The sequence below is a fragment of the Aliiruegeria haliotis genome (assembly GCF_003003255.1).
GTDB classification, from domain to species: Bacteria; Pseudomonadota; Alphaproteobacteria; order Rhodobacterales; family Rhodobacteraceae; genus Tropicimonas; species Tropicimonas haliotis.
Genome location: NZ_PVTD01000001.1, coordinates 1,142,837 through 1,199,956, shown reverse-complemented (window position 1 = coordinate 1,199,956; position 57,120 = coordinate 1,142,837). Strand labels below are relative to the sequence as shown.

Annotated in this window: 47 protein-coding genes, 1 tRNA gene and 1 pseudogene (2 of these 49 only partly in view); 26 read left to right on the top strand and 23 right to left on the bottom strand. The window is 61.8% G+C overall.

Annotated elements, in window-relative coordinates:
• The 3 genes in view from CLV78_RS05335 to CLV78_RS05325 are tightly spaced (at most 13 nt apart) and all read left to right on the top strand, a layout consistent with a single transcriptional unit that may run on beyond the window.
• Nucleotides 1-1,514: the 3' portion of an alpha-amylase family glycosyl hydrolase gene (locus CLV78_RS05335; protein ID WP_106203674.1), read on the top strand. It extends 133 nt beyond the left edge of the window; 1,514 of the gene's 1,647 nt are visible here — the last part of the coding sequence; the start codon falls outside the window, past its left edge; the stop codon is at nucleotides 1,512-1,514.
• Nucleotides 1,515-1,527: 13 nt separating this feature from the next.
• The gene (locus CLV78_RS05330) at nucleotides 1,528-2,619 is read left to right on the top strand and encodes an ABC transporter ATP-binding protein (protein ID WP_106203673.1); all 1,092 of its coding nucleotides are present in this window, start codon (nucleotides 1,528-1,530) and stop codon (nucleotides 2,617-2,619) included.
• The gene (locus CLV78_RS05325) at nucleotides 2,619-3,395 is read left to right on the top strand and encodes an HpcH/HpaI aldolase family protein (protein WP_106203672.1); all 777 of its coding nucleotides are present in this window, start codon (nucleotides 2,619-2,621) and stop codon (nucleotides 3,393-3,395) included. Before CLV78_RS05330 ends, CLV78_RS05325 begins: the two co-directional genes overlap by 1 nt.
• 46 nt (nucleotides 3,396-3,441) lie before the next feature.
• Here CLV78_RS05325 and speB read toward each other — a convergent pair whose 3' ends face one another.
• Nucleotides 3,442-4,401 (bottom strand): agmatinase, encoded by a 960-nt coding sequence (speB, locus tag CLV78_RS05320; RefSeq protein ID WP_106203783.1) that lies wholly within the window; start codon nucleotides 4,399-4,401, stop codon nucleotides 3,442-3,444.
• A 122-nt stretch (nucleotides 4,402-4,523) separates the two neighbouring features.
• On the opposite strand from speB, the gene guaB reads away from it, so the two are divergent.
• The 4 genes and pseudogenes from guaB (at nucleotide 4,524) to CLV78_RS05300 (ending at nucleotide 11,116) form a co-directional block, all read left to right on the top strand.
• Nucleotides 4,524-5,978, top strand: a complete 1,455-nt coding sequence (guaB, locus tag CLV78_RS05315) for an IMP dehydrogenase (protein ID WP_106203671.1) — start codon at nucleotides 4,524-4,526, stop codon at nucleotides 5,976-5,978.
• A 684-nt stretch (nucleotides 5,979-6,662) separates the two neighbouring features.
• Complete coding sequence (locus tag CLV78_RS05310; protein WP_106203670.1) at nucleotides 6,663-7,826, top strand: RsmB/NOP family class I SAM-dependent RNA methyltransferase; 1,164 nt, start codon at nucleotides 6,663-6,665, stop codon at nucleotides 7,824-7,826.
• 97 nt (nucleotides 7,827-7,923) lie between these two features.
• Complete coding sequence (locus CLV78_RS05305) at nucleotides 7,924-10,248, top strand: hybrid sensor histidine kinase/response regulator (RefSeq protein ID WP_106203669.1); 2,325 nt, start codon at nucleotides 7,924-7,926, stop codon at nucleotides 10,246-10,248.
• A gap of 106 nt (nucleotides 10,249-10,354) precedes the next feature.
• A pseudogene (locus tag CLV78_RS05300) lies at nucleotides 10,355-11,116 on the top strand (transposase family protein).
• Nucleotides 11,117-11,239: 123 nt separating this feature from the next.
• Here the strand turns inward: CLV78_RS05300 and CLV78_RS05295 are convergent.
• On the bottom strand, nucleotides 11,240-11,839 hold the full coding sequence (locus CLV78_RS05295) for a gamma-glutamyl kinase (RefSeq protein ID WP_106203668.1): 600 nt from the start codon (nucleotides 11,837-11,839) through the stop codon (nucleotides 11,240-11,242).
• A 196-nt stretch (nucleotides 11,840-12,035) separates the two neighbouring features.
• Between CLV78_RS05295 and recA the strand changes: the two genes are divergently transcribed.
• The 3 genes from recA to CLV78_RS05280 all read left to right on the top strand — a co-directional run bounded on the left by recA (nucleotide 12,036) and on the right by CLV78_RS05280 (nucleotide 16,344).
• The gene (gene recA, locus CLV78_RS05290) at nucleotides 12,036-13,100 is read left to right on the top strand and encodes a recombinase RecA (RefSeq protein ID WP_106203667.1); all 1,065 of its coding nucleotides are present in this window, start codon (nucleotides 12,036-12,038) and stop codon (nucleotides 13,098-13,100) included.
• 289 nt (nucleotides 13,101-13,389) lie between these two features.
• On the top strand, nucleotides 13,390-16,053 hold the full coding sequence (gene alaS / locus CLV78_RS05285; RefSeq protein ID WP_106203666.1) for an alanine--tRNA ligase: 2,664 nt from the start codon (nucleotides 13,390-13,392) through the stop codon (nucleotides 16,051-16,053).
• Nucleotides 16,054-16,056: 3 nt separating this feature from the next.
• On the top strand, nucleotides 16,057-16,344 hold the full coding sequence (locus tag CLV78_RS05280) for a DUF1330 domain-containing protein (protein WP_106203665.1): 288 nt from the start codon (nucleotides 16,057-16,059) through the stop codon (nucleotides 16,342-16,344).
• Between the two features lie 19 nt (nucleotides 16,345-16,363).
• Here CLV78_RS05280 and CLV78_RS05275 read toward each other — a convergent pair whose 3' ends face one another.
• From CLV78_RS05275 to CLV78_RS24750, 5 genes are all read right to left on the bottom strand, one after another.
• Nucleotides 16,364-17,320: a hypothetical protein gene (locus CLV78_RS05275; protein WP_106203664.1), complete on the bottom strand. Its 957-nt coding sequence runs from the start codon at nucleotides 17,318-17,320 to the stop codon at nucleotides 16,364-16,366.
• 147 nt (nucleotides 17,321-17,467) lie between these two features.
• Nucleotides 17,468-19,285, bottom strand: coding sequence for a translational GTPase TypA (typA, locus tag CLV78_RS05270; RefSeq protein WP_106203663.1), 1,818 nt, complete (start codon nucleotides 19,283-19,285; stop codon nucleotides 17,468-17,470).
• Nucleotides 19,286-19,426: 141 nt separating this feature from the next.
• Nucleotides 19,427-20,368, bottom strand: coding sequence for a site-specific tyrosine recombinase XerD (locus CLV78_RS05265; RefSeq protein ID WP_106203662.1), 942 nt, complete (start codon nucleotides 20,366-20,368; stop codon nucleotides 19,427-19,429).
• Complete coding sequence (locus CLV78_RS05260) at nucleotides 20,365-21,909, bottom strand: hypothetical protein (protein ID WP_106203661.1); 1,545 nt, start codon at nucleotides 21,907-21,909, stop codon at nucleotides 20,365-20,367. The genes CLV78_RS05265 and CLV78_RS05260 overlap by 4 nt, the downstream gene beginning before the upstream one ends.
• Before the next feature lie 3 nt (nucleotides 21,910-21,912).
• Nucleotides 21,913-22,047, bottom strand: coding sequence for a hypothetical protein (locus CLV78_RS24750; RefSeq protein WP_281261127.1), 135 nt, complete (start codon nucleotides 22,045-22,047; stop codon nucleotides 21,913-21,915).
• A 140-nt stretch (nucleotides 22,048-22,187) separates the two neighbouring features.
• Here CLV78_RS24750 and CLV78_RS05255 point away from each other — a divergent pair, with 140 nt between their 5' ends.
• Together CLV78_RS05255 and aroB are read left to right on the top strand one after the other, a co-directional pair.
• Entirely contained in the window at nucleotides 22,188-22,733 is a 546-nt protein-coding gene (locus CLV78_RS05255) for a shikimate kinase (RefSeq protein ID WP_106203660.1), read from the top strand.
• 4 nt (nucleotides 22,734-22,737) lie between these two features.
• Nucleotides 22,738-23,850 (top strand): 3-dehydroquinate synthase, encoded by a 1,113-nt coding sequence (aroB, locus tag CLV78_RS05250; protein ID WP_106203659.1) that lies wholly within the window; start codon nucleotides 22,738-22,740, stop codon nucleotides 23,848-23,850.
• A 39-nt stretch (nucleotides 23,851-23,889) separates the two neighbouring features.
• Here aroB and CLV78_RS05245 read toward each other — a convergent pair whose 3' ends face one another.
• Nucleotides 23,890-25,455, bottom strand: a complete 1,566-nt coding sequence (locus tag CLV78_RS05245; protein WP_158263439.1) for a calcium-binding protein — start codon at nucleotides 25,453-25,455, stop codon at nucleotides 23,890-23,892.
• Nucleotides 25,456-25,596: 141 nt separating this feature from the next.
• On the opposite strand from CLV78_RS05245, the gene CLV78_RS05240 reads away from it, so the two are divergent.
• From CLV78_RS05240 to CLV78_RS05220, 5 genes are all read left to right on the top strand, one after another.
• Nucleotides 25,597-26,436, top strand: a complete 840-nt coding sequence (locus CLV78_RS05240) for an arsenate reductase/protein-tyrosine-phosphatase family protein (RefSeq protein WP_106203657.1) — start codon at nucleotides 25,597-25,599, stop codon at nucleotides 26,434-26,436.
• Entirely contained in the window at nucleotides 26,433-27,431 is a 999-nt protein-coding gene (locus tag CLV78_RS05235) for an ArsJ-associated glyceraldehyde-3-phosphate dehydrogenase (protein ID WP_106203656.1), read from the top strand. Before CLV78_RS05240 ends, CLV78_RS05235 begins: the two co-directional genes overlap by 4 nt.
• Entirely contained in the window at nucleotides 27,428-28,693 is a 1,266-nt protein-coding gene (gene arsJ, locus CLV78_RS05230; protein WP_106203655.1) for an organoarsenical effux MFS transporter ArsJ, read from the top strand. The genes CLV78_RS05235 and arsJ overlap by 4 nt, the downstream gene beginning before the upstream one ends.
• Entirely contained in the window at nucleotides 28,690-29,700 is a 1,011-nt protein-coding gene (gene arsB, locus CLV78_RS05225) for an ACR3 family arsenite efflux transporter (RefSeq protein ID WP_106203654.1), read from the top strand. The genes arsJ and arsB overlap by 4 nt, the downstream gene beginning before the upstream one ends.
• 72 nt (nucleotides 29,701-29,772) lie before the next feature.
• On the top strand, nucleotides 29,773-30,798 hold the full coding sequence (locus tag CLV78_RS05220) for a Gfo/Idh/MocA family protein (protein WP_106203653.1): 1,026 nt from the start codon (nucleotides 29,773-29,775) through the stop codon (nucleotides 30,796-30,798).
• 89 nt (nucleotides 30,799-30,887) lie between these two features.
• Here CLV78_RS05220 and CLV78_RS05215 read toward each other — a convergent pair whose 3' ends face one another.
• The 9 genes from CLV78_RS05215 to CLV78_RS05175 form a co-directional block, all read right to left on the bottom strand.
• Complete coding sequence (locus tag CLV78_RS05215) at nucleotides 30,888-31,721, bottom strand: 3-oxoadipate:acetyl-CoA acetyltransferase (protein ID WP_106203652.1); 834 nt, start codon at nucleotides 31,719-31,721, stop codon at nucleotides 30,888-30,890.
• Nucleotides 31,722-32,144: 423 nt separating this feature from the next.
• Nucleotides 32,145-33,290: a M56 family metallopeptidase gene (locus CLV78_RS05210; RefSeq protein WP_106203651.1), complete on the bottom strand. Its 1,146-nt coding sequence runs from the start codon at nucleotides 33,288-33,290 to the stop codon at nucleotides 32,145-32,147.
• Nucleotides 33,280-33,672, bottom strand: coding sequence for a BlaI/MecI/CopY family transcriptional regulator (locus CLV78_RS05205; protein ID WP_106203782.1), 393 nt, complete (start codon nucleotides 33,670-33,672; stop codon nucleotides 33,280-33,282). Before CLV78_RS05205 ends, CLV78_RS05210 begins: the two co-directional genes overlap by 11 nt.
• 64 nt (nucleotides 33,673-33,736) lie before the next feature.
• Nucleotides 33,737-34,012 carry a DUF2160 domain-containing protein gene (locus CLV78_RS05200; RefSeq protein WP_211300941.1) on the bottom strand — a complete coding sequence of 92 codons (276 nt, stop codon included), beginning with the start codon at nucleotides 34,010-34,012 and terminating at the stop codon, nucleotides 33,737-33,739.
• 2 nt (nucleotides 34,013-34,014) lie between these two features.
• Nucleotides 34,015-34,812, bottom strand: a complete 798-nt coding sequence (locus CLV78_RS05195; protein WP_106203650.1) for a carbohydrate ABC transporter permease — start codon at nucleotides 34,810-34,812, stop codon at nucleotides 34,015-34,017.
• A gap of 11 nt (nucleotides 34,813-34,823) precedes the next feature.
• Nucleotides 34,824-35,687 (bottom strand): carbohydrate ABC transporter permease, encoded by an 864-nt coding sequence (locus tag CLV78_RS05190; protein WP_106203649.1) that lies wholly within the window; start codon nucleotides 35,685-35,687, stop codon nucleotides 34,824-34,826.
• Nucleotides 35,684-36,769 carry an ABC transporter ATP-binding protein gene (locus CLV78_RS05185; RefSeq protein ID WP_106203648.1) on the bottom strand — a complete coding sequence of 362 codons (1,086 nt, stop codon included), beginning with the start codon at nucleotides 36,767-36,769 and terminating at the stop codon, nucleotides 35,684-35,686. The genes CLV78_RS05190 and CLV78_RS05185 overlap by 4 nt, the downstream gene beginning before the upstream one ends.
• Before the next feature lie 7 nt (nucleotides 36,770-36,776).
• A complete protein-coding gene (locus CLV78_RS05180; protein WP_106203780.1) occupies nucleotides 36,777-37,841 on the bottom strand; it encodes an ABC transporter ATP-binding protein in 1,065 nt (354 codons plus the stop codon).
• A 141-nt stretch (nucleotides 37,842-37,982) separates the two neighbouring features.
• A complete protein-coding gene (locus CLV78_RS05175) occupies nucleotides 37,983-39,719 on the bottom strand; it encodes an ABC transporter substrate-binding protein (RefSeq protein WP_106203647.1) in 1,737 nt (578 codons plus the stop codon).
• 240 nt (nucleotides 39,720-39,959) lie between these two features.
• Between CLV78_RS05175 and CLV78_RS05170 the strand changes: the two genes are divergently transcribed.
• The 3 genes from CLV78_RS05170 to CLV78_RS24245 all read left to right on the top strand — a co-directional run bounded on the left by CLV78_RS05170 (nucleotide 39,960) and on the right by CLV78_RS24245 (nucleotide 41,902).
• Entirely contained in the window at nucleotides 39,960-40,742 is a 783-nt protein-coding gene (locus CLV78_RS05170) for a DeoR/GlpR family DNA-binding transcription regulator (protein ID WP_106203646.1), read from the top strand.
• A gap of 342 nt (nucleotides 40,743-41,084) precedes the next feature.
• The gene (locus CLV78_RS24250; protein WP_211300940.1) at nucleotides 41,085-41,498 is read left to right on the top strand and encodes a hypothetical protein; all 414 of its coding nucleotides are present in this window, start codon (nucleotides 41,085-41,087) and stop codon (nucleotides 41,496-41,498) included.
• A 2-nt stretch (nucleotides 41,499-41,500) separates the two neighbouring features.
• Nucleotides 41,501-41,902: a DUF4145 domain-containing protein gene (locus tag CLV78_RS24245; RefSeq protein ID WP_211300939.1), complete on the top strand. Its 402-nt coding sequence runs from the start codon at nucleotides 41,501-41,503 to the stop codon at nucleotides 41,900-41,902.
• A 199-nt stretch (nucleotides 41,903-42,101) separates the two neighbouring features.
• On the opposite strand, the gene CLV78_RS05160 is transcribed toward CLV78_RS24245, so the two are convergent.
• A tRNA-Gly gene (locus CLV78_RS05160) sits at nucleotides 42,102-42,175 on the bottom strand.
• 571 nt (nucleotides 42,176-42,746) lie between these two features.
• Nucleotides 42,747-43,295 carry a hypothetical protein gene (locus CLV78_RS05155; protein ID WP_106203645.1) on the bottom strand — a complete coding sequence of 183 codons (549 nt, stop codon included), beginning with the start codon at nucleotides 43,293-43,295 and terminating at the stop codon, nucleotides 42,747-42,749.
• Between the two features lie 78 nt (nucleotides 43,296-43,373).
• Here CLV78_RS05155 and CLV78_RS05150 point away from each other — a divergent pair, with 78 nt between their 5' ends.
• Nucleotides 43,374-43,949, top strand: coding sequence for a Crp/Fnr family transcriptional regulator (locus tag CLV78_RS05150; protein WP_106203644.1), 576 nt, complete (start codon nucleotides 43,374-43,376; stop codon nucleotides 43,947-43,949).
• 493 nt (nucleotides 43,950-44,442) lie between these two features.
• On the opposite strand, the gene CLV78_RS05145 is transcribed toward CLV78_RS05150, so the two are convergent.
• A complete protein-coding gene (locus CLV78_RS05145) occupies nucleotides 44,443-45,255 on the bottom strand; it encodes an alpha/beta fold hydrolase (protein WP_106203643.1) in 813 nt (270 codons plus the stop codon).
• 352 nt (nucleotides 45,256-45,607) lie between these two features.
• Here CLV78_RS05145 and CLV78_RS05140 point away from each other — a divergent pair, with 352 nt between their 5' ends.
• Together CLV78_RS05140 and CLV78_RS05135 are read left to right on the top strand one after the other, a co-directional pair.
• The gene (locus CLV78_RS05140; protein WP_106203642.1) at nucleotides 45,608-46,423 is read left to right on the top strand and encodes an alpha/beta fold hydrolase; all 816 of its coding nucleotides are present in this window, start codon (nucleotides 45,608-45,610) and stop codon (nucleotides 46,421-46,423) included.
• A complete protein-coding gene (locus tag CLV78_RS05135; RefSeq protein WP_106203641.1) occupies nucleotides 46,420-47,352 on the top strand; it encodes a DMT family transporter in 933 nt (310 codons plus the stop codon). The genes CLV78_RS05140 and CLV78_RS05135 overlap by 4 nt, the downstream gene beginning before the upstream one ends.
• A gap of 769 nt (nucleotides 47,353-48,121) precedes the next feature.
• Here the strand turns inward: CLV78_RS05135 and CLV78_RS05130 are convergent.
• Nucleotides 48,122-49,471: a tetratricopeptide repeat protein gene (locus tag CLV78_RS05130; protein ID WP_106203640.1), complete on the bottom strand. Its 1,350-nt coding sequence runs from the start codon at nucleotides 49,469-49,471 to the stop codon at nucleotides 48,122-48,124.
• Between the two features lie 298 nt (nucleotides 49,472-49,769).
• Between CLV78_RS05130 and gntH the strand changes: the two genes are divergently transcribed.
• The 3 genes from gntH (at nucleotide 49,770) to CLV78_RS05115 (ending at nucleotide 54,144) form a co-directional block, all read left to right on the top strand.
• Nucleotides 49,770-51,098 carry a guanitoxin biosynthesis MBL fold metallo-hydrolase GntH gene (gene gntH / locus CLV78_RS05125; protein ID WP_106203639.1) on the top strand — a complete coding sequence of 443 codons (1,329 nt, stop codon included), beginning with the start codon at nucleotides 49,770-49,772 and terminating at the stop codon, nucleotides 51,096-51,098.
• 62 nt (nucleotides 51,099-51,160) lie between these two features.
• Nucleotides 51,161-52,876, top strand: coding sequence for a hypothetical protein (locus CLV78_RS05120; RefSeq protein ID WP_106203638.1), 1,716 nt, complete (start codon nucleotides 51,161-51,163; stop codon nucleotides 52,874-52,876).
• A gap of 8 nt (nucleotides 52,877-52,884) precedes the next feature.
• Nucleotides 52,885-54,144, top strand: coding sequence for a HupE/UreJ family protein (locus CLV78_RS05115; RefSeq protein ID WP_158263437.1), 1,260 nt, complete (start codon nucleotides 52,885-52,887; stop codon nucleotides 54,142-54,144).
• A 618-nt stretch (nucleotides 54,145-54,762) separates the two neighbouring features.
• Here the strand turns inward: CLV78_RS05115 and CLV78_RS05110 are convergent.
• Together CLV78_RS05110 and CLV78_RS05105 are read right to left on the bottom strand one after the other, a co-directional pair.
• Nucleotides 54,763-55,983 (bottom strand): hypothetical protein, encoded by a 1,221-nt coding sequence (locus tag CLV78_RS05110; protein WP_106203636.1) that lies wholly within the window; start codon nucleotides 55,981-55,983, stop codon nucleotides 54,763-54,765.
• 253 nt (nucleotides 55,984-56,236) lie between these two features.
• Nucleotides 56,237-57,120 carry the 3' portion of a hypothetical protein gene (locus CLV78_RS05105; protein ID WP_106203635.1) on the bottom strand. Its footprint extends 646 nt past the window's final position, so the window shows 884 of its 1,530 coding nt (coding positions 647-1,530); its start codon lies off the right edge, out of view — the gene reads right to left on this strand; the stop codon is at nucleotides 56,237-56,239.

Genomic DNA, 57,120 nt, shown 5'->3' with positions numbered 1-57,120 from the left:
AGCGGTTGCCCTACATTGCCTCACTCGGGGTGGATTGCATCTGGATCTCGCCATTCTTTACCTCGCCGATGCTGGACTTCGGATACGACGTTTCGAACTACCGCGACATCGACCCGATGTTCGGCACGCTGGGTGACTTCGACACCATGATCGAGACCGCCCACGGGCTTGGTATCAAGGTGATGATCGACCTCGTGCTGTCGCACACCTCCGACCAGCATCCCTGGTTCAAGGAAAGTCGGGCAAGCCGCGATAACCCAAAGAAAGACTGGTATGTCTGGGCGGATCCGAAACCGGATGGAACCCCGCCGACAAACTGGCTCTCGATCTTTGGCGGTTCGGCCTGGGAATGGGACGGCGAGCGTATGCAGTACTACCTGCACAACTTCCTGATCGAGCAGCCGGATCTTAACTTCCACGAGCCCGAGGTGCAGGAAGCGCTTCTGGATGTGGCCCGGTTCTGGCTGGAAAAGGGCGTCGACGGGTTCAGGCTGGACACGGTAAATTTCTATTTTCATGATAAGCACTTGCGGGACAATCCTCCGCTTGCGCCGGAGGAGATCAACGACAAGACCGCGCCGGCGGTGAACCCGTACAACTTCCAGGACCACCTGTTCGACAAATCCCGTCCGGAAAACATCGCGTTCCTCCGGAAACTCCGCCGCCTGATGAACCTCTATCCGGCGATCACATCGGTGGGCGAAGTCGGCGAGGGGCAGCGAGGGGCGGAGGTGCAGGCTGCGTATACCTCGGGCGGCGATAAGCTGCACATGTGCTATGATTTCGCCTTTCTTTCCAACGAGTTTCCGACCGGTCTTCATGTCGGAAACGTGGTGGAGACCTTTGATGGCATGGCGGCGGATGGCTGGGCCTGTTGGGCCTTCTCGAACCACGACGTGCCGCGTCACCGGAGCCGTTGGTCCCTGACCGAAACACAGCAGCGCCTTTACGCCGCGGTGCTCATGGGGCTCCGGGGTACGGTCTGTCTCTACCAGGGAGAGGAGTTGGGCCTGACGGAGGCCGATGTTTCCTTCGAGGACCTGCAGGACCCCTACGGCAAACGGTTCTGGCCGAAGTTCAAGGGGCGGGACGGGTGCCGGACGCCGATGGTCTGGTCCGGCGAGGCTGCGAACGGTGGCTTCTCAGAGGGGACTCCCTGGCTGCCGGTGGCGCCCGAGCACCTGGACAAGTCGGTGGCCGCCCAGGAACGTGACCCGAATGCTCTGCTGCATTTTTATCGCAGGATCATTGCGCTCCGCGGCGCACATCCGGCCCTGCAAAAAGGCAGCTTTCTGCCGCATATCGTAGAAGACGGTTTCCTTGCCTTTGTCCGGGAGCACGGGGGCGAGCGTGTCTTCTGCGCGTTCAACCTGTCGGACAACGCCCGGGCAATCGACTTGCCGCCGGGCAACTGGGCCGCAGTGCCGGACAATCCATTCAGCTCGACAATCGATGCAGGCGGGGCCACGTTGCCGCCGTACCAGGCGGTGTTCGCGACCGCCAAACCGGCCTGAGGAGGGGGAACAGATGGCAGGACTGAAACTGACCGATGTCGCCAAGAGCTATGGCGATGTATCCGTTCTGAAGGACATCAACCTGGACATCGACGCGGGGGAGCTGATCGTCTTTGTCGGTCCGTCCGGCTGCGGCAAGTCCACGCTTCTGCGGATGATCGCGGGCCTGGAGAGGATTACCGGCGGCGAGTTGCAGATCGACGGGCAGGTGGTCAACGACGTGCCGCCGGCGCAGCGGGGCATCGCGATGGTGTTCCAGAGCTACGCGCTTTATCCGCACATGACTGTCTATGACAACATGGCCTTCGCGTTGAAACTGGCGAAGATGAGCAAGCAGGAAATCGACGACGCGGTGCGCAAAGCCGCCGACATCCTGCAACTCACGCCCTATCTCGACCGGTTGCCGAAGGCGCTTTCGGGCGGGCAACGCCAGCGTGTCGCCATCGGCCGCTGTATCGTGCGTGATCCCAAGGTCTTCCTCTTCGACGAGCCGCTGTCCAACCTCGATGCTGCCCTCCGTGTCGCCACCCGGCTGGAGATCGCGCAGCTCAAGGAAAGCATGCCGGATCGCACCATGATCTACGTCACCCATGACCAGGTGGAGGCGATGACGCTTGCCTCCCGGATCGTTGTGCTGGCCAACAAGGGCATCAGCCAGGTCGGTACGCCGCTGGAGCTTTATGAGAAGCCGCGCAACGAGTTCGTGGCGCAATTCATAGGCTCACCCGCGATGAACCTCTTCCCCGGTGAGATTACCGCGACGGGCGAGCGGACAACGATCCGGCTGGCCGACGACCATGGTGACATCGTGTCGGCCTATCCCTCGACCGCGGCGGACATGGGCAAGACCGTCAACGTCGGCGTCCGACCCGAAGACATGCATGTGTCCGAGGACGGGACCGGGTACACGGGGACAGTTGACGTTCAGGAGAATCTCGGGGAGGTTACGCTGCTCTTCTTCGTGCCCGATGCGCCGGGCAAGGACCCCGTCATCGCCAAGCTTCCCGGCATTCACCGTGGTCTGAAGGGGCAGACCCTTCACATGACCGCTTCACCTGAAAAGGTCCATGTTTTCATGGACGGAACCTCATTGTTGTATCGCTGATGCCCGCACCCAGGAACCCGATCAAACACGCCCTGTCCGAAGGCCGCCTGCAAATGGGCTGTTGGCTGGATCTCGGACACCCTCCCATCGCCTCCATCGCGGCAAGCGCCGGTTTCGACTGGTGTCTCATCGATGCCGAGCACGGGCCGAACACGCTGGACATGATCCATGCGCAGCTCAACGCCATGCAGGGGTTCGACGCCGCGCCGGTCGTGCGCGTGGCCTGGGGGGAGGATTGGATCCTGAAGCGGGTTCTGGACCTCGGCGTCCAGACGATCATGGTTCCGATGGTCGACACGCCGGAACAGGCCGCGGCTGTCGTGGCCGCCTGCAAGTACCCGCCCGAGGGCATTCGCGGCCGTGGGGCGATGCTGGGGCGGGCCACGAACTACGCAGCGATCACGGACTATGATTCCACCGCGAATGACGAGATCTGCGTGATCGTTCAGATCGAGACCGCGACGGCACTGGAGAACCTCGAAGCCATTGCCGCCGTTCCCGGTGTCGATTGCGTCTTCGTCGGTCCGGCCGACCTTTCGGCGAACCTCGGCTTTCGGGACAATGGCGACGATCCCGAGATCGTGGAGATCATCGAAACAGCGATCCGCCGGATTGCGGCCACCGGCAAGGCGGCCGGGATCATTCACTACGATTCCGACCTCTATCCGCGGTTTCAGGAGCTCGGGGCGCGGTTCCTCGGGGTTGGGGCGGATGCAACGACGGTTGCGGCCGCCATCCGTGAGCTTGCCACGACGGCGCGCGCAACCCTGACCTGACACGCCTGCCGCCTTTCCGGGTTGCGGGCCCGACGACGCGTTGACGTCAACCGCGTGTACGGGCGGCGAAGATGAAGCCGAGGAAGTTCAGCGCCACCTGCGCGGCGAGAATGCTCGTGACCCGTGCCGGATCGTGGTCGGGAGAGACCTCGACAAGGTCGAACCCCACGATCCTGTTCCGCCTGGCGACACCTTGAAGAAGCTCCAGCACCTCGTAGTAGAGGAACCCGCCGTGTGACGGCGTTCCGGTTCCCGGCGCGATGGAGGGGCAGAAGGCGTCGATATCGAGGGTCACATAGAGGCGGGCCCCGTCCGGGATCCGGTCCAGCACGGCCTCCGTGCCGAGCTTTCGGACTTGCCGGACAGACAGGATATCGGAGCCCATGTCGCGTGCGGCGGCATAGCCTTCCTTCGCGGTCGAGCTGACGTTGCGGATGCCCAGTTGGGTCAGGCCCGTGACATGGTCCCTCTCGGCGGCACGGCGCATCGGGTTGCCGTGGCCATGGCGGACCCCGTGCCGTTCATCCACGAAATCTAGGTGGGCGTCGATCTGCAGGAGGTGGAACGGCGCCTGATCGTCGAAGGCACAAATGCAGGGAATGTTCACGGAGTGGTCGCCGCCGATGACAACGGGCAGCGCGCCGGCTTTCAGGATGGCGCGCACACCGGCCTCGATATTGGCGTGGCTCTTCTCGGTGTCGGTGTGGACGATGTCGGCATCCCCGATATCGACGATCCGTACGTCGGGGCCGAGGTAAACCTCGTCGTCCTCATGATCATAGGCGCCCGCATGGCCAAAGCTGAAGAGCGTGGAGGCTTCGCGAACACCACGCGGCCCGAACCGCGCGCCAGCGCGAAACTGGGTGCCGGCATCGAACGGTGCGCCCAGGATCGCGGCATCCGCCTCGATCGCGTTCCAGTCGGTCACCAAGGGGCGTTTCCCGAAGGTCGAGACGCCGACGAAGGGCAGATCAAGCCGCCCGCTTTCATATCCATGTCCACTCATGGCGCGGAGTTTTGCAACAAGATCTGCCACTGCCAAGTGGGAATCCCCGAAATGCGGGGTTTCATGCGACGTCAAAGCGTGTATAGGGGGTGCGCCAAACGACCCCCCTCCAGGAGGATGCCATGGAGATTCGTGAGGCCCTGACCTTCGATGATGTTCTGCTCGTTCCCGCCGAGAGCAAGGTGCTGCCGGCGACGGCCGATACCTCGACCTTTGTGACCAAGTCCATCCGGATGAATATTCCGCTGCTCAGCTCGGCGATGGACACCGTGACCGAAGCCCGCATGGCTATTGCCATGGCGCAGGCCGGCGGCATCGGTGTCATTCACCGCAACCTCGATATCGAGGAGCAGGCCCGACAGATCCGCCGTGTGAAGCGCTTCGAAAGCGGCGTTGTCTACAACCCGATCACCCTGACCCCGGACCAGACGCTGGCCGATGCGAAGGCGCTTCAGGATCGCTACAACATCACCGGTTTCCCGGTGGTGGACGAGAGGGGCCTTGTCGTTGGCATCGTGACCAACCGGGATATGAGGTTCGCCCACGAGGATGAAACCCCGGTCAAGGCAATGATGACCGCCGAGAAGCTCGCTGTCCTGACCGAGCCGGCCGATCTGGGCGAAGCCCGCGCGATGATGCGCGAGCGTCGTATCGAGAAACTGCTGGTGACGGACAAGGCCGGCAAGCTCACCGGGTTGCTGACCTTGAAGGACATCGATCAGGCGGTGCTGAACCCGCAAGCCTGCAAGGACGAGCTTGGCCGGCTCCGGGTTGCAGGCGCCTCGACCGTGGGCGACGCCGGTTTCGAACGCTCCGCCGCGCTTGTGGAGGCGGGGGTCGACATGATCGTGATCGATACCGCGCATGGCCATTCCGAAGGGGTGGGGCTCGCTGTCGAACGGGTGAAGAAGCTGTCCAACGAAGTGCAAGTGGTTGCCGGGAATGTCGCGACCGGCGAGGCGACCCGTGCGCTGATCGGGTCCGGGGCGGATGCAATCAAGGTCGGCATCGGACCGGGGTCGATATGCACCACGCGGATGGTGGCAGGCGTCGGCGTGCCACAGCTCACCGCGATCTCCGATTGTGCCGAGGCGGCCCAGGCCAGCGGCGTGCCGGTAATCGCCGACGGGGGCATCAAGTTCTCCGGCGACTTCGCCAAGGCGATCGCTGCCGGAGCATCCTGCGCAATGGTCGGATCCATGCTCGCGGGCACCGACGAATCCCCGGGCGAGGTCATCCTGTACCAGGGGCGGTCCTTCAAATCCTATCGCGGAATGGGCAGTCTTGGCGCCATGGCGCGCGGCTCGGCCGACCGCTATTTCCAGAAGGACGCGGCCTCTGACAAGCTGGTTCCGGAAGGGATCGAAGGACAGGTTCCCTACAAGGGCTCTGCCGGCGCCGTGATCCACCAGCTTGTGGGTGGCCTGCGCGCGGCCATGGGGTACACCGGCAAACCGACCGTGGCCGAGATGCGGGGCGGGTGCCAGTTCGTGAAGATCACCGGCGCCGGGCTCAAGGAAAGTCATGTGCATGATGTCCAGATCACGCGGGAAAGCCCGAATTACCGTTTGGGGTGAGTGGGTTGAATAACGGAGTCGGCCCGCCGTCGTAGCGGGCCGATCCGTCGTTGGCCCGGGCTGGGGCAAGGGGGCTCACATCGGTCCCGCTTCAGGGGATGCGAGCAGGTTTCGTATCGGCCCCTCGTACCCGGTTTGTCTTGGAACGTGGATCACCCAAGCCGTGGTTTGTCCCCAGACGGCAATTCACGCCTCCCACGCATGCAACGACGGAAAGACCCACGTCAGCACGCGCGGATACCGGGATCTTGTATCGTACAGTTACGCCGCGTGTTTCGGCGGGCAAGGTTCAGCCAGACCGGAGGGGATCGACCGGCGTCACCCCGCAGTGCCAAAGTGTTTAGTTGGAAAAATTGAATAATATCAATATAATATGTGGTTTAACTTGCATCTCTACGGCACACGCGATCCCGCCTGTACGGCTTTGTCCCCGGCTCACCCCGCCATGGATTGCGGGCGAATCCACTGCGCCGGATTTACCATCACTGCATCATCAGGCATGGCTGAGTTGACGGCGAGTCGTGGAGGGCTGCGAGTGTTGAACGAAATGCATCATCTCGAGAAGGGGGCTTGCGGGCAGATCGTCGGTCTACGGGATGTGACCTCTCCGAGTGCTGCCAGCACGGCGGGTGCCATTGGCACAGAGCGTGGGCCGTCCTGCGGTACCCCGCGTTGGGGGCGGGCATGACCCCCGGGGCGCGCTGCGCGGCAGCAGCAGAGATACTGGATCGCTGGTTGGCCGGCGAACCGGCGGAGAAGATCCTGACCAATTGGTCGCGCGCAAGCCGCTTTGCGGGTTCCAAGGATCGCGCCGCGGTGCGTGACCTCGTGTTCTCCGCGATACGCAGGCGGCGCTCCTCCGCCGTGCTCGGACATGGGGAGACGGGCAGGGCGCTTGTGCTGGGCTATCTCCGGAGCACCGGTCAGGATCCCGAGGAGCTGTTCTCCGGCATCGGGCATGCGCCGGACCTATTGACCGATGCCGAACGTCAGCCGCCGCGCTCGCTGGAGTTGGGGGAACGGCTCGATTGCCCTGACTGGCTCCTGCCCGAATGCACGCGAAGCCTCGGCGAAGAGCGTGATCGGACGTTGGAGGCCATGCGGGATCGTGCGCCGGTCTATCTTCGGGCCAACCTCGCGAGGACCTCGCGCCAGTCGGCGGTGGACAGGCTCGCGGTCGAAGACATCGTCACCCGGCCTCACCCTTTGTCGCCCTCGGCCCTTGAGGCGGTCGAGGGCGCGCGGCGTGTGCAGGGATCGGCCTGCTACCGCGATGGCCTGGTGGAGATTCAGGATGCCGCATCGCAGGCCGTGTCCGACGCCATTCCCCTCCCGGATGCCGGGGCCGTTCTGGATTATTGTGCTGGCGGGGGCGGGAAGACACTCGCCTTGGCCGCCCGTGGGGCAGGCCCGATCTTCGCGCATGATGCAGATCCGCGGCGAATGAAGGACCTCCCGACGCGGGCAGCGCGGGCGGGTGCCTCGGTCGAGCGGCTCTCGGGCAATGATGTGGCCCGGCATGCGCCCTATGCCCTAGTTGTGGCGGATGTACCCTGCTCCGGCAGCGGGGCGTGGCGGCGGCAACCCGAGGCGCGCTGGCGACTGGAGCCGGACATGCTGGAAGGTCTGCTCGCGCTTCAGCGCGAGATTGTCGATGACGTGGCACCGTTCGTTGCGCCCGGTGGCGCCCTTGCCTATGTCACCTGCTCCATGTTCCGAAGCGAGAACGAGGATCAGGCGGATTGGTTCCTGAAACGCGACGGTTGGGCGTGGGAGAGCGGGCGCCGATTCTCGCCGCTCGAAGGCGGCGACGGGTTCTTTTTGGCCGTCTTTCGCAGAAATGCGTGAGTTTTTGCCGGGCATTTGCTTCAATCAGGAGACGCTTAAGCACCGATTAACCTATTGGGGCGGAAATGGGCGCGGACGAATCTGAGGGAGAGGATCCTTGTCACATCCGGCGCTTGCTCCTCATCCAGTGACACGTACGGCAGCGGCACATTCGGGGCGAACGCTCTATCTTACGCTGTTCTCTGTGGTCCTGGTTGCGGCGGCCTTCTATGTCCCGGACGCGAAGTTGGGACTTGCCCTCTTTGCCGGGGGCGGGACACTCCTTGCGCTCGCGGTGCTGATCCGCTTCTTTTCAACCCGTCATGTCGCCGCCAAAGAAGATCTTGGCGATGCGGTCTCTGGCTTCATCGAGAACGACGGATCGCCGAGTTTCACGACCGATGTCGACGGTGTCATCCAGCAGCGCAACCGGGCAGCACGCGAACGGTTCGGTCGCGATTTAGGTATCGAAGAAACGCTCGCGCGCACGCTGAGAGAGATTTTTGCCAACCCATCTGCCGTTCTGATGCGCCTTCAGAACCGGGCCGAGGCGCGCGGAAGCGCACGGGAGGATATCGTGACGCGCCGCGGACACGTGCGTCTGGCGGTGCACATGATCGGCGAGGAACGTTATCTCTGGCGGCTGGAGGATCTGGTTGAGAGAGGCCCGGTGGGCCGCGGCGCCGAGCAACTCAGCCTTCCGATGATGACCGTCAGCCATTCCGGCGCTGTGCTGTTCATGAACGATGCGCTGCGGCGGCTGATGGGGGGGCGCGTCAAGACGCTGGATCGTGTTTTTTCCGACTTGCCCATCCGGCCCAATGACACCCATGTTCTGAACGGAATCGATGGGGCGGTCTCCGTGCGCGTCGTGGAGGTGGAAGGCGCTGGCGGACGTCGGGAGATCTTCCTGATCCCGGATACAACCACCGATGTCGCACCCACGTCCTCAGCGATCGAGGATGGCAGCATGGATTCCCTGCCGGTGGCGCTGCTGCGTCTCGACAGAAGCGGAATGATTCGCGGTGTCAATCGCGCGGCTGCCGACCTCCTCGGCGAGGCAGCACAAGAGGACGGTGAACTTCATCGACTGGTGGAAGGACTCGGACGGTCGGTCAAGGACTGGCTCGAAGAGGCAGCAAGTGGGAGGGGGCTGGGACGGTCGGAGTTCGTCCGAGCCAGCGTTGGTGAAAAAGAACTCTACCTCCAGATCACTCTTGGACGCGTAAAGGATGGCAAGGACGTCGATCTCATCGCCGTGCTGAATGACGCCACGGAGTTGAAGACGCTGGAGGCTCAGTTTGTTCAAAGCCAGAAAATGCAGGCAATCGGCCAGTTGGCGGGCGGAATTGCACATGATTTCAATAACCTGCTGACGGCTATTTCTGGCCATTGCGACCTGTTGCTCCTGCGGCACGATCAAGGCGACCAGGACTATGGCGATCTGGTCCAGATCAATCAGAACGCCAATCGCGCCGCGAGTCTCGTCGGGCAGTTGCTGGCCTTCTCCCGAAAACAGAACCTTCAACCGGAGGTTCTTGACCTGCGGGATACATTGTCGGATCTGACCCATCTTTTGAACCGGCTTGTAGGTGAGAAAGTGACCCTTTCCCTGTTCCACGATCCGGCCCTTCGCCCGATCCGGGCAGACAAGAGGCAGCTGGAGCAGGTCATCATGAACCTCGTCGTGAATGCTCGAGATGCGATGCCAAACGGTGGGGAGATCCGTCTTGAATCAGAGAGCGCTCATATTTCGCAATCTTTTTCAAGGGACCGAGCCGTCGTGGCGCCTGGTGACTATGTCATTGTGAAGGTGGTCGATATGGGCGTGGGCATTCCGCCCGACAAGCTCGCGAAGATCTTCGAGCCATTCTTTACCACAAAAAGGACGGGCGAGGGGACGGGGTTGGGGCTGTCCACAGCCTACGGCATCGTCAAGCAGACCGGTGGCTACATTTTTGTGGATTCCGAAGTCGACAAAGGTACCACTGTGTCGCTTTATTTCCCGGCTCATGACAAGGCACAGTCCGTCGAACCTGTTTCACGCAAGTCGCTTCCGGTGAACTCCCTGCAACAGGGGGATGGTGTCATTCTTCTGGTCGAGGACGAGGCGCCGGTGCGCGCTTTCGCTTCACGCGCTCTTCGCATGCGGGGCTACACCGTCATCGAGGCCGAGAGCGCAGAAGAAGCTCTGCTGACCCTCGAGGACAATTCGTTGAAGGTGGACGTCTTTGTCACGGATGTCATCATGCCGGGTATGGATGGCCCAAGCTGGGTTCGAGAGGCCTTGAAGCAAAGGCCTGATGTGCGCGTGATCTTCGTCTCCGGCTATGCCGAGGAACACTTCTCTGACGAGCAATCACGAATCCCCAACTCCGTCTTTCTGCCCAAGCCGTTTTCGCTGAACGAATTAACCGCCACAGTCCGTGACCAGATCCACTAGTGCCAGGACCCATTGATCTGGTTGCAAATTCCGGGCGAGCTTGATCCAAGCTCCCATTCTTCCGGGGGCGTAGTGAGCAATCGTTTCCCAGCCGAACGATGAGCCGATGGCACGGCTCCGGCCGTAGTGTCCGAAGAGCCATGGCAGGCCATGCGTCGATGGCGAACGTGGTCAGCGTGGCGTTTTTTATAAATTGCAACGACTTGCGTTAGAGAGGCGCACCAAGTGAAGATGGCGCACCAGGATGCTCTATAATCGCTGGGAGCGGCTCCACTCGGGTGTACACAGCACCGTGCCCTGCCGGGCAACGGGAGCGACACGGACGTGCTTGCCCGGATCATGGTGGGGTTGGCTTCGGAAGCAACGGATCTAAAAAGATCATGACGCGACATACCTCAAGGCGCATCGAACGGCCGTCAGCCCGTGGTTGAACAAGGGGGTGTGGAAGGCTGATCGGGCGCACGAAAGGCGGCCTGAACCCGAAGCTGCATGCCGTCACTGACGCCGCGGGGCGTCCGATCCGGAACTTCATCACTTCGGGTTCTCTTCTCGGCGATGCGAGCATCGGCAGCGCGGCAACGATCAGCGCCGACACTGGCGCCAGGACGCTGGCGGGTAACCTGCCATCAGCCGATTGGCGACTAAAAGATCGAGGATACTGAGCCGTTTCGCGCTATCGGTCCGAGCGACAATGGCGAATGCGGGCTGGTTCCGAGAGGCCTTGATAGGAATGCGGATCAAGCCCTGCATCCCTGGAGGCAAGTCGCGCGGCAAACCAATCAGAGACGACAAACGAAAGGTCAAGAGACGCAAGATCATGTTCGGACGCCAGAAAGATTGGGGCCGAGTTGCCACCCGCTACGACTGATCCCTGACTGTATTCCCCTCAGCAAACGCGCTCGTAGCGACCCTAGTGTTCCGGCTCTGAGTCAATGCGCCTCGAACAAAGCAACCGCCATTCGCCATGCCTGAGAAAGACATGTGAGCGCGCTCAGGCGTCAAGCGCGCGGGCATGTAGTTCAAAGTCGGAGGCATAGACCGACTTGAAGCAGCTGAGGGTTTTGCTTTCCAGTTCCAGATTTCGCTCTGGTGACACATTGGTTCGCGGGAGGGTGATCGATCTGGTCAGACGATCTTCCAGAAACGCAAGAAAGGCATCCATCCTCTCGTAGGCAAATAGGTGGTCGACCCCGCATGTCGACCCATCCGCTGAAACGAATCTTGATTGCGCACCGACGCGGGCGAAGGCGGGCTGCGGAATCGCCAGGTATCCCTGCACAAACGCATCAAAATCCAGATCTCTGGTACTGTTGGGTGTTCCGGCGATATCTTCGCGACTTCGATACCGGTACCAGCTTCCCAGCCATGCGACAGGTTCCCGGATCACGGCAACAGTTTCCAGGCGGCGCGTGTCGGCATCGGAGAACAACGGCTGTATCGAGCGACGGTACCCGCGCAGCGGCATATGCTTCTGAACGGGCGGGTTCCGAATAACGATATCGGCATCGGCGGCGAGGGCTGCCTCGACGGCCTGCGTGCCGGTCTTGGGTACCGCCAGCAACACGAGCCCGGCTTCCCAGAAAATCATCATCTGCTGTTTCGTCCCGATTTGCTGAAGTCGCTCGGATTCTGGTCGTTGTTTACCGCTCCTTAAGGTCATTGACCAATAAGGATTGAGGAGAAAACAGCTTGAATTGTTCTCTTTTTGATCTCATAAAGTGAGAACAAGAGCAGAACATCAGATGTCATTGCCGCTCCCTGCGGTCTATGAGATAAGGACGAAACAAATGGCGACGGCGAACCTTCTCGACATGGCAGGCAAACAGAGTTCCGACAAACAGAAGGCGCTGGACAGCGCTTTGGCCCAGATCGAACGCCAGTTCGGCAAGGGATCCATCATGAAGCTCGGGGCCGACAACCCCGTGGCGGAGATCGAAGCGACGTCGACCGGATCGCTCGGTCTGGATATTGCTCTCGGTATCGGCGGATTGCCGAAGGGTCGCATTATCGAAATCTACGGCCCGGAAAGCTCGGGCAAGACAACCCTGACGCTTCACTGCATTGCGGAAGAGCAGAAGAAGGGCGGGGTCTGTGCCTTCGTCGACGCCGAACACGCGCTGGACCCGCAATACGCCAAAAAGCTTGGAATCGATCTTGATGAGTTGCTGATTTCGCAGCCTGATACCGGCGAGCAGGCGCTCGAAATCACGGACACTCTGGTTCGCTCCGGTGCGGTGAGCATGGTGGTCGTGGATTCCGTCGCCGCACTGACGCCCAAGTCTGAACTCGAAGGTGATATGGGCGACAGTTCCGTTGGCGTTCAGGCCCGGTTGATGAGCCAGGCCATGCGGAAGCTGACCGGGTCGATTTCGCGGTCGAACTGCATGGTGATCTTCATCAACCAGATCCGCATGAAGATCGGCGTCATGTTCGGCAGCCCGGAAACAACAACCGGCGGCAATGCGCTGAAGTTCTACTCCTCGGTTCGCCTTGATATCCGGCGCATCGGAGCGATCAAGGATCGCGATGAGGTTGTCGGCAATGCGACCCGGGTGAAAGTCGTGAAGAACAAGGTCGCCCCACCGTTCAAGCAGGTGGAGTTCGACATCATGTATGGTGAAGGCATTTCGAAGACCGGCGAGTTGCTGGATCTTGGGGTGAAGGCTGGCGTGGTTGAGAAATCCGGGTCGTGGTATTCCTACGGCGACGAGCGTATTGGCCAGGGACGGGAAAACGCGAAGTCATTCCTGAAGGAAAACACGCCCATAGCGCTGGACATCGAGGACAAGATCCGCGCCGCGCACGGACTCGACTTTGATGTCGGCGGCGAGGAAGACGTCCTCGAAGCCTAGAAAACGGGCGGTGCAAAGCACCGAGACCGCTGACCCAGAACGGGTCGTATCGGGGCCACATTGCGTGGCCCCTATCTTTTTGGGGGATGCTGTCGGTCGCCTCGATCATCATCGAATTCACGTGTAAGCCTACAACGTGTCGTCCCGTGTCCCCCGACACTCGGGCGAGCGACAACGGCCTCCGCATGTGGCTGAAAAACAGGGTTCGATCCCGGTCTCGGCGTCGCAGCCGGTGGACAGCCCACGTGGCTGCGGCTACACCTTCGCGACAGATCCGCCGGAGAGCCAGATGCCCAGCCTGAACGACATTCGCACGACCTTTCTCGACTACTTCCGCCGCCAAGGACATGAGGTGGTCGACAGCTCGCCCCTCGTGCCTCGCAACGACCCCACTCTGATGTTCGCAAACTCGGGCATGGTTCAGTTCAAGAACCTGTTCACAGGGGTCGAACACCGCGACTATACCCGCGCAACGACCTCCCAGAAGTGTGTGCGCGCCGGCGGCAAGCACAATGATCTCGACAATGTGGGCTACACGATGCGGCACCACACCTTCTTTGAAATGCTGGGGAATTTCTCCTTCGGCGACTACTTCAAGGAGGAGGCCATTCCCTTTGCCTGGGACGTCGTTACCAAGGAACTTGGGATCGATGCGAGCCGGCTCCTTGTGACTGTCTATCACACTGACGACGAGGCGGCCGATCTCTGGAAGAAGGTGGCGGGCCTTCCCGATGACAGGATCATTCGCATCGCGACAAACGACAATTTCTGGATGATGGGTCCGACCGGGCCATGCGGGCCGTCGTCGGAGATCTTCTTCGATCACGGCGACCACATCTGGGGTGGCCCTCCGGGCTCTCCGGAAGAGGACGGCGATCGGTTCGTCGAGATCTGGAACCTGGTCTTCATGCAGTTCGAGCAGTTCGAGGACGGCTCACGGGTGGAACTGCCGAAAAAATCGATCGATACCGGCATGGGCATCGAGCGTGTCGCGGCTCTGTTGCAGGGCACGAACGACAATTATGCGACCGACCTGATGCGGGCGCTGATCGAGGCGTCTGCGAACCAGACCTCGACTGATCCTGACGGGCCGGGCAAGACGCATCACCGCGTGATCGCCGACCATCTGCGTTCGACCTCTTTCCTGATCGCCGATGGCGTGATGCCGTCGAACGAGGGCCGGGGCTATGTGCTGCGCCGGATCATGCGCCGCGCCATGCGGCATGCGCACCTTCTTGGCGCGAAGGATCCGCTGATGTATCGGCTGGTACCTGAACTGGTGCGCCAGATGGGCGGAGCCTACCCGGAATTGCAGCAGGCCCAGGCGCTTATCACGGAGACGCTTGAATCTGAGGAAACCCGTTTCCGCCAGACACTGGAGCGGGGTTTGCGGTTGCTCGATGACGAGTTGGCGGGGCTGCCCGAGGGCGCGGACCTTCCGGGTGAGGCGGCCTTCAAGCTCTACGATACCTATGGTTTCCCGCTCGACCTGACGCAGGATGCGCTGCGGGAGAAGGACCGCAGCGTCGACACTGACGGCTTCGATGCCGCGATGGCGGAGCAGAAGGCCAAGGCGCGCGCCGCATGGAGTGGCACCGGCGAAACGCAGGATTCAACGATCTGGTTCGACATCGCGGAAGAGCACGGCGCAACGGATTTCCTTGGTTACGACACCGAAAAGGCCGAAGGGCAGATTGTGGCCATCGTCCGGGATGGCGCCGTGGTCGAGAGCGCGTCGGCAGGCGAAACCGTGCAGATTGTCCTGAACCAGTCGCCCTTCTATGCGGAATCCGGTGGTCAGGTTGGTGACACCGGGACGCTTGCCGTCGAAGGTGGCCAGGCGAAAGTGACGGACACGCGGAAGATCGCCGGGGTTTTCGTGCACATGGCGGAGATCACGGAAGGTGTCGTGCCTGTCGGTGTTGGGGCGGAGCTGGTTGTCGATCACGATCGGCGCAGCGCCATCCGGGCGAACCACTCTGCGACCCATCTGTTGCATGAAGCGTTGAGGGAGCGGCTCGGCGATCACGTTGCGCAGCGTGGCTCGCTCAATGCGCCGGACCGGTTGCGGTTCGACTTCTCGCACAATCATGCCCTGTCGCCCGAGGATCTGGCGAGCGTCGAAGCGGAAGTCAACGCCTTCATCCGGCAGAACACGGCCGTGGAGACGCGGATCATGACCCCTGACGATGCGCGCGCCATCGGTGCCCAGGCGCTCTTCGGAGAGAAGTACGGCGACGAGGTTCGTGTCGTCTCCATGGGTGAGGCCGATACCGGCAAAGGGGCGGACGGCAAGACCTACTCCATCGAGCTTTGCGGCGGTACGCATGTCCGCCAGACCGGTGACATCGGTCTCTTCGTGGCCCTTGGCGACAGCGCATCCAGCGCCGGGGTGCGTCGGGTCGAGGCTTTGACCGGGGAGGCGGCGCGTCAGCATCTGGCGCGGCAGGCCCAGCGTCTTGCGGAAGTGGCAGGCGCGGTGAAGACGCCGCCGGCGGATGTCGTCGAACGGGTCCGGACGCTCATGGACGAACGCAAGACACTGCAGAACGAGATCGCGCAACTGCGTAGGGAACTCGCCATGGCCGGCGGCGCCGGGGCAGCAAACGGCGCTGGAAATATGCGTGAAGTCAATGGAATACCCTTCGTTGCTCAAGTGCTTCAAGGGGTGACGGCCAAGGATCTGCGGGGTCTGATCGACGACCACAAGTCGAGGATCGGGTCCGGTGCGGTGCTGTTGATTGCCGATACCGGCGGCAAGGCCGCTGTTGCGGCGGGCGTGACTGGTGACGTGACCGAGAAGGTCTCCGCTGTGGATCTGGTCAAGGCGGCCGTGGTGGAACTGGGCGGGATCGGCGGCGGTGGCCGCCCCGACATGGCCCAGGGCGGCGGCAAGGATGTGGAAAACGCGGACGCGGCCATCAAGGCGGCGGAAGCGGTGATCGGAGGATAGACCATGCCCGCACTCTGGATTGCGCATGTAACGGTGACCGACGACGTGGCCTACGGCAAGTACGCGGCCATAGCGTCCGAGGCGATTGCCGAACACGGCGGAAGCTTCATCGCGCGTGGCGGTCGCTACGTGCAGTTGGAGGGCAAGGAGCGGCCGCGCAACGTGGTTGCCCGTTTCCCGTCGGTCGAGGCGGCGGAAGCCTGCTATCACTCGGACCGGTACCAGGAAGCGCTGTCGCATGCGCGTGGCGCCTCGGAACGTGAACTCCTGATCGTCGAGACCTCCGAGTAACCGGCGAAGGCGTCTGTCATCACATTCTGGCTTGGTGGGCCGCTTTCGGAACGTGTGGCGCGACGGGAGACAGGATGAGCAGGGTGTAGCCATTGCCCTCCCCGACATTGCTGCCCAACCAGGGCTGCGGCCCTTCGGCTGTCGACAGGGGCACGGCGCGACAGACAAAGTGCTCCGTTCGTGTGCCCTTGGTGAAAAACGGCAGGGACAGGCTCACCCCGTGCAGGCGGTCGTCATGAAGACGACGTGCAAGCTCGGTATTCGCTTCAACGTCGGACATGGACAGCCGAGAGTGCGCGTCAATCCGCACGATCGTACCGCGATCGACCAGAGCGTTGCCACGAGCGTTGGCGTAGCGGACCCTGGATTGCGCATCCAGGATGAACAGGGCGGAGATGGCGGGATCCATTCCTGTCCAGAGAATGTGGTTTTCGAGTTTCAGCCGGCCGATCGTTTCCGCGGTGCGCAGTGCCTGCGTGAGGTGGGGGGCAATGCGTTGCATGAGGTCATGGAGCGGTTTTTCCAGCCGGTCCCGATCTGCCCGCCGGATATTCGCGGCGATAGCGGTCACCCTCCGGTCAGTGATCTCCAGAATTGTCGCCGCACTGCCGATCATGTCCTCCTGCGGACGCACCCAGTCATTGTAGAACTCCGTGCTTTCCAGCACATCGTCGGCAACAAGCTCGCTGCCATAGGCGGTTCGCCCCGGGCGAAGCTTGCCGAACTGCCGGATCCAGCTGTTTCGGGCCCCGTAGTAGGCGCGGTAGCTGTCGAGGAACTCCGGATCATATCCGTGTTCGAAATGTCCCAGCGGCTGGTTTGACCGGAGATCGTGAGAGAAGACCTGCACCCGCGCGCCCCCCGCCAGGGTGCTCATTTTCTTGAGAAACCAGTTCCACTTGCTCGGGTCGAGCGCGGCCTCGTTGGCAAGGAGGACAAGGTCGCGGAAACAATCGTCACTCGGCGCAAGGTCCATGGATGCAGCACTCCTTCTCTGCCCACCTAAACCAATATCAAGGATATCAGAATAAGGCGGGGCAGATACAGGAGGCCAATGCGCGCAGGCGCACGGCGTCGCCGTCCACGGGCGATGCCGGGAGCAGGTTTGCAGTGCTGTGGCGGATCAGCCGGCGGCTCTTGCCTGCCGCTTGCGCTCGTGCGGATCGAGGTAACGCTTGCGGAGCCGGATCACGTTCGGCGTGACCTCGACCAGTTCGTCATCGTCGATATAGGCGATGGCCTCTTCGAGCGAGAACTGCACATGCGGCGTCAGCCGCACCGCGTCGTCGGAGCCCGACGCACGCACATTGGTGAGCTTCTTGCCCTTCAGCGGGTTGACCTCGAGATCGTTGTCGCGGCTGTGTTCGCCGATGATCATGCCTTGGTACACCTTCTCCTGCGGGCCGATGAACATGCGACCGCGCTCCTCCAGGTTCCACAGCGCATAGGCCACGGCGTCGCCGGCCTCCATCGAGATCAGCACGCCCGCACGGCGCCCCGGGATCGCGCCCTTGTAGGGCGCCCAGGTGTAGAACACACGGTTGAGCACGCCGGTGCCGCGGGTGTCGGTCAGGAACTCGCCGTGGTAGCCGATCAGGCCGCGCGACGGGACATGTGCGATGATCCGGGTCTTGCCGCCATTCTGGCGCATATCGACCATCTCGCCCTTGCGGGGGCCGGTCACCTTTTCGATCACGGCACCGGAATACTCGTCATCGACGTCGATGGTGACTTCCTCGATCGGCTCCATGCGTTGGCCGTCCTCCTCGCGGAACAGCACCTGCGGGCGGGAGACCGAAAGCTCGAAGCCTTCGCGGCGCATGTTCTCGATCAGCACACCCATCTGGAGTTCGCCACGGCCCGCGACCTCGAAGGCCTCGCCGCCGGGGGTGTCGGTCACGCGGATCGCAACGTTTGTCTCGGCCTCTTTCATCAGCCGGTCGCGGATCACGCGGGACTGCACCTTCTTGCCGTCGCGGCCTGCCAGCGGACTGTCGTTGATGCCGAAGGTAACGGTGATCGTGGGGGGATCGATCGGTTGGGCGGGCAGGGGGTCCTCGACCGCCAGCGCACAGATCGTATCGGCCACGGTTGCCTTGGACATGCCCGCGAGCGTGACGATGTCGCCGGCAACGGCGGCGTCGATCTCCTGCATGCCAAGGCCGCGAAAGGCCTGGATCTTGGAGACGCGGAATTGCTCGATCTTCTGACCGACGCGGGACAGGGCCTGCACGGTTGCGCCGACCTTCAGCGTGCCGCTTTCAACCCGTCCGGTCAGCGTGCGCCCGATGAAGGGGTCGGCGCCGAGCGTGGTGGCCAGCATGGAAAAGTCATCGTTCGCATGCTTGAGCTGGCGCGGCGTGGGGACGTGGTTGACGATCAGGTTGAACAGGGCAGCGAGATCCTGGCGCGGGCCGTCCAGCTCTGGATCGCACCAGCCGGAGCGGCCTGAGGCATAGAGATGCGGGAAGTCGAGCTGATCCTCGTTGGCGTCAAGCGAGGAAAAGAGGTCGAAAACCTCGTCAAGCGCCCGGTCGGGCTCGGCATCTGGTTTGTCGACCTTGTTGAGCACGACAATCGGACGCAGGCCGAGGGCAAGCGCCTTGGACGTCACGAATTTCGTTTGCGGCATCGGGCCTTCGGCGGCGTCCACCAGCAGCACCACGCCATCGACCATGGAGAGGATGCGCTCCACCTCGCCACCGAAATCGGCGTGGCCGGGGGTGTCGACGATGTTGATCCGCGTGCCGTGCCATTCGACGCTGGTCGCCTTGGCGAGGATGGTGATTCCGCGCTCGCGTTCCAGGTCGTTGCTGTCCATCGCGCGCTCGGCCACCGACTGGTTTTCCCGGAAAGCGCCGGATTGCTTGAGCAGTTCATCGACCAGCGTCGTCTTGCCGTGGTCCACGTGGGCGATGATCGCGATATTGCGCAGGTCCATGTGTTCGTCCTTTGGAGAGTTGGGCGGGCGATACCGTGCATGCGCAGAAAAGGCCAGCAGGAATGCATCTGGCAACCAAATTGCGCGCCTTGCGGCGCATTCCTCCTACGCCCTTCGGGCTCGTGGTCGCCCGGATCGGGGTTAATCCTTCCGTGCCAAAGGGTGATGGTCGTGGACAAGGGTGCGCAAACGGTCCTCCAGGACGTGGGTGTAGATTTCGGTCGTGGAGATATCGGCATGGCCGAGTAGGGTCTGGATGGTGCGCAGGTCGGCGCCGCCGGCAAGCAGGTGGGTTGCAAAGGCGTGGCGCAATGTGTGGGGCGTGACCTTCAAGGGATCGACGCCGCCAGCAACGCTCAATTCCTTGATCAGGGCGTAGAAACGGTGCCGGGTCAGGTGACCGGCCTTCCCGGTGGAGGGGAAGAGGAATGGCGATTTGGGTTTGCCCTTGCTCCGGGCGAGGTCTTCGAGGGTGTCCCTTTCCGCGAGCCAGTGGTCGAGGGCGGTGCGGGCAGGTGGCGAGAGCGGCACCAAACGTTCCTTGTCTCCCTTGCCCCGGACCAGCAGCATTTCCGGGTGGCCCCGGGTCGCAGCCACCGGCAGGGAGACGAGTTCGGTCACCCGCATGCCTGTCGCGTAAAGCATCTGCATGAGGCAAGTGTTGCGGAGCCGGTCGGCCTTGGTGCGGCCGGTGGTTTCCGCCGCCTTCAGCAAGGTGTCGACCTCTTCGTGGCTCAGGGTTTTCGGCAGGTGCTTTTCCTTGCGAGGTCCCTTGATCCGTAGCGCCGGATTGTCCTCGCGCCAGCCTTCCTCGAAGGCGAACCGGTAAAGCTGGCGAATGGATGACAGGCGACGGGCGCGGGTGGCGCGGGCCAGTCCCTGGTCGTCACAGAAGACGAGGTAGGCCTCGACATCCTCGCGCGTGACCGCTTGCAGGTCCAGACCTCGGCGGGCGCTCCAGCCGGCGAAATCCTTCAGGTCCCGGCCATAGCTCAGCAGCGTGTTTCTTGCCGCGTCAAGCTCGGCCGATTGCGCCTCCAGGAAGGTCGAGATCCAGAGTTCGGCGCTGGCCGGGCCGCTCATCCCCTGGGCTCCAGCAGGAGGATTTGCAGCGCCGCGCGGCGGGCGGTGTCCTCAAGGCCGATATCGCGCAGGAACGCGAGGGCCCCGGTGATGTCGCCCGGATCGGCTTCGGCGCCCGGCGCCAGGGTCTGAAGTGCAAGGAGGAGTGCCTCTCCGAGGCGGTTCCGCTCCGCAAGGTCGCTCAGCCGGGTTGGCAGGGCAGGGGCAGGATCGGCGAAAGCGGCTGCGAGCGCGGCTGCAATCGACCCGTCCGGTGCTCCCTCCGACTGGCCACGGGCGAGTCCGGCGGCCACCAGGAGTTCCGACGGCGCGGAAGGCGGCAGTGCCAGCGCGACGCTTTCATAGGTGTCCGACAGCAACCCGAGCGTGGTGGCGATGCCGTTCGCTTCTCCCTCTAGGGGAAGCGCCGCGAGGTCGGGGCCAAGGGCGCGTGCGAGAGGCAGGGTGAGGCCGGCCGCGCGCATGTGTTCCCATGTTTCCGGCAGGGTTGTGGCAACACCTTCGATGTCTTCGTCCCGGATGGCCCGGGACAGGGTCTGCACGGTCCCGACGCGATCCCAGGTTCCGCCCGAGGCCGCCGGGCGGCGCTCGCCGTAGATGCTCAGCAGAACCTCGGGGGGAAGGGCGCCGGCGCGGGCCAGCCGCTCCGCGGCTTCGACGCGGGCCTTCCAGCCGGCCGTCGGGCGCAGGTCGGAATGCGCGAATGCAAGTGGCAGCGGCGAGGTGGGCATCGGCTCGCCGATGGCCTCCATCATCCGGAAGGTCAGCGGGCTCGGGCGCCGCGGGGCCGAGATCGGGGGCAGAAGCTCGGAAAGCTCCGGATCCAGGAACTGGGCCAGCAGGGAGTCCTCTTCCGGGGACAGCTGGCCGAGCGCATTGGCCGATTCGAGCGTCAGGGCCGCCGCCGGCCAGTCGCCGGTGCGGGCCAGGCAGAAGATCCTTACCGGGAATGAGGGTGAAATGCCCGGGACCGCCCGCATGCGGGCACAGGCGGCCTGTTCGCGCCCGGTCAGCAATCCGACGTCGAAGGCGCGGCGGAAAAGCTCGGGCTCGGTGGAGCCAGCGCGCTCCAACAAGGCTTCGGCTTCATCGACCGCGCCCCGGGCCAGAAGGGCATCGACCCGCGTTTGCAGGAGTGGCGCCTTGGGAGTGCTGCCCTGCGGCGGTTCCAGTTCGGCCAGCATCAGGCGGCGGAACTGGTCCTGCACGGCGGGTAGAGGCTCGGGCGGAAAGGCCGCAATAAGCTGGGCCAGCCGGTGCAGTTCCGAACTGCCCCAGAGGTCGGGCGGCAGTCCGGTCACGGAATGCGGCAGGAGACCGACGCCGTCCGGTGACGGCGCGTCCAGCGGCTCGACCGTGATCTCTTCGGTGACGATGCCCTGGGTGACGGGCGAGTCCCCGGTGGGGGCGCCGGACGGCGAGGACAGGCTGTCGGACAGCCAGTCGATGGCCGAGATCGGCGCCGTTGCGTCACCCTCCGTCTGGGCCGGGGCGCTCGCCGCGGCAAGCACCAGGGATCCAGCCAGGGCAAGCCCTCTCATGGCTCAATCCACATCCAGCGAAACAGGCTCGCTGACACGTACCTGTTCCGGCGTGAGATCGGCCAGATAGGCATAGCCCGTCAGACCGATCGCCCCGAGGACCACGAGGTAGAGCAAAAGCTTGAAAAGTCTCTTCATTTCCTGCCTGCCATTTTGCAATGCCGCCTTCATATGTGCGTTCCCGACGATTTATACATGGCATCGCGGGCGAATTCACGCCATTCAGAGTAGGAAATTTTCACATTCGGCGACTTGGCGCCGGGGCAAGAGGAGAGCCGATGGTGGCGCGGCTGAAGAAAACGGTGGTGCTCGTTGGCATGATGGGGGCCGGAAAAACAGCCGTTGGCACAGCCCTGGCGCGAAAGCTGGACGTGCCTTTCCTCGACAGCGATGCGGAAATCGTCGAGGCGGCAAAAATGTCCATCGCGGAGATTTTTGCCCGCGATGGCGAGGCGTTTTTTCGCGACCGCGAATCGGAGGTGATCTCCCGCCTGCTGGACGGGGCGCCGGGCATCCTGTCGACCGGTGGCGGCGCCTTCCTTGCGGAGCGCAATCGGCAGATGATTCACGACCGGGGTGTATCCGTGCTGCTGGATGCGGATCTGGACCTGCTTTGGAACCGGGTGAAGCACAAGGACACCCGGCCCCTGCTGCGCACTCCGGACCCGCGTGCGACCCTTGAGGCGATTTATGCCGAACGGGCACCTGTCTATGGCTTGGCGGACCTTGCGGTGAAGGCGCGGCCGGAATACGCCATCTCCGACATGGTGGCCGCGGTGGATGCGGTCCTGCGGACGCGACCGGACGTGCTTGAGGAGAACTAGCGGAATGGAAACGGTTCATGTGCCCCTTGGCGAGCGGGCCTACGACATCCGGATTGCATCCGGTCTGCTGGATCGTGCCGGGTACTGGATCGGGCCGCATCTGGAGCGTCCGAAGGTGGCCATCGTCACGGATGAAACCGTTGCCTCGTTGCACATGGATCAGCTTCGGACGTCGCTGGAGGCTCAGGGGATCGACTGCGCCGTGCTGGCGCTGCCTGCGGGCGAGGCGACGAAGTCCTGGCCGTATCTCACGCAGACCGTCGAGTGGTTGTTGGGGCAACGCGTCGAACGCAAGGACATGGTGATCGCTTTCGGGGGAGGCGTGATCGGTGACCTCGTTGGGTTTGCGGCCGCGATCCTGCGGCGTGGTGTTCGCTTCGTGCAGATCCCGACAACGCTACTGGCGCAGGTCGACAGTTCGGTCGGCGGCAAGACCGGGATCAACTCTCCCGTCGGGAAGAACCTCATCGGTGCGTTCCATCAGCCCAGCCTGGTCCTCGCCGATGTCGATGTGCTCCGGACACTCACGGCGCGCGATTTCCTTGCCGGCTATGGCGAAGTGGTCAAATACGGGCTGCTCGGCGATCTGGGGTTCTTCGAGTGGTTGGAGCAGAATGGAGACGCGATTGCGTCGGGCGACGTGGGGGCGCGCATCGCGGCCGTGAAATGGTCCTGCCAGATGAAGGCCGATATCGTTGTTCGGGATGAAACGGAGCAGGGCGATCGGGCGCTGCTGAACCTTGGTCACACCTTCGGGCATGCGCTCGAGGCCGCGACAGGGTATTCGGACCGTCTGCTGCATGGCGAGGGGGTCGCGATCGGTTGTGCCCTCGCGGTCGAACTGTCGGCGCGGCTGGGGCTTGCCACGCAGGAGGATCCGTCGCGCGTGCGGGCGCATTTGCGCGGCATGGGGATGCGCGTCGATATCTGCGATATTCCGGGCGAGTTGCCCGGCGCCGAGGCGTTGCTGGATCTGATGGGGCAGGACAAGAAGGTGGTCGCCGGAGAGTTGCGGTTCATCCTGACCCGCGGGATTGGCAATGCTTTCGTCACCGGGGATGTACCGCGCGCCGCTGTTCTGCAATTGCTGCGTGACGAGTTGGGGCAGGGCAGGTAACCCCGACGCCACATTCGTCACGATCGTGTCGTGGTCGCGTCAGAAGATGAAGTCATAGGCATCGAGCTCGGCTTTGGGGACACCCTCGATCAGCAGCGTGCCCGCCCCGCCAAGATGCTCGTAGTGCAACACCGTGCCGCCCGATCCGTTGTCCTTGAGCGACGGGGAGACGTAGCTGGAGTATTTCGAGGACGTCAATCCGAAGCCAACCAGGGAGATCATGTCGACGCCGGTCGAGAAATCGGTGATCCGGTCGTTGCCCGCGCCGATGGAAAACACGAACACGTCCGCTCCGGCGCCGCCCTCGAGCGTATCCTTGCCCCTGCCGCCAATCAGCACGTCATCGCCATCCCCGCCGTTCAGATCGTCGTCCCCGTTTTGCCCGCGCAGGGTGTCGTTTCCGTCACCGCCCAGAAGCGTATCGTTGCCTGAGCCCGCGCGGATCGTGTCGTCATCGGCGCCGCCATCCATTTCGTCGTCGCCGGAGTTCCCTTTGAGGATATCGTTGCCGCCGCCACCGTAGAACGTGTCATCGCCGGACCCGCCCCGGATGGTGTCGCCGCCGCCACCGCCGTAGAACAGGTCGTCTCCCGATCCGCCCCAGAGCATGTCTGCCCCGTCGCCCCCATCGAGCGCATCGTCGTCGGAACGTCCCTTGATCGTGTCGGCGCCGTCTCCGCCGTTCAGCGTGTCGCTGCCCCGATTGCCGATGATCCAATCGTCTCCTGCGCCTCCGTTCAACTCGTCGGCGCTTGCGCCGCCTTTGAGGGTGTCGTTTCCGTGATCGCCGTAGACAACCCCGAAAGTTCCCCTTCCCCGGCCATCAAAGGTGTCGTTTCCGGACCCCATGTCGATTGTTCCGGCGACAACACCGGCGTGCATCGTGAAGGAATCCACACCGGCGTTCAGCCTCACATTGCCTTCGATATGTCCCGAGTTCCGGACAACATCCCAGCCGCTGCCTGTCGCGATGGCAATACTGGCTGCCGAGATCGTACCGGAATTGAAGACCTTTACAGTATCTTCGGCCGTCGTCGCGGAAATGGCCTCCTGCCTGAGGCCAATCAAGGTGCCCGAATTCACGAGAAACCCGTTGGAGGCCTTGAACCGAAGCCCCGTCTGGCCAACGATCTCTCCGGTGTTGGAGATCGACGCCTCGTCGATATCTGACAGGAGTATGCCGTTGTAGCGGAATGCCCGAAGGGCGCCCGAGTTCTGGATGGAGATTGCTTCACCATTGCTGAACGACGCGCCGTTGGCACTGAACAGTGACCCGGCATTGCTGAAGAATGTGTTCGAGCCGTAGAGGGCCACCGCGGCGCCCCAGGCCGAGTTGACGGTAGAGATGCTCCCGGAGGCGCCAATGCCGACGTAGCTCCCGCCGACGCCGGTCGTTGTGCCATTCAACATGAGAGCGGAGCCGTTGAAGGCGACCAGGGTACCGTCCACGACAACTCTCTGGGCGTTCGCGGAGCTGCCTGCGGATCTCACGGCGGGGCCGCCATCGGTGTTGATGATGTCGATGTCCGCTGGAACATAGAGGCTGTCACCCGTGCCGAGGGAAACCTGGGTGCTGCCATCGTCTACGACGACATTCTGTGCCATGTGCAACTCCTGCATCGGCCATCGGGATCACGTGCCGCCATTCTGGCAGCCACGATGTGTCCATAGAGATCAATCGTTAATCGGCGGTTTCCGATGATCGCGGCCCTTGCCAGAGACAATTTATTCCAATATTCGTGAAATATGGAATCTGTTGTTCTCGACCAGTTCACGACGCTTGGACATGCCGGCCGCCTTGCGGTGTTCCGGCTGCTCGCGCGCCGGTTTCCGGACGCGGTGCCCGCCGGAGAGATCGCGCGCGTCCTGGAGCTCAAGCCGAACACGGCTTCGGTCTATCTTTCCGCACTGACCAGGGCCGGACTCATCAGCCAGACACGGCAGGGGACGTCACTGCTCTACCGGGTGGAGTGGGCATCGGTGAACGAAATGATCGACTTCCTCTCTCGGGACTGCTGCCGGGGGCGGCCTGATCTCTGCACCCCACGGGCGAACGTCGACTCGGCGAAGATTGGCGTCATGCCCGACAGGAAGTTCAACGCCCTCTTCATTTGCGTCGGCAATTCCGCACGATCGATCTTTGCGGAGACGCTTCTGCGCGCCGAGGCTGGCGACCGGTTCAACGTCTTTTCCGCCGGGACGCGGCCGCAATCGGAGCTGAACCCTTTTGCGCTGGAACTGCTCGCGGGCAAGGAGCACGACATCTCCGGCCTGCGCGCAAAGAACCTAGGCGAGTTCCAGCAGGATGACGCCCCGGTGATGGACTTCATCTTTACCGTCTGTGACCTTGCGGCGAACGAGGATTGCCCGGCCTGGCGCGGCCAGCCGATCAGCGCACATTGGGGGGTGCCGGATCCCGTGAGGGCCGATGGGACCGACGCCGAGAAACGGCTCGCCTTCCAACAGGCCTATGGGCAGTTGCGCAATCGCATCCGGGCGTTCTCCGCACTGCCTGTCGAAACGCTTGACCGTGCCTCGCTTCAGCGGCGCGTCGATGCAATTGCCCAGATCGAGGATGAAGAATGACTGTCTATGCCCTGAACGGGTTAGGGCGCATGGGCAAGCTTGCCCTGCGACCGCTGCTTGAGGCCGGAGCCGAAATCGCCTGGCTGAATGACGCCGTGGGAAGCCCGGAAATGCACGCGCATCTGTTGGAGTTCGACACGGTGCACGGCCGGTGGCCCGCCGACTTCTCGCATGGCGAGAGCACGATCTCCATCGACGGCACCCGCCTGCCGATCCATCGGGAAACGCGGATCGAGGACCTTCCGCTGGATGGCGTCGATGTGGTGATCGACTGCACGGGCGTGTTCAAGACGGAGGCGGCGATCGCCCCCTATTTCGCGGCTGGCGTAAAGAAGGTCGTTGTCTCCGCGCCGGTGAAGGACGGCAATGCCGTCAATATCGTCCATGGGGTGAACAACGCCATATATGCTCCTGACGAACATGACATAATCACCGCCGCAAGCTGTACGACCAATTGCCTCGCGCCGGTGGTGAAAGTCCTTCACGAAGGGCTCGGGATCAAACACGGCTCGATGACAACGATCCATGACGTCACCAACACGCAGACCATCGTGGACCGCCCCGCGAAGGATCTGCGCCGCGCACGGTCCGCGCTCAATTCGCTGATCCCGACCACCACCGGGTCGGCCACGGCAATCACGATCATCTACCCGGAACTGAAGGGCAAGCTGAACGGCCATGCGGTGCGCGTGCCGCTTCTCAACGCCTCGCTGACCGATTGCGTCTTCGAAGTCGCGCGAGAAACCTCGACGGAGGAGGTCAACGCGCTCTTCAAGGCCGCGTCCGAGGGCGCGCTCAAAGGCATTCTCGGCTATGAAGAGCGCCCGCTTGTCTCCGCCGACTACGTGAACGACCCGCGGTCCTCCATCGTCGATGCCCCGTCCACGATGGTGGTGAACGGGACGCAGGTGAAGGTCTACGCCTGGTATGACAACGAGTTCGGCTATGCCAACCGGCTGGTTGACGTGGCGCTGATGGTGGGCCGGTCGCTATGAGCCAGAATGGTGGCCTGAAGGCCTATGTCGCGGTGACCGCCGCCTATTGGGCCTTCATGCTTACCGACGGGGCGCTCAGGATGCTGGTGCTGCTGCACTTCCACACCCTTGGCTTCTCGCCGGTGCAACTGGCCTATCTCTTCATCCTCTACGAGATTGCCGGTGTCGTGACCAACCTGTCCGCTGGCTGGATCGCCGCGCGGTTCGGGCTGACCTCGACGCTCTACGCGGGCCTCGGGCTTCAGGTGCTGGCGCTGCTCGCGCTGTCGCAGCTTGATCCAGCGTGGTCGATCGCCGCGTCGGTGATCTTCGTGATGACCGTGCAAGGCCTGTCCGGCGTGGCGAAGGATCTGGCAAAGATGTCCTCCAAGTCGGCGGTGAAACTGCTCGCCCCGACGGAGGGCGACGGGCTCTTCCGCTGGGTTGCCGTTCTGACCGGCTCCAAGAACGCGGTGAAGGGGCTAGGCTTCCTCGTGGGCGCCGGGCTGCTGGCGTTGGTCGGGTTCGGGCCGTCCGTGCTCGGCATGGCGGCGATCCTGCTGGCGATCCTCGTCGCCGTGGTCATCTGGATGCCCGCCGGTCTGCCCAAGGGGCGCAAGGATGCCAAATTCTCCGAAGTTGTCTCGAAATCCCGCAATATCAACTGGCTGAGCTTCGCCCGCGTCTTCCTGTTTGGCGCCCGAGACGTCTGGTTTGTCGTTGGTATCCCGGTCTATTTCTACGCGGTGCTTTCGGACGGCTCCGAGGCGGGCAACCGTGTGGCTTTCTTCACGATCGGCGCTTTCATGGCGGTCTGGACGATCCTGTACGGCTACATTCAGGCCTCCGCCCCTAAACTACTGCGGGCTGCGGTGCGTCCGGAGGCCGAACTGGTGGCGGAGGCGAAACGCTGGGCCACGATGCTCGCTGTCGTGCCGGTGGTGCTCGCGGGGCTTGTCTGGGGTGCGGGCGAACCCGCCACCTGGCTCACCGTGACGCTTGTTGCCGGCCTCATGGCCTTCGGCGCGATCTTTGCCGTGAATTCTTCGCTGCATTCCTACCTGATCCTTGCTTTCACCCATGACGATCGCGTCACCATGGATGTGGGCTTCTACTACATGGCCAATGCCGCCGGGCGCCTGCTTGGCACGCTGCTCTCCGGCCTCAGCTACCAGATCGGCGGCCTGCCGCTCTGCCTTGCCACCGCTGCCGCCCTCGTCCTGCTCAGCCGCTACGGGGCAGGGCAGCTCACACCACACACGAAAACAGAGGCCCACGCATGAGCCTGTTCGAACGCTACCTTTCCATCTGGATCGCTGCCGCAATCCTGGCCGGGATTGTCATCGGCAACATTGCCCCCGCGCTGGTGGATGCCGTCGCCGCTGCGGAACTCGCTTCCGTCAACCTCGTCGTCGCGGTGCTGATCTGGGCCATGGTCTACCCGATGATGGTCGGTGTCGATCCAAGCTCGCTGAGAGACGTCGCGCGGCAACCCAAAGGGCTGATCATCACCCTCACCGTCAACTGGCTGATCAAACCCTTCACCATGGCATTCCTTGGTGTGCTCTTCTTCGAGCATGTTTTCGCTGCCTGGATTGCGCCAGAGGACGCCCAGCAATACATCGCCGGCCTGATCCTGCTCGGCGCGGCCCCCTGCACGGCGATGGTTTTCGTCTGGTCCCACCTGACGAAGGGCGACGAGGCCTATACGCTTGTGCAGGTCACGGTGAACGACCTGATCATGGTCGTGGCCTTCGTGCCCATCGTGGCCTTCCTGCTCGGGGTCACCGACATCACCGTCCCGTGGGAGACGCTGATCCTCTCGGTCGTCCTGTTCATCGCCCTGCCACTCGCCGCGGGCCTCTGGACCCGCCGCATGCTGGGCTCCGAAGCGGCCATCGAAGCCTTCAAGCACAAGGTGAAACCGTACTCGGTGATCGGCCTGATCGTCACGGTGGTCATCCTCTTCGGCCTTCAGGGCGAAACCATCGTCGCCAATCCCACTGTCATCCTGTTGATCGCCATCCCGATCCTGATCCAGTCCTACGCGATCTTCGCACTGGCCTATGGCGCGGCCTTCGCCTGGGGCGTCCCGCACCGCATCGCCGCCCCCTGCGCCATGATAGGCACCTCGAACTTTTTCGAACTGGCCGTCGCCGTCGCGATCTCGCTTTTCGGCCTCGGCTCCGGCGCGGCGCTGGCCACGGTCGTGGGCGTGCTGGTCGAAGTGCCGGTGATGCTCTCGCTGGTCGCCTTCGCCAACCGAACCCGAGCACGTTTCCCCACCTGACCGAGGCAATACCGCTTTCCATTCGCCGCCCGCATGTCCATCTTTCCCGCGGTTCACATTCGGAGAGACGAAATGAAGGCAGCACTGATCGGGCCGGGCACAATTGCCGAAACCCATGCAGCGGCCATCGCCGCATCGCGCAGCGGCGTCGAACTGCACGGAGTCCTCGCCCGTCAGCGTCATAAGGCGGCGGCCTTCGCCGAAACATGGGCCGAACCGTTGGGTGACACCCCGCGCACCTACACGGATATACAGGAGATAGCCGTAGACACGGCAGTCGACTTCGCCATCATCTGCACCCCGCCGGATGTGCGCATGGCGCTCGTCTCACCGCTGGCCGCCGCCGGCATCCCGATCCTGCTCGAAAAACCGATCGAACGGACGACAGAGGCCGCGCGCGACGTTGTCGAAACCTGCGAAAGGGCAGGGGTGCCGCTCGGCATCGTCTTCCACCACCGCGCCCGCACCACATCAATCAAGGCGGCCGAACTGATGCAGGGCGGCGCCCTTGGTTCATTGGCGGCTGTCGAGGCCCGCATCCCGCTGTGGCGCCCGCAATCCTACTACGACGAACCGGGCCGTGGCGATCTCGCCCGCGACGGTGGTGGTGTGCTCCTCACCCAGGCCATCCACCCGATGGAACTCATGCTGCACCTCGCCGGACGCGTCTCCCGTGTCACCGCCATGGCCCGTACCACCGCCATCCACCAGATGGAGACCGAGGATTTCGTCTCCGCTGGCCTCGACTTCGAAAACGGCGCCACGGGCTCCCTTTTCGCCACCACCGCCGCCTTCCCCGGTGGCAGGGAAAGCCTCACCTTCCACTGCCAGAACGCGTCCCTCACCGTCGGAGCCCGGCAACTGGAGGTCCACTGGCGGGATGGCCGCCACGAGGTCCACGGCGAGGACGCCTCCCGCGCCACTCCGATCAATCTCTCCCACACCCTTCACCAGGCGATGATCGAGGATTTCGTCGATGCCCTGATATCCGGTCGCCCCCCGCACGTAACCGGCCGGCAGGCGCTCCACGTCCACGACCTCATCGCCGCGATCATGACCGCCTCTGCCACCGGCGCCCCGGTCGATATCCCGACCTGACAGGGTCCATCATCTTTCCGGAAATATCCCGGGGGAGTCCCGGCCTGCCGGGACGGGGGCTGGCCCCCATCCGCCTGCGCCAATCGCGCTCAGCCGGGCAAGGGCAGATCCAATATCTCCCGCGCCTGCTGCCAGGTCGCCACCGGGCGCTCGTATTTCTCGCAAAGCTCCACCGCGCGCGCCACCAGCGCCGCGTTTGAGGGTGCCAGCCGGTCCTTATCCAACCGCACATTGTCTTCCAGCCCGGTCCGCGTGTGCCCGCCTTCCGCGATGCACCACTCGTTGACCGTCAACTGGTGCCGCCCGATCCCGGCCGCGCACCAGTCGGCTTCCGGCGCCAGCCGCGCAATGGTCTTGCGGTAGTAGTCGAACACGTCGCGATCCACCGGCATCGCGTTTTTCACCCCCATGACGAATTGCACATAGAGCCGCCCCGGAATCCGCCCGTCACGGTTCATCGCGACAGCCTGGTGAATATGAGATAGATCAAAGGCTTCGATCTCGGGCTTCACGTGATAGGTTCGCATTTCCCCGGCCAGCCAGTCCACCAGATCCGGCGGGTTCTCGTAGACCCGGGTGGGGAAGTTGTTCGACCCGACCGACAACGATGCCATGTCCGGCGAGAGCGGCAGCATTCCGCCCCGCGCCGCCCCGGCACCTGACCGGCCACCGGTGGAAAACTGCACGATCATGCCGGGACAATGCTTTCGAATGCCCTCTCCGAGCCGGGCGAACTTCTCCGGATCGGAACTCGGGGTGCCGTCATCGTTTCGCACGTGGCAATGCGCGATCGCGGCGCCGGCCTCGAAGGATTCGTGAATGCTCTCCAGTTGCTCGGCAACGGTAATTGGCACGGCAGGGTTGTTTTCCTTCGTGGCAACCGACCCGGTAATGGCGACACAGATGATGCAGGGTTTTGACATGACAGGCTCCTTGCGCCGGTCTGCACCGGCGTTCTGGCGCAGCATGATCCGCCCGGGCGGAGGACGCAATGGGATCCGTGTCGCCCGAAACGAAAGGTCGCTCCCCCAGGTGGCCGCTGCCAGTGGCGTGTGGGCCGCTGGCCGCGCATGGCGGTCATGGTGCCGCCGCTTCCGATACCGCCTGATCCCGGCCCCATACACCCCGTGGCCTGTCGGATGAGCAATGCAGGGGGCGGGAACGCCCCCATCTTTGAATGGCAATCAATTGTGTCGGGGTCAGGATACGAGGGCTGCCGCGGCCTGGAGATGTGATAGGACGTTTCGATCGTACCGGAAGAATGTTCGGATCCGGGCGGACATTCCCGACACATGGCCATGAGATTGCAGCCGATGTCGCGGGACGCGGAAGATCAAACCCAGGCGTTATTGCAGCGGCGCGACCCGGTCGTCGGCTGCCATTGCTCCGGACGTCATTGGCGTGGAAGCATTGCGTTCGTCCAACCGCTCCAGGTTGACGATCGTGCTGAGCATGATGCGGTCGTGGCTCCAGCCTGTCGGGCTGCGCATGAGCACGGCTCCGAGAACGAGCAAAGTGCAGAACAGCAATCCGATGACCTTCCATGCCCGTTGCCCGTTGCTTGACGGCGGACGTCCGGTGAGCGCAACAATGCGTCTGCCAAGCTGGCTGTTGAGGGCCGTTCCGGGGCAGGTCTCCACGAAGCCCACGGCCGGGCCGACTGGTACGAAGACCGCCCTGTCGGATCGGGCGCGGCTGCAGGCCCGGATCAGGCTGCGGCAATAGCCGCCGAGCTCGAACGGACGCCGCAGGGCAATGGCCTGGTCGCAGGCCATCTCGCGCAGGTCCCGCAACTGGCGGCTGCAGATATGGAAGGCAGGGTTCCAGAAAAAGAACGGGCGCAACGCCTCGACGGCAAACTCGTGCAGCAGGTCGGACTGCCGCAGATGCTGGAACTCGTGCGCCAGTGTGAAATGCAGATCGCGTCCATGTGCCAACGCATCGGCGGGCAGCACCACGAACCGGCGGCGCAGGCCGCAAGTGGAGAAGGGCACGGTCGTCTCGTCGGAAATCAGAAGCTCCAGCCGCCCGAAACGACGCCACGCATGGGCGCGTCGGAGCACGCGGTACAGGCGCAGGGCCGAGAGGCCGAGCCGCGATGCCGACAGCACCAGACCGGCAACCAACAGCACCAACATGGCCTGCGCCCAGAATGTGCGTTGCAGAAGGAAGGTATCGGTCAGGTCCGTCCGCAGCCCGAGAAGGGACTCGAACCGTGTGGCACTCATTTCAAGATTGCCGTCCAGGTACTGGGCGACCAACAGGTCGGACAGGTTCATGTGTCCGGCCGACGGGCCGGAGACCAGCCGCGCGAGGAAGGGGGCCACGATGACGGCGATGAAGATCCACTCCATGGCGCGGGCCTGCCCGACAAGCGCCTGCCCAAGGCCGCTGCGCGCAAGGACACGCCGCGTGGGCACCCATGCCGCCACCAGGACGAGCAGCAGGATATTCGCGTCAATCCACGCATCCAGGATGCCTTCAGCCGCCATCCTCTAGCCTCTTGTTCACCAAGGTCCGGATTTCCTCCAGCGCTTCCTCCGACAGGGTATCATCATCCACCAATCTGGCAACAAGTGCCGACGGGGTGGAATCGAAGAGCTTGTTGGACAGGTGCTTGAGCGTCTGTTTCTGGTAGGCAGCCTTGGGAACCGCCGGACGGTATACGAGCGACCTTTCCACCTTGGTGGACGAAAGATAGCCCTTCTGATCGAGGATCTTCAGAATGGTCGCGACGGAGGTATAGGCGCGTTCGGAGTCGTGATTGAGTGCTGCGTGTATATCGCGCACCGTGCCGCCGCCGATCTCCCAGACCACGTTCATGAATTCCAGTTCGACCTCGGTCAACGTACCGCTGGCTTGACGTTTTCGCATGTGGGCTCCAAGTGTTGCGGCCCGCCGGAGGGTGAGCCGCCGCTGTTCCATTTCCGGTATATGCCTAAACCTTCCAGAAACAGAAGATGGCCCAGGCAAATGCCACGGCAAGCGGTCCCCAGAGTGGCATTCCGAACAAACCCAGGCCCGCCAGGAGGATGTAGATCGACCCCAGGATCGTCATGAAGAGGCGATCTCCGCGTGTGGTCACCAACCCGAGCGCGCCCCTGCGCTCGTCGCCGCCGGGATGGCGCAGTTCGAGTACGGTCAGCACTCCCATGGCGGAAAAGATCCCGATGAAGAACAGCGCCGTCGGCCAGGTCCATGCCATCCAGCTCATGTTTAAACCCTCCCCATCGCGAAGCCCTTCGCGATGTAGTTGCGAACGAAATAGATCACGATGGCGCCGGGGATGATCGTCAACGTCCCCGCCGCGGCCAGAAGGCCAAGCTCATAGCCCGCCGAGGAGGCCGTCTTGGTCATCGTGGCGGCAATCGGCTTGGCGGCCACCGCTGTCAGCGTCTTGGCCAGCAACAGTTCCACCCAGGAGAACATGAAGCAGAAGAATGCCGCTACGCCCACACCGGCCTTGATCGACGGGATGAAGATCGTGGTGAAGAAGCGCGGGAAGGAATAGCCGTCGACGAAGGCGGTTTCGTCCAGTTCCTTCGGCACGCCGGACATGAAACCTTCGAGGATCCAGACCGCCAGTGGAATGTTGAACAAGCAATGTGCAAGCGCCACGGCAAGGTGAGTGTCGAAAAGCTCGACCGCCGAATAGAGCTGGAAAAAGGGCAGGGCGAACACCGCCGCCGGTGCCATGCGGTTCGTCAGCAGCCAGAAGAAAAGGTGCTTGTCGCCAAGAAACCGGTAGCGCGAGAAGGCATAAGCCGCCGGCAGCGCCACCGTCACCGACAGCAGCGTGTTGATCGTGACGTAGATGATCGAGTTGATGTAGCCCCAGTACCATGTCGGGTCGGTGAAGATCGTTGTGTAGTTCTCCCAGGTGAACGTCTGCGGAAAGAGCGAGAAGCCCGACAGGATTTCGTTCGTCGTCTTGAAGCTCATTGCCACGAGCCAATAGATCGGCAACATCAGGAACAGGATGTAGACGACGGGAATGATGGATCTTTTCTGCATCGTGCCCTCCCTCAGTTCAGGTCATCTCTGGTCATCAGCGTGTAGAAGAGCCAGCTGACGCCAAGGGTGATTGCGAAGTAGATGAGCGACATGGCCGCCGCCGGTCCGAGGTCGAACTGCCCCAGCGCCATCTTCACCAGGTCGATGGACAGAAGCGTGGTGGAGTTGCCCGGGCCACCGCCCGTCAGCACGAAGGGTTCGGTGTAGATGTTGAAGCTGTCCATGAAGCGCAACAGGATGGCGATGGTCAGCACGTTTTTCATCTTTGGCAGCTGGATGAAACGGAACACCGCCCAGTTGGAGGCGCCGTCGATCTTGGCCGCCTGGTAGTAAGCATCCGGAATGGAGACCAGCCCGGCATAGGCCAGTAGCACCACCAGCGAGGTCCAGTGCCAGACATCCATGGTGACAATGGTGATCCAGGCCGCAAGCGGATCCTGTGTCATGTCGTAGTTGATGCCCAGCGTATGGTTCAGGAAATAGCCCAGCAGGCCGATATCGGGCAGGGTGAAGATGTTCCACATCGCGCCGACCACGTTCCACGGGATCAGCATCGGCAGCGCCATCAGCACGAGGCAGACCGGCACCCAGATGCCCTGACGCGGCATCGACAACGCGATGATGATGCCCAGCGGCACCTCGATCACGAGGATCAGGCCGGTAAACAGGAACTGGCGGCCAAGCGCGGCGTGGAACCGCTCCGAGCGCAGGATCTGCTCGTACCAGCCCAGCCCTTCCCAGAAGAACAGGTTGTCGCCGAAGGTCTCCTGCACCGAGTAGTTGACCACGGTCATCATCGGGATCAGGGCATTGAACGCCACCAGAAGTAGCACCGGCAGGACGAGAAACCACGCCCGTTGGTTTTCGGTTTTCATTGCGCCGCCTCCCCTGCGGTCGTCGCCAGCCAGCCGTCGCGGTAGAGCCGCGTGCGGTCGGGGCGGAAATTCAGATGCACGGTTTCGCCAGTCGCGGGCGCATTGTCCTTGACGATCGCCGCGACGCGATCTTCGCCGATCAGGGTTTCGACCACGATGTGTCGGCCGACGTCGGAGACCTTGCGGACAACCGCCTCGATGCCGCTGTCGGCAAGGCTCACGAACTCGGGGCGAATGCCGATCTCCGTCCGCGCGCCATCGCCGGGCACGATTTCGCCCTCGAGCGCAACCGGCTGGCCGCGAAACATGGCCGTGCCGCCCGTTGTTTCGCAGGGCAGGATGTTCATGCCCGGCGAGCCGATGAAATGGCCGACGAAAGTGTGCGCGGGCCGCTCGAACAGCTCCACCGGCGTGCCAATCTGCACGATCTCGCCTTCCTGCATCACCACGACCTGATCGGCGAATGTCAGCGCCTCTGTCTGGTCGTGGGTGACGTAGATCATCGTCGCGCGCACCCGTTGGTGCAGTTCCTTGAGTTTCGAGCGCAGCTTCCACTTCAAATGCGGATCGATCACGGTCAGCGGTTCGTCGAACATCACCACGTTGACGTCGTCACGGACCAGTCCGCGCCCCATCGAAACCTTCTGCTTGTTGTCGGGCGACAGCGCGGCGGCCTTGCGGTCGAGGATGTCCGTCACTTCCAGCATCTCGGCGATTTCGGTCACCCGGCGCGACACCGTTGCCTCGTCCACACCGCGGTTGCGCAGCGGGAAGGCGAGGTTGTCGCGCACGCTCATCGTGTCGTAGATCACCGGGAACTGGAAAACCTGCGCGATGTTGCGCTGGCTGGGAGGCAGTTCGGTCACATCCCTGTCGTCAAAGAGGATGCGCCCCTCGCTGGGAACCAGCAGGCCGGAGATGATGTTCAGCAACGTCGACTTTCCGCATCCCGACGGGCCGAGCAGGGCATAGGCGCCACCGTCGTTCCAGTCGAGGTCGATCATCTTGAGCGCGTAGTCATCGGGACCCTTGGGGTCCGGATAGTAGCTGTGGCGGAGGTTGGAGAGTGTGATCTTTGCCATGTTGTCCTCACGCCACCCGGTTGCCGTCGCTGCCGAAATAGAGGCAATGCGCGGGTTCCATGAAAAATTCCTGCACCTCGCCGACCTCGAACGGGTAGACGCCGGCGGAGAGCGAGACCCAGTTGTCGTCGCCGAAACTGAAGTGTGCGCTGCTCTCCGAGCCGCTCAACTCAGTGACCAGAACTTTCCCGGTCAGCCGGACATTCGCGGCCTCCGTGCGCCGGGGCAGAACCCGGTTCGGGCGGATCGCGACGGTATAGGGGCCATCCGGAAGGGCGGCCGCCGCTCCATCGAGTGGCCAGCGCGCCTGATCGCCGAGCACGGCTTCCGCGCCCTGCTTTGTGATCTGGCCAATGTTGATCGGCGGGTCGGAGAACACGTCCGCCGAGGTCACGTTGGCGGGGTCCCTGTAGATCTTGGCGGTGGGTCCGAACTGCGTGACGCGTCCGTCATGCATCAGCGCGGTCATGCCACCCAGCAGAAGGGCCTCCTCCGGTTCCGAGGTCGCGTAAACCACGACCGCGCCACGGCCCGCAAAAAGCTCGGGCAACTGGTCGCGCAGTTCTTCGCGCAGCTTGTAGTCGAGGTTGGCAAGCGGCTCGTCGAGGAAGACCGCGCGGCTTTCCTTTGCAATTGCGCGGGCCAGCGCGGTCCGCTGCTGCTGGCCACCGGACAGCTCGTGGGGGCGGCGATGCAGCATCGGCCGCAGTTGCAGGATGTCCGCCGCTTCCTCCACGCGCCCTTGGATCTCCGATTTCGCCATCCCGGCCACTTTCAGCGGCGAGGCGATATTGTCGAAAACCGTCATGTGCGGGTAGTTGATGAAGAACTGGTGCACGAGGCTGATATTGCGTTTCTGCGTGTTCAGCTTCGAGACATCTTCACCATCCATCAGGATCTGTCCGGAGGCGAGCGGGTCGAGCCCGGCCATCAGCTTGATCAGCGAGGTCTTCCCCGCGCCCGTTTCGCCGAGCAGGACGTTGAAATGGCCGGTTTCAAGCGTCAGGTTCGTCTCCTTGATATGGAGGTTTGCACCGACGCGCTTGGTCACGTTTCTGAGGTCTAGTGTCATTTTGTCCATGCCCGTCCAGCGTCGGGCCCGTGCCCGCACGGCGCAGGATGTTGAGGGGAGGGTGGGCGGCTGCCTGCCGCGTGAACAGGCGTCCGTCGGGATGCCCGGGCCGGCCGGCTGGCGGCCCGGGCAGGTGTCAGGTCACTGGGAGGCCCAGCGTGCGACCAGCTCGTCGTAGTTCACGGTCTCGCCTTGCGGCTTCTCGTTGTCGAGCTTTGCCTTGGGGCCGTCGGGCTTGCCGAGCCACTCAGAGGGATCCATCTCCTCGTTGAGCCGCGGGCCACAGCCGCCATAGACATCGGCCTGCTCATCGGCGGCCTGCATCCGGGCCATCACCTGGTCCATCTCGCCGGCGAGGCGATCCATGGCTTCCTGCGGCGTGAAGGCGCCCGAGTTCACGTCACCGATCTGCTGCCACCAGAGCTGCGCGAGCTTGGGATAGTCCGGCACGTTGATGCCGGTGGGCGACCATGCCACACGGTCGGGCGAGCGATAGAACTCGACCAGCCCGCCCAGCTTCGGCGCACGCTCGGTGAAGCTCTCATGCCGGACCGAGCTGTCACGGATGAAGGTCAGACCGACGTGGGACTTCTTCACATCCACGGTCTTGGAGACCACGAACTGGGCATAGAGCCAGGCCGCCTTGGCGCGGTCCTCGGGGGTGGAGTTCAGGATCGTCCAGGACCCCACGTCCTGATAGCCGACCTTCTGGCCTTCTTCCCAGTAGGGGCCGTGCGGCGAGGGAGCCATCCGCCAGAGCGGCGTGCCCTCGTCATCCACCGTGTTGTTGCCCGCGGATTTCGGCGCGACCATGTCGGCGGTGAAGGCGGTGTACCAGAAGATCTGCTGGGCGACGTTGCCCTGGCTGAGGGCGGGCAGCGACTGGTAGAAGTCGTAGGATGCTGCGCCCGGCGGGGCATAGGCACGCAGCCACTCGTCCCACTTGCGGATCGCATAGACCGCGGCCGGACCGTTGGTGGCGCCACCGCGCGACACAGACGCACCGGCCGGGTTGCAGGAGCCGGCTTCCATGCGGATGCCCCATTCGTCGATCGGCACGCCGTTCGGCTCGCCCTTGGACCCGGCACCGGCCATCGAGAGCCAGGCGTCGGTCATCCGCCAGCCAAGGTCCGGCGCGCGCTTGCCGTAATCCATGTGGCCATAGATCCTGGTGCCGTCGATTTCCTTGACGTCCTCTGAGAAGAACTGTGCGATGTCCTCGTAGGCGGACCAGTTCACCGGCACGCCGAGATCGTAGCCGTACTTTTCCTTGAACGCCGCTTGCAGGTCTTCGCGGTCGAACCAGTCCTTGCGGAACCAGTACAGGTTCGCGAATTGCTGGTCGGGCAGCTGGTAGAGGTCGCCATCCGGGCCGGTGGTGAACTGGATGCCCATGAAGTCATCGAGGTCCAGCCCCGGGTTGGTCACGTCGGCGCCTGCGCCAGCCATCCAGTCGGTCAGGTTGTAGGCGAGTTGCAGACGCGAATGGGTGCCGATCAGGTCGGAATCGTTGACATAGGCGTCATAGAGGTTCCGCTTGGTCTGCATCTGGGTCTGCACCGCCTGTACGACCTCGCCTTCGCCGAGGATCTGGTGGTTGACCTTGATGCCAGTAATTTCCTCGAAGGCCTTGGTCAGCACTTCGGATTCGTAGGAGTGGGTCGGAATCCCCTCCGACAACACGTTGATTTCCATGCCGCTGAAGGGCTCGGCAGCAGAGATGAACCACTTCATCTCCTCCAGTTGCTCTTCCTTGCTGAGGACGGACGGCTGGAACTCCTCGTCGATCCATTTCTGGGCCGCCATCTCGTCGGCATAGGCCGATTGCATGGCCACGATGGCTGGGAACGCTACGGCTCCCAACAGGTATTTGCGCATCCTGGTCTCCTCCCTGTTGAACGCATTTCCGGTCGTTGCCGGTGTGCAAATCATGCTCATACGAACATGTGATCTGTCAAACTATAATCTTAGTAATTGACGTGAAGATGCTTAATATATTGAAAATAAATAACTAATAGAATTCTGAACTTTGTTCGATTGACGAAATTCGAACTTGAAGTGAAACTCTCGCTGAGCGGTCGTGCGGCCGGTGTGCAATCCAAAGCGGTGTGAGGCCCCATGTCCGGAACTGACAGGCAACAAGCGATTCTCGATCTTCTGCGGGCGGAGACCTCGGTCGAGACAGAGGACCTGGCCCGCCGGTTCGACGTGACCCCACAGACCATCCGGCGCGACATGGCAGTCCTGGTCGAACGCGGCCTGGCTGTCCGGACCCACGGGGGGGCACAACGCAGGGCCTCGACATCAACGCTCGCCTACGAGGATCGCCGGTTGCGGCATGCACGCGAGAAGGAAGCCATCGGCCGGGTCGTCGCCGACATGATCCCGGATGGCAGCTCGATCATGCTCAACATCGGTTCCACGACCGAACAGGTTGCCCAGGCATTGAGCAACCACAAGGATCTGCTGGTCATCACCAACAATATCAACGTCGTGCACATCCTGAGGATGTCGGAGATCGCCTCGCTCAAGATCGCGGGCGGCAGCGTTCGGCCCTCCGACGGCGCGATTATCGGTGGCGATGCCGTTGCCTTCATGGACCGGCACAAGGCGGATTTCGCCGTGATCGGGTGTTCCTCTCTGGATGCAGACGGGGCGATCCTCGACTTTGATGAACGCGAGGTCGCCGTTGCCCGCGCGATCCTGCGCAATGCGCGACAGAAAATCCTTGTCGTCGACCGCTCCAAGTTCGACGTCGATGCATCGGTCCGGATTTGCAGCCTCGGGGAGCTTGATGTCGTTGTGACCGACGGACCGTTGCCGGAGAGCTTCTTGCAAGCGGCCGAAGCCGCCCAGACCCGCGTGATCTGCACGAGTGATCCCAACCACACGCCTGTGTAAGGGTAGGGGGGCCGTGTGTCACATCGGTTCGACGGACGTCGGATGCGCCGGGTGTGAAACTGCATTGAGGAGGGAATGGAGCGGGCGGCGCGCTCCAAGGGCTTCCGGTAAAGCCAACAAAACTCAAATAATTCAATTAGTTGAATCGAATCACCTCTGCCGTGTGTTGCGTGTTTGTTCGGTTCTCCCGACAATGGCTTCGCCCAACCAACACGTTTCGAGTACAGGCTTCAAATGGCGCTGTGCCGTCTCGCACTGGTGCGCTTTTGGGTGGGTACGCAACTCTTGACAGGACGCCGGGGCGAGCGGACTGTCTCAAAGAGATTGAGCAGCGAGGACCGAATGTCCGAAAGAACCAAGAAGTTTTCAGACGATCTGAAACGTTTGATCGTGGAAGGCAACGAACTCCTCAACTCAATCCAGTATGAATGCTACCCGGATACGGTTTCCGAGCAGATCTATAAGGCAGTCGACAATGACGAAGAGAAAGCCGAGAAGATTTTGAAAGATTTTCCATCTTTCAGGGATGACTATCAGAAATGGTACTCTGAGGCGCAAGCCGTCATCAAACAAGTTTTGCCGGACCGATTGTCAGACTTCATCTCATACTATGAGTATCCTCGCGTTCGAAAGAAAATTGACTTTCAGAACTACATGATAAGGGACTATTTACAGGGCCTTCAAATCACTAGTGGCTATGAAAAAAGGTCGTTGCTGACGGCTCCGCTGCCATTCCAGAATTCAAGCAGCAACTAAACTTGGTTAAAGCCGCCAAGGATACGCTTGAGTCGACCCTTCTGGACCTTTCAGCGGTTTTGCAAGCCGACCTGTTCGACACTGAAATCGAAACCGCCGGAGCTTTGGCCAAGGCTGGCTACCTGCGAGCCGCTGGCGCCATCTGCGGTGTTGTAATCGAAAAACACCTGAATCATGTTCGTGGAACTCATGGCCTCAAAATCGCGAAGAAGAACCCGGGCATCTCGGACCTTGCCCAGTTGCTGCGCAAATCCAATGTCATCACGCTGGCTCAGGAACGTTTCATTCAGAGCCTCGCTGACACCAGAAATATCTGTAGCCACGCCAAGGGACGGGAGCCCACCAAAGACGAGATCTCGGAACTCGTTGACGGTTCAGCCAAGGTCCTGAAAACCGTTTTCTGATCCGAGTCTCAACGAACTCTGCGCGTTTCACCTTGGGCGCCTGCATCCCCGTGCAAGGGTTCTCACTACCACGGGGTATGATCAAAAAACGTCCACTCTATTGAGTCAAAGGCCGTTGCGGGAAGCGTTGCGGGAAACAGTCGATTTTGCGACAGGTCGATTAATTTACTGGTTATTTTCAATGAGTTAAAGAGAAAACTGGAGCGGGCGGCGGGAATCGAACCCGCGTCATTAGCTTGGAAGGCTAAGGTCTTACCACTACACAACGCCCGCGCAGTGTTGGTGGTGAATATTTCACTGATTTTCTGCCGTCAAGCACGAACTCCCGGAGATTTCACCAGCACCAAGAAAGATACCCTATGCTGCTTGGCGAGACCCTTGGTTTGGGCAGTCGATAACACCTCAGAATCATGCCAATTCGGCGGATCTCCGACCTTCACTGGGCTAGAACCAAGGTCGGGCATGCGAACGGAGCCTCCCGATACTGATGCGCGAGATATGCCTCCAACCGGCGGCCGAGACGCGATGATCGGCGCGGCACAGCAGCAGGATTTCCCAAAGACGGCATCGAACTCGGCCATTCGGGCCGGACCCCATTCCGGCCGTTCGCCGCGGAAGCGGCAGAAGTCTTTCATGCGGGACGTCCCGGACTCGTACAGCTGCAGCGAGTGTGATTGCTGAAATCTGTGACGAGTTTTCGCGACTGCGGCGGTGCCACTTTGCCAGCGCAGCGATTTTCCCCGGACCGGTCATTCGCGGGCGCCATCAACCGCGGAATCCGTTGCTGTCATTCGCTGCGCCGGTACCGAACTGGGAGGATGCGGACGAAGCCGCCGTTGCGCGCCTATAGACGAAGGTCGGCTTTGGGCTGGCGCGTCCGGATAATCCCAGAAAGAAGCACGACAAGTACAGCCAACGTTGTGATGACGGATTTGACGATCGTGGCTGTGCTGGCGGCATTGACCAGAGGAACTGAAATACTTGGCCAGCTCCAAATCATGGCAACGATACCAAGGTTCTCGATGTAATCGAACAGAGCACTGCTAGCGGAAAGGGCGATACCGAAGCGGACGAGCATGCTGCCTGATATCCGTTGCCCGATCCAGAGAAGTGTGGCGATCAGCGTCAAAGCGAGCGCGGCCGGATATAACGTATCCAGAAGTATCTGGTAGCTAAGATAGTACGCACGCCCCTCGGCACCAAGCGCCTCAAGAAGCGTCGCGGCGTCTGCAGGGCTATAGCCTATGGGACGCATATCGAACGGGACGTACCCCGAGACTGCCTCAATGTGGGCGAGCGTAACTTTTATCATCAGCAGATAGATTGATGCACCGATCACCCCGCAGCCGATCGCGATAACTCCGATGTGCCGGGACAGAATTCCGTTCGTCATTTCGCAACCTCCTTGAACTGTGTCACTCATGGCCCCAGACGAAGACACCCGCATTATCATTTGATAAGGCTTGCCAAGATGGATTTACGGACCTTTCTCAAGCAGTCACCTGACTTGTCAGATATGGCCTTCGCAGACGAATTCGCGTCTCGCTGGAGATCAAAGAGGTTGCACAAAGGGGCGTACCTCTCCCGACAAGAGCAACCCGAAACAGACGAGTTCATTCTCTTGGAAGGATGCCTGGCCAGCAGCATTTGTGACCAGGAAGGCAGGGAAGTCTGCGTTGGCTTTTTCATGGGCCCCTGTGTTGTCACGCCAAATATCGCGCGAACGCGGGATGGTGTGTCTCTCGTGTCCATTGCGGCAACGACTGATGCTACGCTTGCTTGGATTGACAGTGAGCTGCTTTCAGGCCTGATGCTCTCATCCGAGTCCATCCGAAATTGGGCCAATGCAGTTCTTCAAGACGCATTGAGCAAGAAGGCTGAACGCGAATGGTGCCTCGCGGCGCTTGGAGGTGCTGAGCGGCTCAGTTGGTTTCGCCAATCATTCCCCGGATATGAAGACATCTTCACTCATTCGTTGATTGCTTCCTTTTTGGGAGTCACGCCGGTCACAATGAGCCGTTTGCGTGCCTTCGATCGAAATAGATAGGAAGCGGACCCTAGATCGTGGCGCAACACCCGGCACATTGGGCTCAGAGCGGCCTGACGCAGTGCAGCGGGAAGAGTTTGAAGGGGGTTCCGGAAGCAGCCGTTACCGGAATACGGCTCCTCGATCCTTTTCAGTAGTGTGGCCCGACGCCCCGCCATTCGACAGTCGAAAGCGGTTGCCCGACGATCGAGGACGCAACGACGGCACCGAGCCCTTATTTACCGCTTCTGCGCACTGTTCGAACTGGTAGTATGCCGACACTGCGGTCATCCGACAATTGGACTCAGATGGCCGAGTTGACCCCAAGGCGGATTGATAGAAATCGCTTCCTTCGCTCCAGCAGCGAACTGATCGCCCGCTCCGATCCGCGAGCCAAGCTGCGCTGCAGCCAAGAAAGCGGCCGTTCGTCTTAGGCGCAGCGAGGATCGGGCGGTCTATGACCGAGTTGCGGACAAAGCACGCCCTCGGGAAGCGGCGTATCCGGCACTCTGATCTACAGTGAACTCAGAAAGTCCCTGAGCTCGGCATTCATCGTTTCCGGACTCTCCAGAAACGGCAAATGGGCCATGCCGGAAAGGGAACGGAAATCGGAATTGGGGAGGCGGTCGGCCAGGCCTCTAGCCAGGTCCTGCATGTAAGGGAAGTCAAGGTCGCCACAGTACAGCCGGACTGGCGCCGTAATCTCCTGTACCCGATCCCAGGCGCTATCCGGCTTCCGTTCCAAGGTCAGTTCCGAGTGTTCAAGCGCCTTGCCATTCATCTCGGTGAACAACTCACGGGCCGCCCTCCCGGTGCGACCGGTTTCTGACCTCGGGCCATCAAGCCAAGCCTTCACTTCCAGTTCGTTGATCCGTTCCAAGTCCTCGACTTCGTAGGCCAGGTCTATGGCATCATCTAGCTTTTTCAGGTCGGGCGGCAGGTCCGGCTGGGGCATTCCGCTTACCACCGGCGCTACGAGGAATAGCCCTGTAACGAAGTCTGGGTGTCTGAGCGCGAAGTCGATTGCAATGCGTCCACCCTGGGAACAACCAATCAGCACGGCCGCATCAATTCTGCAGGCCTCAACCACCTTCTCTAGGTCATCAATTTGGGCAAACGGCTCGTCCGGCGTGGTTGTCAGCCCAAACCCCCTTCGGTCATAGGAAATGACCCTAGCCATGTCTGAAAGCTCGGCGTGCTGCGCCGTGTACATCCTCTGGTCCGCGACACCTGCGTGCAGGCACAGCAGAGCATGACCCGCGCCGCTCTGGCGTACGAACAAACGCGCCCCGCCAGAGGGGAGACTGCAAGTTTTGTCGTGTGACATCTTGTTGTGACTATCATGCCCGCAACCAAGGCCGAACACCTTTTTTGAAGGGCTTGTTCCGGGCTCGGTGCCGTCGCTTTGGGCCTGTTCGACGAGCCATCGCTTTCAACCGTAGACGATCCGTTGGTCGGGCTAACTGATTGAAGACCTAGAATAGCCTGGACTGCGCCAAAGTCTGCTCTCGGAGCGCAGTCCAAGCCGGTAGCTCTGCGATTCCGCAAGGCGGCTTCAAGCCCACTCCGGACCTTTTGGGGGGTACGTCGCTCGAGAGCTATGCGTCCCTTGCACGCGGGCAATTAGGCCGAAACCGCGTTTTGCTGTAAGGTGTCTGTCTGACGTTGGGGGGCGATTTATGTCCGATCTACATATCGATTCCAGTAACTCGATCTTCTTCCTTCACACGCTGCCAACACGCGAAGGCGCACCGACTTTCGTGTTTGTGAATGCCCTGACGGGCTCGACGGACCATTGGGAAGCAGCGGTCGCGCCAAGCTTGCGCAAGCGCGGCTTCGGGACGCTCAGCTACAACTATCGGGGGCAGGACAAGTCCCCCTTCGCTCAGGGAACGGAACTGACGAATTCTCTGATCGTCGACGACCTGGTCCGCCTTCTCCGCGAGATCAGCCCCCGCACTCCGATCCTGACAGGATTGTCCATCGGCGGGCTCTACGCATCGCAAGCATACGCCAAAGGTGCCGCTGCCAGTGGCATTGTCCTTCTCAACACTCTGCGGGAAATCAACCCGCGCATTGCATGGATCAACGACGCGCTTCCGCACTACGTGGCGACCGGTGGCGCCGGCTTGTTCATGGGGCTGATGATGCCGCTTCTGACCAACCCGGACTTTGCCTCTGGCATACGGCAAAACTACCTGAGCGGACCTTACACGCCGTTGGATCGGGATCATGGCCACGCGAATCTGATGCGAAATTCGGTCGACACGCGCTGGGATTTCGACTGGTCTTCTCTGAACCTCCCCGTGCTTTCGATTACCGGATTGCATGACAGAGTGTTCCGAGACCCCGAGGTTATCGATCGTCTGTTCTCTCTGCTGCCGGACGCCCGTCGCGAAGACTGGGACAACGCCGGTCACCTGTTGCCGCTTGAACGACCGGAGCAGCTTGCCGAAAGCCTCGCGAAGTTTGCAGCGGAGATCGAGCAGCCATGAATATCCCCGCCCGCTGGGCCTATCTTGCTGTATTTGTCGGGGTTTGCGGGCATGCGAGCTCGGAATTCTTCGCGAAACTAACCGGTGTGGCCGGTCCGGAAGTTTCAGTCTGGCGATACCTCATAGGCGCCGCGGGGCTGCTCGTTTGGTCACTCTCTCGCAAAGACACGCGCGACCTTGCGACACCGCTTCGGGAGGAGTGGCGGATGCTGATACCGCTGTCTCTGCTTGGGGTCTCACTTGCCTATCTGCTCTTTCACTGGTCGCTGGATTTCGCGAGCGTGATTCAGGTGGCCACACTGGTTACGACCATCCCGATCTTCGTCGGACTGATCAATCTGGCGGTTAACCGTACGCCGATTTCCACGGCCAAGATCATCACAGGCGTTCTGGCTGTGGTGGGCATCGCGGCATTGCTCACGGACGGGTATCTGGACGTTCTGTCCGCTGGCGGCGCGTCGCTCTGGGGCGTTCTGATGGCGATACTCTGTGCGGCGCTCGTTGCGGGCTATTCGGTTCTCGCCAAACCCCTCATGGTCCGGCACGGTGGAATGCGGATTACAACCCTCGCGATTTCCATTGGCGCCATTGGGCTGTGGGTCGGCGTTGGCATCTTCTGGGGGAAATGGGTGAACCCGATTTCGCTTGCGGAGAAGCCATCTGTCGCAATCTGGTCTCTAGTTATCCTGGGGTTATGGAATACGACGATTACCCAATTGCTGTGGCTTGGAGGGCTGGCCTCGGCTTCCGATATGACGCGCGCCTCCTATCTGTTTTTCCTTAAGCCGGTGATTGCCGCCGGCCTGGCGATCGTCTTCCTGGGGGACAGTCCGACGTGGTTGCAGCTTGCTGCGATCGTCGTCGTGTCGGGATCGGTGTTCTTCGAGGTTCTTTGGCCGCAACGGCGTATTGCTGCGAATCCGAAGTGAGGTGGAGGAGGCCGAAACTGGCAATGTCCGTTTCGCCCCGCAACTCGGTCGTATTGCCTGCAATCTTCGCTGCGGACGGCGTGAACGTCCGGTCCCGGCACTGCGCCGCAGTTCGCCAGGAGCCGCCGCAAGATGCTGCATGCGCGAACTGGACCGAAAGCCGGAGTCCGCTGAGGGCACTTTCCAGTCAATCGCTGCGTTCGGCCTGAATGACAGTTCTTCCCGCAAACCGGTCGTTGACCGGGGCGAATTGCCCCAAATCCAAACCGGTCGTCCGCGGCACCGGCGTCGGGTGTCTCAGTTGCGGGACGAAGCGGCCGCTGCCAGAAAGCGGCGAGACGTCTGTTCCCTGCGCATTGCGGTCAGTGGCCGATGTCGAGCGATCGGCCGAGTTGGCGACTTTCTGCCTTTTGCTCGTGCAGCGAAACTTGCGCCCACCAGATCGCCAAGTCCTCAAGTTGGTCGTGGCGCTGCAGCACAGATTCCCGTAAGCGGTCGTTGAACTTGGTCAAAATGGCTCGAGCCCAGACCGCCCATTCGCAGCGGGCGCGACAAACGTCTCACTAGCGGACCAAGCTGCCGTGAATTCTACTAGCGCGATGGACTGCTCTTGACGCAAAGCGGTTTTGCCACGAATGGAAAATGGGCAAATGCATGGGGTGAAGTGTCAAACCTGACCGGCAAAAGATCGTTTGCGGTGGCCTGGTAGCACGAAAAGAACGAATCTTCCGGCAATAAACGGCGTCTGAAGCAACGGATTGTTTGCGCGCTACCCATCGGTCCATCCCAAATCGCGCAACCTGTCCAACACGGCGTCGGCATCTGCCTTGTCGCGGTGGATCCCGTACAACATCGCACCAAGCGGCGCATCTGGCCACGCGCGTTCCAACTCCGTCAGTTTTCGCTTCGCGTCCTGTTCGCGCCCGAGTGCTGCGAATGCCGCCGCTTGATAGGCGAGGGAGGGCGCGCTGAGCGGGTCTCCGGAGGCCGCTGCCGCCGCAAAACCTTCGGAAGCATCGCGATAGTTTCCCAGGTGAAAGCTTGCTGCCGAGAAGATATTTCGATTGACGAAGCGCTGATTGGCTCCAACTCGCGCCTCGCCGCCATTTGCTGCTTCCACGGCCCGTTCGAAATTGCCGGCAAACAGCGCAACCGATCCCAGGATGTCGAGGATCTGTCCATTGTCGGGATCGAGCCTTGCCGAAAGTTCCGCAAGACGCATCGCCTCGTCATAGTCTTTCGCTGCGAAAGTGACCCACGCGAGCGAGGACTGCGTCCAGGCTTGCGTGGGGGCAAGGCGCACGGCCTTGCGGGCTGAGGCCGTTGCCTGAGCGACGAGGGCTTCACGGTTGTCCACGTCGGAGGATAGGATTGCGCGGGTTGCGAGGGCATGCGCAAGCCCTGCATAGCCACCGAAATAGTCGGGATCGAGTTCGATCACCCGTTCAAACACCAAGGAGAGCAACTCCTGACGCGGCGCATCGAAGATTGGGAAAAACATCCGCCGGCCTTGTTCGGCGAGGTGGATTGCCTCAAGTGAGGCGGGTGATTTGTCCATGAGCGCGGTGCGTTCGGCCACCTTCCGGTCGGCAGCAACTTGTGTTGAGAGGTCGAGCGATGCTTCCGAGTTGGCCACATGCTCGACCGGCTGTTCCGGCAGAAGGATCGATTTGATGCCAATACCGACCAAGGTGCCCAGCACGAAGAGGCCAACATAGGCTGGAAACCGTGTCCGCAGACCACTCCACCGTCTGGCTGCGGGTTCCGGAAGAGCCTCAAAACGCGGGCAGTAAGTGCCGGTATCGAGATGCAGCTTCACAGGCGCGTCCGCGCCGTCGGTCGCATAGAAATGCTCCAGCATTTGCCGCAGGCGCCTCGCATCCACACGAACGATGTTCTCGGGGTCCGGGCCATCCTCCGAGGTGCGGCCATAGACATCCTGAGCGATAGTCTTGCCACGAATGGCGTCGCCTCTGCCCGCCGCCTCCTCGTCCACGATGTAGACCAGAAAGTCACGCAGGCGCCCGGCACCTTCGAACACCGGCGATGCGAGGATGCTCTCAAGCGCCGCCTTCCGGTCCTCCGGCGACAATTCGGCCTGCGATCCGATCTCGGTCATCGCGTCGTTGTTCTCCAGCTATTTCAGGCGACTATCACAGTGTTCCGCACCGGAGTCACCATGTGAGTCACGATGACTCCGTTACGTGGCGCCTCTGCGGCCGCAACACTCAACCTGTTCGTTCCGTTCTAATCACATGTCGCGGAGCGGCGGACGGTCGGAGCCCGCAATGGATTGATCGCGTTATCCGAACACTCCTGCGACGGCGGGTTCTTGGGCCGTTCAACGCACCTGGCTCTGGCATTTCGTCCCGCTCCGTCAGGGATGGAAGCAAAGTTCAACCCTGGAGGACCCTAGGATGAAAGACCGAAAGAAAGTGCTCACGCGAACGGCCAGTTTCCTGGCTGGAATCGCGTTTGGAACGTGGCTTGGCGCCCCGCTTCCGGATGACTGGTCAGACACCGCACTTGTCGGCGCAGCCCACGCACAGGAAGCCGGGGAAGAGGTCTCGCCGACGATGGTTCGGGATCGCAAGCGGGACACCTATTATCCGAACACCGAAGACCTTGCCCCCGACGAGATGCGCGTGATTGCCTGCGGCACCGGCATGCCGACGACGCGCGCCGCACAGGCCGCGGCCTGCTTCCTCGTCGAGCTTGGCAACGGAGACAAGTTCCTGTTCGATATTGGTTCGGGCTCGGCGGAGCGGATCTCGTCCTTGCAGATCCCCTACAATTATCTCGACAAGGTGTTCATCGGGCACCTGCACACGGACCATTTCGGTTCGCTGCATGACCTCTTCATTGGCGGCGCATTGATGGGCCGGAACGTCCCGCTCAAGGTATGGGGACCGAGTGGAGCAACGCCCGAACTTGGAACCGCCCACGCCCTCAACGGTATGATGCAGATGTTGACATGGGACATGGCTGGTCGTGCAGGCAACGTGGATTTCCGCGGATACCGCCTTGAGGTCACGGAGTTCGACTACAAGCTTGAGAACGAGGTGATCTACGAAGAAAACGGGGTCACAATCCGCACTTTTCCGGCGATCCATGCAATCGACGGTTCAGTCAGCTATGCGCTTGAATGGAACGACCTGAAGTTCGTGTTCAGTTCTGACACTTATCCCAACAAGTGGTTCATCGAATATGCAAAGGATGCAGATCTGGCCGTCCACGAATGCTTCATCGCCGTGCCCGACCTCGTCAACAAGATGAAGTTCAGCCCGGAATCGGCGCTGCTCGTCGGAACGCAGGTCCACACGGCGCCGGAGGCCTTCGGTAAGGTGATGAGCGAGATCCAGCCCCGGCTGGCCGTGGCCTATCACTTCTTCAATGATTTCGACACCTCGACTGCCGTCTATGACCGGATCCGGCAGACATATGACGGACCGCTCAGTCTCGCCGATGACTACATGGTATGGAACGTGACCAAGGACGAGATTCACGTGCGGATGGCGGTGACGGAAGAGGCAACTTGGGCGCCGCCACTGGGTGCGCCGGCCGAACCGCCCAGCCTGGACGACCGAGTGGCATTCGCAGAGGAGAATGGGCTCGATCAAGACAAGATGGGCTTCTCGGAATTCACTGAAGGCGGCTTCTGGGACGTCGACGATGTTCTGCGCCCGATCTTCGAAGAAGCATCGGAAACACTTGGTCGCGACTTCCCCTATCCGGGCGACGAATAACGCCTCTCAGCCCCGGCGTCGAAAAACGCCGGGGCAAGATCCAGGACTCAAAGGCGATCACCATGTCCCCATTTCTTCGCACAATACTCGTCGCATCGCTGGCCCTCTTGACGAACGGGCCGGCCAGGGCCGATCTTGTCTCGCCCTATGGCGGAGAGACCGCACCGAACTTCGTCGAGATCTCCGTGCTGGACGACCGGGTACGGTTGGCGCTGGAGATCGACCCGGCCGACTATCCCTATTTCGTCGCGCCGGATGAGAATGCAAAGGCATCCCTTGCCGAAAGGACGGGCCGGACAGTTCAGGTCTCAGCCAATGGACAGCCGCTCTCGCCCGTGATCCGCACCGTAGACCTGCGCCCGCGCCAGCCCCGCGCGACTGCCACAACGGTTGCCGTACCGCCGCGCCCGCGCAGCGATGACGTGATCTATGCCGAGATGGAGTTCCCCTTCACCGGACAGCCCGAGAGCATCACCTTCACGCCGCCGCTCGACATGTCGGGAATGCCCGTCGCCTCGCTTGGCCTGCTGGTCGATCACCTCGGCGTACCGGTCACCGACTACAGGTATCTTTCCCGCGCGGAAACTCTGGTGCCGGACTGGGAGGATCCCTGGTTCAGCGCTTTCGAGAACCCCAACCTGACACGCCACCACAAGTCCCCGCTAATGTCTTTCCTGTCGATGGAACCGAGAGAGGTGCGGCACGAGATTATCGTCCGCCTGCGGGACCTCGAAGGCTGGGTCGAGCTCGACCTCGACGCGACCGGTTCCCTCGGGTCTGCGCAGATGGCCGAGGTTGCGCCCAGGGCGGCGGATTTTTTCGAAAGGCGCAATCCCGTCGTCATTGATGGAGAGGCCGTCGTGCCCGTCGATATCCGCGTCTCTCGCATCGCTGTTGGCGCGCAGGGTCTGCGGGTGCTGGAAGACGGCGAGCAGAGCGACCGCGCGACCGCACTCCTTGGCATCGTGCTGGCCTACCCTCGAACAACGCTCGCCAGCGACGTCGAGATGACATGGGACTTGTTCCCGGAGGGGATCGACACGGTGCCCGTCACCCTCACCGATCCCGCCGGCGGCGTCCCGGCCGTGGTCCGCCGCGACGATTCCGTCGTTTCCTGGACCAACCACCTGACATCCTGGACCGATCCCAAACCAGAGAGGGTCACTGTTTCGACCGCAAAGGTCCTTGATCTGCCGGTGCTGGCAGGCGGGTTCATCGTTGCAGCATTTGCCGCAGCCTGGACGGCTTTCCGCAACAAAGGCACTCGGAGAATTGCGGCAGCGACTGTTTGCGTGGCTGGAATGGTCGCGGCAGCCATTTTCGCCCCAAGGACGACCCCGGTTCAATTGCCGGGGCAACCGGGGCCGGATGCTGAGGCGACGCAGCACGTCATGGCCGGTTTGCTGGAGAATGCCGGGACCGCGATGTTGGAAACCCGACCCGATCAGTTCGAACTCGCCCTTGCCCCGTTTGTGAGGCCCGAAAGGGCGAACGACGTCGGCGCCGAGATGCGCCGTGGATTATCCGTTACCCTGCCGTCTGGTGCGTTGGCTCGGACCGATGAGATCGTGGATATCGAAGTGGAACAAGTCACACCGGAATCTGATGGCAACGGCAGCCAGATCCTTGCCACTTGGACAGCCTCGGTAAGCGGCGGTCATTGGGGCCACCTGCACCGCCGACTCGTCACCTATCGCGGGCTCATCGACGTTTCCCGGCAAGCGGACCAGTGGTTCCTGAACGGCCTGACGATACTCAGCGCACAAACCCGGACATGAGGCGACCAATGAAACGGCTACTTACCCTTCTGATTGCCCTTTTGTCGTTCACGGTGAGCGACGTGGCTTGGGCGCATTTCACGCTCAATCTGAACGTGCGGATTTTCCATGTCGTGCATGGGCCGGAGGGGCTGGATATCTACCTTCGCACACCGATGTCATACCTAGTCGCGGACAAACTCGGGCCAGTTGGCGCCGATGGACTGCCCACCCCTGCGCCCTTCACGTCGAACCGGCTCGAAGGCGGGGTGGCCATGCATCTGGTCGATCCGGGCGCGCTTCGTGCAGATCCGCATGGCCTGGGCCTGATCGCGGCGGATGGGCTCCGGATCGAAGCTGGCGGCAGACCGCTTGACGCCGAGGTCGTGTCCGTGCGCGTTCACAGGATTGCCAGCGAGCCGGGCTTTGCAACCCGGGACGAGGCCATGCTGGCATTGGATGGCAGTGCCGTGGTGTCCGCAGATTTGGGCGAAACCTATGTCGGCGACACGGTGGTGGACGTGCACCTGAAAGTTCCGGCGGGCTTGGTGCCTGCCTACAGCATTGCCATGATGACCGACCCAGGTCTTCCGGGGCAGGAGGAAACGGCAAATCTCATCCTCGACTACCGGGGCGACACGACCCGAACCTACAGGGCCACAGGGCTCATGACTGATCCGGTTCTGGTGTCAGACTCGTCCGTTTCGGCGGCATCGACTTTCTTCGTCGAAGGCATTCGCCACATAGTCGAAGGCATCGACCACGTTCTCTTCGTGATTTGCATGGTGATAGGTGCGACGACCCTCGGAGCACTTCTGGCGCGTGTCACGGGGTTCACGATCGGTCACACGGTCACGCTCGTGCTCGGGTTCTTTGGCCTCGCCCCGTCGGCTGCATGGTTCATACCGGCCGTTGAGACGGCCATCGCTCTAAGTATCATATGGGCCGCAGCCGATGCCGTGCTCCAGCGCCCCGGTAGCGCCCGCAACAATCGCAGCGCCGTTGCCGTTACGGCGGCCATCGGGCTACTGCACGGGTTTGGCTTCTCCTTCATGCTGCGAGAGATCCTGCGCGTGGATGCCGACAACGTCTGGCAGAGCCTGCTGGCCTTCAACCTTGGGGTCGAGTTTGGTCAACTCGCCATAGTAGCCCTGATTTGGCCGGCAATTTTGATATTCCGCCGCATGCCGAAGGTGGTTTGGACCGGCACCCGAGGGGCCATCGCCGCATCGGTATCCGTCGTTGCAGCGGTCTGGGCGGTAGAGCGGGCGGCGTTTCTGCTCGGATAGGGAGGCCAGATTGTTGGCCCTTGGATTCCGTCGGCAGAATATACCCGGTTGATCCGATCGGACGAGACGCGAAACCTGTGAGAAAAGTCGCGAAGAAATGGCGAAGCAGGCGGTTGTCGTTGTGCTATCGACCGGCAGGTGTGGGCTCAGTGCCGTCATTCCGGGCTGTTCGACCGGCGCCCGCTTTCAGATGTCGAAGGTTCACTGATCGGGTTAACTGACTGAATATCGAGAATAACCTACACGGTGCCGATGTTCGCTCTCAGAGGGCATTTCAAGCGCAGCGCTCTGCGCTGCCGCAAGTCGGATGTGAGCTCACTGGAGACCTTCGTGGATGAGGCAGCATCAGTAAGAATGGGCGGTATGCAGACATTCGCTGCGAACGCTCCAAACGTCTGGAGATCGAGCGCCAAAAACAACCCCGTCGAGTAGCACCCAAAACATGTATGCAATGCGCAAATATGGCGGCAAATCACAGAACTCGATTTCTGCGGGTTTCCGATACCTCGTTCTCACACTCGAGCTGTTTGCAAAAGAGTGCCGCCGCCCTTTGGAGCAGGCGGCGGGAAAAGGTAGTTGCGGCGCTAGCGTAGTTGATTACGCGGTTCGCTTCGTCACTCAGGCTTCGCGCCAAAGCGGTGCGGTCGAGCAGTGAATACCACTCGCGAAGGCGCCGTAGATGGTCTGATAGGGCGTTTCGATAACCGTGTAGCCACGCCTTTCCAGTTCTTTTACGGTCTTGGGACCACCCTCCGGAACCAGGATGCGTTTATTACCCAGCGGAATCGAGTTCCCAATGCCAGCCTTTAGTTCCTCTTGGGGAATGGTGAAAACTTGCCAGTCCCTGAACTTGTCGGACAGAGGCGTGAACAGCCCGTTTTCCGGCAGGCCGATGAGTCCTTCGTCTACGACCATCATCACGCAGTCGATGTGGTAGGAGAGGTTGCGGTTGAAATAGACCTCTTCGACTGTCCAGCCATAAGCTGCCAGCATCCGCCGAAGGATTTCGCCACCGAACTCGTCACCGGAGGAGCGGCCTTTCGTCCGATCTTTGATGTGCGAGGGATCGGACACGCCGTAGCCGAGGACCAGTGTCTTGTCGCCCATGATCCGGAAATCACCAGCACTCAAGAAGGGGGCCGGCGTCGGAACGTCGCGCGATGGATACGGCGCAGGCATGGTCAACCAGACGGCTTCGGGGTCGTTCTGCATGATCTCATTAACGGCAGCACGGTATTCGAGTTCCAGAGGTCGGCTCGGGGAAGCCTCCCAGGTCGACACCAGGCAATGTCCAACGACTTCGAACGCAGCTTGCATGAAAAGCGAACAGTATTTCTGCCGTCCCCAGCCAGTGCTGTAGTTGATGAGCTCATCTGCGACCTGTCCGCTCTCGTTTCGGATCACATGAACCCCGGCATCGCGAAGGTTCTTGGCCAACATATCCGATTCATGTGCAAAGACCTCGTAGAGCGCCGGATCGGCATCCTTGAGGTTCTGACCCTTGTAGGTGTTCAGGAACTGGAGGAGTTCGGGCGATGCGTTGCCGGCCAGCATGTTCTGGCTTTCCGGCGTGTTCGGGTCGGAGATGTAGAGCGAATGCGGGTGACCCACCATGCAGGCCTTAAGCGGAGCCCACTCGGATTCGACGTAGCAACGGATGCCCTTGGCCTGATCCCGGAAATAGGCATCGCCGGGTCCCTTCTGACTGGCCGTGGCTTGCGGCGCGCTGGCTGCAAGGGCCTTGGGAACGCGTCCCACGGCAGCGCCAACGCTCAGGGCTGCGCCGAGTTTCAGGAGGTTACGCCGGTTCATCAGCGGTGATTTCGTGCGGGAGGTCATTTCTCGTTTCCTTTCGGTTCGTGGCGTTTGGGACGCCGCTTACTGATGAGGAAGAGATAGACGTGGCTTTGAGCCTAAAGGAGTTGGGCGACGGTTTCCAAACGGTTGCCGCCGCGCAGTTGAGCGTTCTGACGGAGACCTTGGAATCGAACTCCGGGGCATATTCGGCGTCTGGAACCAACCCATGTTCTATGGATAAAAATCAATGAGTTAAAAGACGTTGATCTGTCGAACGCGCAACGCGTTGACGCTATCACGCTGTCGCGCGGGTCAAGCCGGTTTGGAGCCGTTGGGCCAGCTTCTCGTGCATCGGAAAAGAGGCCAAGAACTCCAACGGATCGACCTCGGCATCTTTGAATGCTTTCAAGGCTGCCCCGGCTTCTTTCCCGCGTCCCGCCAGACCATGTGAGGCCGTGATCAGCATCCAATCATACAGGCTGTCGCGTGCATCGAGGTTCCGGACCGTGTCCGATGCGGACTCGTACTCACCGGACATTATTGGTCCCATCGTACGCGACACCCTAGTCCAGATCGGTAGAGATGGGTTTTTTTCGCAGGCTTCGTCCAGCAGTCTCATGCCCGTTTCGACCTCTCCAAGCCGCAGGAGCCATGCTCCAATAAGGGCAATCATCAACGTGCCATTTGGATTGGCGGCAAGAGCGCTGCGGATCAGGTGATTGAATCGCTCTTCATCTCCTTGCAAACGGGCGATTACTGCGGCGGCAAACAGCGCTTCCTGGCAGTTCGGTGCGAGAACAATGGCACGTTCCGCCAATGGACGCCCCACGCTAATCAGGCCGTCGGCTCCTCTGTTCCCCATCGAAAACGCATCCAACATTCCTATGACGACGAGGGCGTGGGCCAACCCACTGTTGGGATTTTCGCGCAACGCATCTGAAGCGATGGTCTCGAAAGAGCGATAGCTTTCTCTCCGCGATGTCCGCAACTGGGCATGCAGCGCCAAGACCGCTTCATAGACGTCCGTGTTGGATTGGGCATGCTCCGAAAGGTGCGTGGTTACGTCTTCAGCAACGACGCCATATGCACCCAGAAGGCGGATTGCACAGGTCTGGGCAATGGTTTCCAGATCGCTAAACGGATCGCCATCGAGCAGGTTGGCGCTGAACCGTTCGGACC

What these genes read in the sequence shown, in the direction of transcription:
- CLV78_RS05215 (WP_106203652.1), bottom strand. Translation starts at nt 31,721, where the DNA reads ATGTCAAAACCCTGCATCATCTGTGTCGCCATTACCGGGTCGGTTGCC.
- arsJ (WP_106203655.1), top strand. Translation starts at nt 27,428, where the DNA reads ATGAGCCAGAATGGTGGCCTGAAGGCCTATGTCGCGGTGACCGCCGCC.
- CLV78_RS05255 (WP_106203660.1), top strand. Translation starts at nt 22,188, where the DNA reads ATGGTGGCGCGGCTGAAGAAAACGGTGGTGCTCGTTGGCATGATGGGG.
- CLV78_RS05180 (WP_106203780.1), bottom strand. Translation starts at nt 37,841, where the DNA reads ATGACACTAGACCTCAGAAACGTGACCAAGCGCGTCGGTGCAAACCTC.
- gntH (WP_106203639.1), top strand. Translation starts at nt 49,770, where the DNA reads ATGAAAGACCGAAAGAAAGTGCTCACGCGAACGGCCAGTTTCCTGGCT.
- CLV78_RS05200 (WP_211300941.1), bottom strand. Translation starts at nt 34,012, where the DNA reads ATGAGCTGGATGGCATGGACCTGGCCGACGGCGCTGTTCTTCATCGGG.
- CLV78_RS05330 (WP_106203673.1), top strand. Translation starts at nt 1,528, where the DNA reads ATGGCAGGACTGAAACTGACCGATGTCGCCAAGAGCTATGGCGATGTA.
- CLV78_RS05235 (WP_106203656.1), top strand. Translation starts at nt 26,433, where the DNA reads ATGACTGTCTATGCCCTGAACGGGTTAGGGCGCATGGGCAAGCTTGCC.
- CLV78_RS05295 (WP_106203668.1), bottom strand. Translation starts at nt 11,839, where the DNA reads ATGATGATTTTCTGGGAAGCCGGGCTCGTGTTGCTGGCGGTACCCAAG.
- CLV78_RS05155 (WP_106203645.1), bottom strand. Translation starts at nt 43,295, where the DNA reads ATGACGAACGGAATTCTGTCCCGGCACATCGGAGTTATCGCGATCGGC.
- CLV78_RS05210 (WP_106203651.1), bottom strand. Translation starts at nt 33,290, where the DNA reads ATGGCGGCTGAAGGCATCCTGGATGCGTGGATTGACGCGAATATCCTG.
- CLV78_RS05135 (WP_106203641.1), top strand. Translation starts at nt 46,420, where the DNA reads ATGAATATCCCCGCCCGCTGGGCCTATCTTGCTGTATTTGTCGGGGTT.
- guaB (WP_106203671.1), top strand. Translation starts at nt 4,524, where the DNA reads ATGGAGATTCGTGAGGCCCTGACCTTCGATGATGTTCTGCTCGTTCCC.
- CLV78_RS05325 (WP_106203672.1), top strand. Translation starts at nt 2,619, where the DNA reads ATGCCCGCACCCAGGAACCCGATCAAACACGCCCTGTCCGAAGGCCGC.
- CLV78_RS05280 (WP_106203665.1), top strand. Translation starts at nt 16,057, where the DNA reads ATGCCCGCACTCTGGATTGCGCATGTAACGGTGACCGACGACGTGGCC.
- CLV78_RS05205 (WP_106203782.1), bottom strand. Translation starts at nt 33,672, where the DNA reads ATGCGAAAACGTCAAGCCAGCGGTACGTTGACCGAGGTCGAACTGGAA.
- CLV78_RS05260 (WP_106203661.1), bottom strand. Translation starts at nt 21,909, where the DNA reads ATGAGAGGGCTTGCCCTGGCTGGATCCCTGGTGCTTGCCGCGGCGAGC.
- CLV78_RS05110 (WP_106203636.1), bottom strand. Translation starts at nt 55,983, where the DNA reads ATGACCTCCCGCACGAAATCACCGCTGATGAACCGGCGTAACCTCCTG.
- CLV78_RS24750 (WP_281261127.1), bottom strand. Translation starts at nt 22,047, where the DNA reads ATGAAGAGACTTTTCAAGCTTTTGCTCTACCTCGTGGTCCTCGGGGCG.
- CLV78_RS05150 (WP_106203644.1), top strand. Translation starts at nt 43,374, where the DNA reads ATGGATTTACGGACCTTTCTCAAGCAGTCACCTGACTTGTCAGATATG.
- CLV78_RS05175 (WP_106203647.1), bottom strand. Translation starts at nt 39,719, where the DNA reads ATGCGCAAATACCTGTTGGGAGCCGTAGCGTTCCCAGCCATCGTGGCC.
- CLV78_RS05185 (WP_106203648.1), bottom strand. Translation starts at nt 36,769, where the DNA reads ATGGCAAAGATCACACTCTCCAACCTCCGCCACAGCTACTATCCGGAC.
- CLV78_RS05130 (WP_106203640.1), bottom strand. Translation starts at nt 49,471, where the DNA reads ATGACCGAGATCGGATCGCAGGCCGAATTGTCGCCGGAGGACCGGAAG.
- recA (WP_106203667.1), top strand. Translation starts at nt 12,036, where the DNA reads ATGGCGACGGCGAACCTTCTCGACATGGCAGGCAAACAGAGTTCCGAC.
- CLV78_RS05275 (WP_106203664.1), bottom strand. Translation starts at nt 17,320, where the DNA reads ATGGACCTTGCGCCGAGTGACGATTGTTTCCGCGACCTTGTCCTCCTT.
- speB (WP_106203783.1), bottom strand. Translation starts at nt 4,401, where the DNA reads ATGAGTGGACATGGATATGAAAGCGGGCGGCTTGATCTGCCCTTCGTC.
- alaS (WP_106203666.1), top strand. Translation starts at nt 13,390, where the DNA reads ATGCCCAGCCTGAACGACATTCGCACGACCTTTCTCGACTACTTCCGC.
- typA (WP_106203663.1), bottom strand. Translation starts at nt 19,285, where the DNA reads ATGGACCTGCGCAATATCGCGATCATCGCCCACGTGGACCACGGCAAG.
- CLV78_RS05265 (WP_106203662.1), bottom strand. Translation starts at nt 20,368, where the DNA reads ATGAGCGGCCCGGCCAGCGCCGAACTCTGGATCTCGACCTTCCTGGAG.
- CLV78_RS05240 (WP_106203657.1), top strand. Translation starts at nt 25,597, where the DNA reads ATGGAATCTGTTGTTCTCGACCAGTTCACGACGCTTGGACATGCCGGC.
- CLV78_RS05310 (WP_106203670.1), top strand. Translation starts at nt 6,663, where the DNA reads ATGACCCCCGGGGCGCGCTGCGCGGCAGCAGCAGAGATACTGGATCGC.
- CLV78_RS05140 (WP_106203642.1), top strand. Translation starts at nt 45,608, where the DNA reads ATGTCCGATCTACATATCGATTCCAGTAACTCGATCTTCTTCCTTCAC.
- aroB (WP_106203659.1), top strand. Translation starts at nt 22,738, where the DNA reads ATGGAAACGGTTCATGTGCCCCTTGGCGAGCGGGCCTACGACATCCGG.
- CLV78_RS05120 (WP_106203638.1), top strand. Translation starts at nt 51,161, where the DNA reads ATGTCCCCATTTCTTCGCACAATACTCGTCGCATCGCTGGCCCTCTTG.
- CLV78_RS05220 (WP_106203653.1), top strand. Translation starts at nt 29,773, where the DNA reads ATGAAGGCAGCACTGATCGGGCCGGGCACAATTGCCGAAACCCATGCA.
- CLV78_RS05195 (WP_106203650.1), bottom strand. Translation starts at nt 34,812, where the DNA reads ATGCAGAAAAGATCCATCATTCCCGTCGTCTACATCCTGTTCCTGATG.
- CLV78_RS05245 (WP_158263439.1), bottom strand. Translation starts at nt 25,455, where the DNA reads ATGGCACAGAATGTCGTCGTAGACGATGGCAGCACCCAGGTTTCCCTC.
- CLV78_RS05115 (WP_158263437.1), top strand. Translation starts at nt 52,885, where the DNA reads ATGAAACGGCTACTTACCCTTCTGATTGCCCTTTTGTCGTTCACGGTG.
- CLV78_RS05170 (WP_106203646.1), top strand. Translation starts at nt 39,960, where the DNA reads ATGTCCGGAACTGACAGGCAACAAGCGATTCTCGATCTTCTGCGGGCG.
- CLV78_RS05145 (WP_106203643.1), bottom strand. Translation starts at nt 45,255, where the DNA reads ATGTCACACGACAAAACTTGCAGTCTCCCCTCTGGCGGGGCGCGTTTG.
- CLV78_RS24250 (WP_211300940.1), top strand. Translation starts at nt 41,085, where the DNA reads ATGTCCGAAAGAACCAAGAAGTTTTCAGACGATCTGAAACGTTTGATC.
- CLV78_RS05190 (WP_106203649.1), bottom strand. Translation starts at nt 35,687, where the DNA reads ATGAAAACCGAAAACCAACGGGCGTGGTTTCTCGTCCTGCCGGTGCTA.
- arsB (WP_106203654.1), top strand. Translation starts at nt 28,690, where the DNA reads ATGAGCCTGTTCGAACGCTACCTTTCCATCTGGATCGCTGCCGCAATC.